We start from the raw sequence: 57,671 nt of genomic DNA on the forward strand, positions 1-57,671 counted from the left end.
ACGCTGACTCACACTGCCAGCAACCGGCACAATCATCCCATCCCTGGCGAGTCTGGTCATTGGTCAGCAGACAGTCAATGACCAGACAGTTGCGAACATCAGTTATCATATTAATTTCAATAAATAAATACTCTACCTGTTCTTTTAATTGTTCATCGTTTTCAGCGGTTAAAGGTATCCGGTATTCATTCCCGCCTAAAACTTGACCTTCAAATTTCAACAAAGCCGATTTCGGCGTATGTCCTGAATTATTTTCCTGTAAGCTGGCATTCATGATCTTGAATCAGCTCGGCAGAAACCCCCTTAGCACTTGTCCCTATGCCAACTAACATAATAAAACTTTCTGGCGTCCGATTGACTAATCCTACCCCTGTTTATTCCAGGTGTCCCTTTTCTTTTTTAACCTTATCTGATACAGACTTAAATAGGTTTTCATTTATTAGTTCATTCAGACTCACTTTTCTATAATAGAATGAATAAGGAGGTATTGTTACCTTTTCTTTAGACCACTCTGTACTCATTTTACTCTTAGGTATTTTTGATAGGATATCATTTGCCGAGCTTGACAAACATGATATGTGAATGTGCAACTGGTCCTGACTACGGGAATTTTTGGAGTTTAATGCTAAAGAAATAAAACTTTCTCTAACTGGCTTGCCAAGCCGTTCTGTTAAAAATATTTTTGCAAGCCATGCGTCATAAAGATAATTTGGTACGTAATTTTCTTTAGTTTATCGTCTTCAACGCCAGTCACCTTATCTGTTGGCAATAAAAGGTATTGATATTTGTCATTATCTACTTTATATATCGCAACCTTTTCGTTCATGTCTACAAGGCTGCATGGTTGGTAAGTGCCTTTATTGATATACCCCGAACGCAACTTCTATCTACCTTATCCCATAAAACATTCCTGTCGGCATATGCGATGTTTCCATGGAGTATCAAGACTCCAAGAATATAAAAAAAACATAATGAACGATTCATATTCAGCCCCCTTTCTTTATAAAAAATATGAAGCCACCTACATTTTGGCAAGCAAAGAGTTCAGTAATATAAGGCGCCTGTAAAAATAGGTTTAAATACAAGAGTCAAAACCCTCCAAACTCTTCACTAAGGAGCTCACAGCTTGCAACAAGATTTCTTTCACAAAATCCTGCCATCATTATAAAATGATCTGAATCTAAAGAAGTCACTCCTAGTGTCAAATAATTTCTGTCTTTACGTAACTGGCTGCACAGCGTATTTGCATCCTGCGGGAAACTATATGTGTTACTAGAAAAAGTAGATGACGTTAATTTTTTTAGATACAGCTTTTGATTTTTTATTGCAAAAGGGGTGTCGCTCCAGATGTCAGTTTTTATAAATTCATAGAGTTCAGTGAGTCTCTTTTCAGCATCGCGAGATAGAAAAGAGATATGAATATGTAACTGATCCTGAGACCGCTTAGCAGCAGCGTTGACTGATAAAAGACACGGATGCCCTTTAACCATTCTCTCATTGCTAAGATACGACGTATTTTCCCAGGCCAGAAAAAAAATTTTATTGAGTGTCAAAAAATAATCATCTTCAATACCAGTAACCTTATTTGTGGGAAGCAGCAAATAATGATTTATCGCTCCGTCCACCTTATAGATGACAAATCTTTCCATTATATCTACCATCTCGCAAGGTGTGCAATCGCCAGCATTCAAATAGTTTGGAATGCACTGATATGTGATCTTTTCCCAAAGTAAGTCTCTATTTATGAGCATTATATACTTAACCTACACTGTTAATCTTATTGATTAAGATAGTAAATATTTTTCTAAATTCAATATTATTTCTATCTTTGACGGTAAATTTGAGCCATTTATGATACAGCGCTCTTGCAGAAAAGAAGTAGCATAAATAATTTAATGACACTGCCAGAATAATTACTAAAATTGTAGATTTGCAATAGTTACCGCCCTATCCTGTAGAGTGTAATCCGGAGCCTCAGCAATACAAAATCGTTAAGCTGTATAGCAGCGCCAGCTGCGCTATGAAAATTCAATCTCACTTTAAATTATTAATCTCGACGAGATGAAGATTATGAAATGTATAAATTTTTTTGCGTTGTTGCGCGCAGCCGAGTCTAATCAATTACTGCAGTGTTCTTATTGCTACCCTATTAGAAGGTAAGCGTTCCAGCTTTCGTTCTGTTCTTTTTGAGCTAAAATTTCTTTGTTTCATTTTACATCATGAAACCAAGAAGTCATGAATAATTGACTATGCTATGTGTGTGGATGTTGGCGGACTTTACTTTAAGTCATTTCTTGAAATTTTAATGGTGAAAGTTATGAAAAAAGGAAAAAAAACTGAATCAATTCCTAGCCGTGAGATTGACAAGACCATGTACTCAGTTGAACCGCACTACGAAGATACTGCTCCCTCCAAAAAGTTAACTAAACCTCTTACCAGCATAAGTCCTCCCGGTGCAGAACCTATGATGCCCGGTTCTTTTAAGAACCCTAAAAATAATAACGACAAACTTAAACAACTGGATGATTTCCGGTCTGATCCTTTGGGAGAATCGCTGCGTACCAATCAGGGCGTAAAGATCTCCGATAATCAGAACTCTTTGAAAGCAGGATTACGGGGTTCAACCTTACTTGAAGACTTTATTCTGCGAGAAAAAATTACACACTTTGACCATGAGCGCATACCAGAAAGAGTAGTCCATGCACGAGGTGCCGGAGCTCATGGTTATTTTCAGGTATACAAACCCCTGGCCTCTTATACTAAAGCCGAATTCCTTCAAGATCCTCACGTCAGAACTCCTGTCTTTGTTCGTTTTTCTACGGTACAAGGCTCCCGAGGATCCGCAGATACGGTCAGAGATATAAGAGGCTGGGCAACAAAATTTTATACTAAAGAAGGTAATTTTGATCTCGTGGGTAATAATACTCCCATATTCTTTATTCAGGACGCTATAAAGTTTCCGGACTTTGTACATGCAGTGAAGCCAGAGCCTCATAATGAAATACCACAAGGCCAAAGCGCGCATGATACTTTCTGGGATTACATATCACTTCAGCCTGAAACGCTGCATAACGTCATGTGGGCAATGTCCGATCGCGGCATTCCTCGCAGTTATAGTATGATGGAAGGATTTGGCATTCATACCTATAAACTTATTAATGCGGAAGGCCGATGCCATTTTGTCCGTTTTCATTGGAAACCCGTTTACGGAGTCGCTTCCCTGTTATGGGATGAAGCCCAGCTGTTGGCAGGTCGCGATCCAGATTTTCATCGTCGTGAGTTGTGGGAGTCAATTGAAGCTGGCGACTATCCGGAGTACGAGCTTGGATTGCAAATAATTCCAGAGGAAGATGAGGATAATTTTGATTTCGACATACTTGATCCAACTAAGCTGATCCCTGAATCCTTAGTCCCCGTTCATCTCGTTGGAAAAATGGTATTGAATCGCAATCCTGATAGTTACTTTAATGAAACAGAGCAGGTCGCTTTCTGCCCTGGCAATATTGTTTCTGGTATAGATTTCTCTGATGACCCACTACTTCAAGGGCGACTCTTCTCTTACATTGATACCCAAATAAGCCGCCTGGGGGGAGCGAACTTTCACGAAATTCCTATCAATAGGCCGGTGTGTCCTTTCCATAATCATCAACGTGATGGTATGCATCGTATTAGTATTTCAGGGGCAGCTAACTATGAACCTAACTCCATAAACAACAATTGGCCAAGAGAGACTCCTCCGGCAGGTGGAGTTTTCTCATCTTATCCGCAACTAACAACAGGCGAAAAAATTCGCAAAAGAAGTGGCACTTTTATCGACTATTATTCCCATCCGCGCCTGTTTTGGCTGAGCCAAACCAAAGTGGAGCAAAATCACATAATTGGTGGATTCAGTTTCGAGTTAGGCAAGGTAGTGCGCCCATGGATCCGTGAACGTGTGGTTGATCAGCTAACTTATATAGATCATAATTTAGCCCAAGCTGTCGCGGAGAATCTTGGAATTGAACTCAGTCATGAGCAGCTAAGGCATCCACTACCTGGCCCTGTCAATGGAATATCTAAGGATCGTTCATTGAGTATATATGATGGGCATAGTCAGGTATTGAAATCACGACGAGTAGCTATTCTTGCTGCAGATGGTGTATGCGAAAAGTCACTGGCGATTATAATGAAATCACTCCACGATCAAAGTATACACACAATGATTTTCTCACCTCACATTGGGAAGTTAAGAACATTACAGGGCACTGAGCTGAATATCAATGGAACCATTGAAGGTAACCCTTCAGTGCTGGTCGATGCAGTCATTGTGCCTGATGGAAAACAAAGTATCGACACGCTCTTAAAGGATGGCAATGCAAAATATTATCTGCTTCAGGCGTTCAAGCATCTCAAGGTCATCGGTTTACAAGGAGAGGCGCAACGTATTTACGATGCAATACCATTACCTGCAGCGGATGAGGGAATGATAACAGGAAATGCCGCATTAGAACTGGCAGCTGATTTTATCGAAGCGATGAAGTTACACAGAGTCTGGTCACGAGAGATGATCGCTGGTCAAATTCCGGCCTGATGGCAATAACCATGGGCTCATGGATCTGAGCCTTATCAAGTAGAAATAAGTTGAGAGGCAAGCATGATGGAATACTATGTTCTGGTGCTAGTAAAGTTTATTTTAGGTTTTGTGATCGTTATCACTCACCTCAATATTTCAGGAAAAACGCAGTTGTCTCAGATGACCCCGGTAGATTTCATCGGAAATTTTGTGCTGGGTGGAATAATCGGAGGCGTCATCTATAGTGACTCCATACCTCTTTATCAATATATATTCGTACTCCTCATTGGGGTATGTCTGATTTCTCTACTGAATACAATAAGCAAACATATGCATTTATTTCGTAGAATAACGATAGGTCAGCCCATTCCTATAATCAAGAAGGGAAAATTCCTTGTCGAAGACATATTCAACAAAAAGAATAAGATAGATATTTTAACCGTATCATCACAACTTCGTGCTCAGGGTATTCATTCTTTTCAGGAAATTGTCTATGCGCAGATCGAACCGAGCGGTCAGATAACGGCGATCTGTGAGGGCTCGGAAATGCCTTCTGTTATTATCATGAAAGAGGGTAAAGCAAGAGATTATGAACTCGACGCAATAGAGAAGGATGTTCATTGGCTTGAGGAGGAGATGAGAAAGGCTTCTGTCGCCAGTGATGATGTTTTTATCGCCGAGTTCTGGCGTGGGAAATTGACGTTCATTCTTAAAAATGGAGAAGTAAAAAAAACCACATAAAGGGGTAGGCGTGATTTAAAATCCTAAATCAATGACTAGTGGTCCCGAAATTAAAATGAATGTTAACTTCTCGATGTCAGTTGATCTCTGTCGACGAAATAAAACACCGTACTCTTTTTAGTCGGTTGCACTTATGATGTGATTCTATACCTGAAATCCTTTCGCTTATTATCAAGTCTTACCACCCGAACATGCCGGTTACAGATGAACCATATCTCATTGCGGTCATTGGCAAGGATGTAATAAGCATCTGAGGTTTCTGAGGGATTAAAGCATCCAAGTACTCGGTAGGCGTAATCAGGACTGAACCCGCTCTGTAAGGGCAACGGCCTCGGGCCATTATCCAGCTCCTGGATGCGGACATACAATCCCTGCTCAATCCATAACATATTGTATTCTCCAGGCCATTGACCAAATGAAAACATACAGGCCGATATAATAAGTAATGGGCACTTACTCGGCCTTGACTCATTTTAGATTAAAAAAGCTTATAACTCGAGATGTATCATCAAATATTGCCATGACAAAGTTATCGTTTGCATTAGGGGTTGTAAGCGGGAACCCGCCAAAATTTTGTGGCGTCGGCCTTCTTATGTTTTCACCCTGATGACAGTGTCAGTCCGTCAATCATCGCGTCCAGATCGATCTCTTTCCCTTCAGACCCCTTAATCAGATGAGCTAGTGATGAAGGTTAATATGGTACAGGCCCCCCTGGTGCCGTGCGTTACGCTGACTCACACTGCCAGCAACCGGCACAATCATCCCATCCCTGGCGAGTCTGGTCATTGGTCAGCAGACAGTCAATGACCAGACAGTTGCGATCATTAGCTATCATATTAATTTCACTGAATAAATAATCTACCTGTTCTTTCAACTGCTCGTTGTTTACAGCAGTCAAAGGTATCCAGTATTCATTCCCGACTAAAATTTGGCCGTCGAATTCTGCTTCGATGAACCAGTCAATCAGGGGGCAGTTTGGATATCGAAAATTATTGTACGTTAAGCTCGTTTTTTTGAGCACAATGACGTTGCACAGAAGCTTAACACACACCGCTATGCAACGTAGGTCACGATCGATCACTTAATGAAACAATGCCTTCAAGAATTTCTATAAGCTCAATTTTGTCACTATTGCCATCTCTATAAGTAGAGCAATTTATGATTTTTTCGGCAGTCATTAAGGGCCAGAACCTGTCCAGTACGTCGTTAGGTTTCGTGCTGGTTGCCTTTCCTATTATTTTTTTAGCGTCACATGTATCAGTGAAAACAATCTGAACCCCTGTCTCATCTTTTATTAGGTCCGGGCAAAGATAATTTTCAACTTCACGTTTACGTGTGGCAAAAAACATTTTTCCGGCCTGTTCTACTACCGATTTATTCAACAAAGCCGTGCTTTGTCGAAACAAAAGGGTTGGGACATGTGTCATCCCTTTTTAATTTTATATTACTGGAATGACACGGAATTTCTAATACCCACTCAATTTAACAAGGGAACGGTTATCATATTACCGGTGTGTATATTCTTAGCTTCTCTTGATTCAGGGAGGTTTGATTCATCAAGTGTAACAACGATTCTTTTGTTTACTAATCCGTCACGATTGCCTGCTGTCACTTCATTGGAAATTGCTATTTGTTTAACTTTAAAGGCCGAATTTCTTTTAAAAAGGCTTTCATTTTCATTAGTTAGACTTGCAACGCCTTTCAATAAGGGTTTCGCTGATTCGGTTTTTTCAAACCTTAAATAGACACTGACTTTAGTATTTTCGCTAAGCCCATTTGATTGACTGAGATAGTCCTGGTCGGATGATACGCTCATAAAACAAGGATAATTAGTTACAATGTCTCCAGGCTTTATTTCATTATCCCAAGGTGTAACAAGATTATCATATTCAGAAACTCTGATATACTCACCTTTTTGTGAAGGAATTTTATTTAATGCCGAGTCTAAAAGTCTTACCATATTTCTATCATCAATACCCAAATTTTCTCCATGAGCTAATTTTTTATTTAAATCATAGTTTTTTGATTCTATATCCATAGCATATGTTTCAGGCATACCATCGCTAAAAGCTTCATTCAGATTATCATCAATAGCAGTCCAGCGTCTTACGGCAAGTTTTTCGTTTTTTGTGAGTAGCGGAGTATAAGGAATATTACGGTCAGAGTCATCAGAAAAAAAACTATCGTTTTCGGAAATCTCTATCTCACTATTAGAAAAAATTCTTTCATAATTTGTTGCATCTATAGGGTCTTGATATAAAACTATCTTCTGCTGTTCAAAAAATATTGTATCATCAATTCTCTCTTTTACAGCCATCCGGCTCTCGGTATCCATACCATTCAATCCTTTATATTGAACGTTAAAATCCCGAACAATATCGTTATTACTAAATTGAGCATTAATTCTGTAATTTATGCTATCACTAAGTAATTGTGGCGTATCGCTGCATGAAATTTCCGGATTAACTAGTATTTTTCTACCTATTTTTGGTAGGCACCATGAATTATCAAAATAGTCTTCCTCTTCTATATTATCAACTAAATCATTCTTAATAACGTTGAATTTATCATTTTTAATTTCATTTTCTAAAATTAAAACATTATCGCCTTCTTGCATCATGTAATACTTATCTTGGCTTAGCTCAGTAACTGGATATCCCTTTCTATTATGCATCAATATTAAATCACCTGTTTTTTTACCATCAGAATCGAGTGTAGTAAAAAGACCAGATCTGTGAAGTGTAATATCTTTACTATTTAAAGGTTGAGATTTTATTAATTCAAAATTATTTACCCCAGAAATTTTATTACTTTTATGGTTTACTCTCCATTGACCGTTTGATTCAAAAAAAGTGTATCCTTTCCCGTAAGCACGCCCAGTGTCAGAATTTACTCGTTTGTAAGTTGGTAGTCCATTTTTAATACCTATAAAAAAAACTGATTCTGGAGCTTCCTTTCCAGGTAAAATGGCGCTAACTGGTTTGCTTTTTATTACCTTATACCATTTATTACTTTCTCGATTATATGCTATCTCTCTATATTTACCATCATAATTTGCCATAGCTTTATTATCAATATATTTAACCTCTCTCTTCACGTGATGAATGTCAACAAAGATCTTATTCTTCTCTAAAATTATTCCTTTAGGAATATCTAACTCTGTGTCATCGGTTAGATGGGTACTCTTTAATACTTTATCTACCATCATCTTTCCTAAGTTAATAGCCGACTCATTTAATTCTTCAAAATTATTCATATCAAGGTCTTTATTATCAATTTGGTCAGCTATCATTTTGAATAATGGCCCTCCTACTCTTTGGACAATTAATAGGGGAGCACTTTCGGGCATTAGTGATGTAATGGTAGATATCACTCCATCTACAATAGTAGTAACTTTTATAATTCTATTTAATTCTTTTTCAGAAGGACATCGATTAAATTTATTATAGTAATGGATTACCTGAGATTCTTTTGCTAGCTCACTTACTGGATTTTTTAAAGTATTGCCTATCTGCCTGAACATATCAGCAATAGATAGGTTATTCCGTCGATCAATACATGATAAATCAATTTTTTCCGCTACAACAGAATCATCCTTCGGTGTTGGTTCAGTTGTAGTTGTAATACTAGGTAATACATGCCTACGCAGACGTGCGTGACTTTCTCCAGAATAAATTTCTTTTGATTTTATGGATTCAATTTCATTAATTATCTGATCAGTGATAGATGATGATATAAATTGATTTTTATCTTTTACTTGCGTTGGATTTTTATACGATTGAAAAACCTCACCTTCAGCACTATATAAATTTTTTTTGCCATCGCTATTATTATAATACTCCCTGTCTCTATAGGTTTGAGGTGCAGCAAGAGAAGCATTCGATGGAGTGATATTATTCATTAGTGCTAAAACGCTTAGAATCGTTTTAGCAAAATTTTTTTTATCAGAATTTGTAGAATTAGCGCCTTGATTAATTATTAATGTATTTAATTTTTTCTTTTCTTGCAAGGAAGACTGTTTTTGGTCAAGTCTTTTTATCCATTCGTTATTCTTAGCATTTAAAACTCTCAACTCATATGGCATACCATTACTCCTTATAATCAACCTATTAAATAGTTACCACCAACAAAGCTCACTTTTCCCGCTCTACTGTACAATGTGCCAGGCAGATAATATTTTTCATTCTGACCCGGCGTTACCACGCGTTTTTGTTGTCCGCATGTCTGCCAGACTGCACCGATTTTTGGGTTGAGATGGATATTATCTTCATAAAACACACCATTTTCTGGACTGCATTTATCCAGTTTTTTATGGATAGCCGCCATTTTTTTATCTCTATGCGGGTCACGGATTCGTAGGGTCGGGGCATCCCTGCGCCACATAAGTCCGGGTGATGGTAACCCGCGACGAACAGCTTCGGCATGTAACCGACACCCGGTGATATCTTTAATTTTTATAGCTAACAGCTCCGTACTCCAGCGTGAACGCTGATAACCAAAATCAGCAGGAGAATGCTTTATCAGTTCACGTAGCAGTACACATATATGCCCGAAGGGCCAGCGCCGGGAACGTCCGGCAGGCAACGATTTCAGGCCTTCGACACCCGATAACGTAACCCCATTTATCCAGTGTCCGGTGGATGAACGGGCGCAACAGAGCGTTCTGGCTACGCCGCTGAGATCGGCATCGTTCAGTCCGGTTAGTGGTTTAGGATATTTGGCTATTACTCATATCACACAATCCGGGCTGAGCTCCCTCAGAGGGAGCTATTATTCAACGCAGCTGTCTAACTATATGGAAATAGCATCAATTAACTATTAAAAAACGCTACTAAATAGCTTCGCATATTACAGCTCCACTTTAGTCAGACCCTGCTGATTGCCGGGGAAAGGAGAAGCAGCCTTCATAAATTGATTTACCTGTTTCAGTAAGGGCTTACTTCAAGAAGAAAGATCTCCTGGTTTTGATTAGTCTGTCTGCAATTTGATCAACCTTATCAGCTATAGGTAATGGCACATGAGCTGTCAGCACCCGGGTTTCTGCCTGCGTATCGTTCTTCATTATTCATTCCGGCTTATACTGGTTTATTTGTTTCTAATCATACTTAATCACTATAAATCAATTAAGTGTAATAGCATATATCCCCGTTTGGCAGTTCTGTTTAAGTATCCCTATACCGAACTGGCATAATCTGGTACTGTTTATCTACATGGCATCAACCCTAACCAGACCGGTATCACTAAAGGACTCTAACAGTACCATGTTCATGTTTGTTCGTGCCTACCTTCGAGCTTCAACCAGTGAGCAGGATGCTCAACGTGCCCGCGATATGCTTGACCGCTTTGCTCACGAGCATAATGTTATCATCTGTAACTATTATGCTGAGAATGAATCAGGCGCACGCCTGGAGCGTCCCGAACTTTTTCGTTTGCTCAATGACAGTCGCCCTGGTGATGTATTACTCATTGAGGATGTCGATCGCCTTTCTCGCTTAAAAGGAGATGAGTGGGAGAAACTTAAAGCGATCATCCGTCAGCGTGGCGTGTGGGTTGTGGCCGTTAATGTTCCCACCACCTGGCAGCACCTTTCTCCCAGAGCCAATGAATTTGACAGCCGAATGTTTGCGGCCATCAATGATATGTTGCTCGATATGCTGGCCGCCATTGCACGGCGCGATTACGAACAGCGGCGGGAACGTCAGCAACAGGGAATAACCAAAGCGAAAGCGGCGGGTAAATACCGTGGGCGGCAGGTCAATAAGCCACGTTATGATGCCATCAACCGGTTATTGTTGAGTGGTAGTTCCTGGACTCAGGTTCAGAAAACGATTGGTTGCAGCCGAAGCACTATCAGCAGTGCCATCAAATATGCCGCCAGCCAGATTGAGGCTATAACCCCAGAAGAAACTCATATGGCCTCCCCTGCCCCACACGTTCTATAACCTTGTTTGAGGTTTGACGCTCATGTGTGCATATACAAATGTATATGCATTAAGCTTTAATTTTGTATCCTTCATCCAAAATACTGAGCCGGTGACGGAAACGTTCGGCGCTGCGCGCCTCAACTGCTAGGGTTATATCGGCGGGGATAACATTTAGGTAGGAATAGCAGATTCCCCATCAAGGGCGGTATGAACGAGTTGGGGTTCTACGCCGGAACCCCAGATTTTTCCATTATCCCAGTTTCAGCCCGGCAACCAGCACATCCAGGTCAATAATCTCATTGCTGCTCTGGAAGGTATAATGACCGTTCAGCAAAATGTGCTGCCAGGCCACCGGTGATATTAGGGCCAGAGCTTCAATGCCCTTGGTATTGTCTTCAGCTTCCAGTCGTTCCAGTAATCGCGACAGGATCGCCGAGTTGTAATACACGATCGCGTTGAAAATCAACCGCCCACAATGGTTACTGATGTCTGTTTCAATGTCATTTTTTCCGGTTAACTCCTTCTTTCCGCCGACCTTGGCCACTGCGGCAGGCAACTGGTGATAAGATTCAATCCGGTTCTGGGAACGCCGGATATTGCGTTCCAGCTGCGGATCGCGAAGATACTTCAGTGTGTAGATGCTACGTACCAGCCGATTATACTTATAAAATACAGAATGCTATTCTGTCCATAATATTATTTAGTTTCGTTATTTGAATAAGACACTGCAAGGTTATTTTTCCTGATATATCTTAATTCTGAAAAGGTAATTGGTTCAAATACATTTCCTACGCCAGTAAATTCTTTATTTCCTCTCCATTTACTCTGGCTTGAGACATTAACCAATAAATTTTTAATGCTTTTTGGTTTGATGAAATTTAAATTTGAAATACCACTATCAGGAGATAAGGAAAAATAGATTCCTAATTTAGATATTTTCCTGATAATGGCTGTAATCACAGCGCCCTTAAATAAAATACAACCAATGTTCGGAGGTGTTTTTAAAGAGTCAAGTTGCTCAAACCCTTTTTTATCACTCTCCAGAAATGCGTTATATATCGCCTGCATTGTTTTGGAAGTAGAGGGATCGGAGTTTATATCTAATGCAAGAGCCTGGCTAAGCCCAGGGTCTTCACTGGCTATTTTGTTGTTTTTCATTATGAAATCACTCATAGCAGTTTCGGATTTTTGATTTCTCTTGTTCAGGGATGAACTTAGGGACAATTCATCACCATGTTTGCTCAGAAAATCTATCCATTTTACTGATATTTTTTTTAAGCTGTCGGTAGTTAAGGATAATTCATTACTGTATTCATTTAATGCATGCTTATTAATTTTGAGTTTTCCCAACAAAACATCCCGGACAAAAATGCCCGGAGAACTGAAAATGTCTTCGGCATTAATACCAGAGATAATATTTAAATCGTCCAATGCAATAGAATTCCTATCAGTTTTCTTAAAGTTCAATATGTCCTCATTGAATCCGTAAACCATTTTAATATTGTCTGCTATTTTACTTTTATTAATGCACGTTCCGGATGCGGCCTCCGCCTGTTCTTCGTGTTCCTCTCCCCGCTCCGTGTCCGGGACGAGATGGTGAGTTTCACGGTACCCCTGACACTTCACTATATATTTCCCGGCGTCATCAAGGGTGACCGACAGCATCTCCCGGCTGTTTTCGTCCAAAATACAGAAGTGGTTTTCCCCGTGCCGGCCGGACTGAACGTTTTCCTCAAATCCGCCATACGCGAGCGTCCTGAGCCGTTCAAATCTGTCGGCCACGTTCTTCCGCGTCGTGCCGGCCGGTGGGTGGCAAATCTTCCGGATAACTTCCAGCGCTTCAAGTTTGTTCGTTGAGCAGAAAAACGCCTTGATTTTTCCCCACAGGCTGGTTTCAGGCGGGGTATCAGAGCGGGTAATGTGGCTGTCGCTGATTTCGGCGGGAAAACATCGGTTTCCAACTTTAAAGGGCATAATAAAAATTCGCTGTAAATTTACACATCACGCCTGTCAGGCGGTTCCAACGGCTATCGTTGATGGTGACGGACAGTATCATTTTTGGCCTCTCCTTTATATCATAATCCGCTCATCGGCTTCCGGCGTACCGTGCCGCTGCTCGACGGCCTTCGCCGATATCTGGCCACGTTCACGTATACCAAAACTAGACAGTTAGCATGTGTTCTGGTGCAGATTTCTTTTTCACTTAGCGTGAGTCCGGAAATTTTGATTGCGAGCCAGCGGCGATAAATGCGGGTCCATTTGCAGTTATTGTGAGTCCGCGCCCGATTTCAGTTGCAGTTAATGTGAGCCAAAATTTGTGCTGATTGCGGGTCGGGGGGATTTTGCGCTTACACCCCTCTACCCCTTCGTGCAGCTGGCCATTCTCAAGCAGCGAGCAGAAAAGGCGGCCCGCTCCGCTGGCCGGAACCGTGGCGCACCGCCAGGTGCCGCTGTCATTTAGCTGGTACGTAAGCGACCTTCTGATGATGGTGTCCACCTTGAAAATTCCGCTCGAGCGCAGGAATAAGTGCACTGACGCACGGAAAAAAAACCGACTGTAGACTATCACCGACCGCACCGTGCGAACTTGGCTTGATCAGGCCGTGATGGCGGCCGCTGCGGATGACGTGATGTTCTCCATTCCTATCACGCCGCACACGTTCCGTCACAGCTACGCGATGCACATGCTGTATGCCGGTATTCCGCTGAAAGTGCTGCAGTCGCTGATGGGTCATAAGTCGATCAGCTCTACGGAAGTGTATACGGAAGTCTTTGCGCTCGATGTTGCTGCCCGGCACCGGGCTCAATTTAAGGTGCCTGGCTCAGAGGCAGTGGCAATGTTAAAAGGTAGATGATACTGAAGCGAACAGAGGCCGTTGCTCAACCTTTTATTTTGTGGGAAATACCCCAAGTTTTCATGCGTTGCGATCTACGATCGTGAATATCAGTTTACCGCTTTCGTCCTGGCGCATACCAACTTTAAGCGGAGTACTTTCGTTGATATTTTTCAGCGCGGGTGTCAGGAACGTTCGCTTCATCTCAGCCATATTCGTTCTTTGAGACGCCGGCAGCATAAATCGCTCTGACAGCCACTCTGCCGTGGTTACCCACAAACCGGACTGCCGGAACTGACAGAGGCTTTCATACAGCCTGATAACTTTTACACTCCGAAGTTTGCCGCAGTCTACCAATGAATACGTTGTAAACTGGCTGGTGAGTCCGAGCAGGTAAGGCAGGACTTTATAGTTAAATTCAACCTGCCATTTTCCGCGACCACGCTTCATTCCTGCTTCTGCGAGCCATGGCCGCGTTACTTCTTCATACTCACCTTCCCTGGGATAAAACGTCACATTGTTGCTGGCCAACGCCCTGACCCCTTTTTTCATATCAGTCGAAGCGGTATCAACGCCAACCTTAAAATATTTCTGGTAATCAGCAACAGTGATTGAGAATAATGGCGACACGTCGTCAGGCTCATTTTTATTGAAATAACATTGTATCAGGCATAGCCAGAGCACGCGTTTTGCCTGCAACGGAAGATGGTATGCGGCTTCAGTCAATTCATTCGACTGACTGATGTTGAGCGCTTTTTTTAACGGCGTAAGGGTAGTCATTTTTTGTATGGGCCTTAAAAATAGTACCCACACTATTTCATATACCGTCGTATCGGACAAGTGAAATCCACAAACTAAAATAATTCATTTTTATGTTTATAATCATTTGGTTAAAGTTGGGCCGCTTCCCATACAAACTTGGGGAATTTCCCATATGAACTTGTTTTGTTTCCCATATTAACCAAGGGCTTCTCCCATATAAATCCTGGGCATTTCCCACAACACCCTTCCCTGATGTCAGGCTGCGTAAGGCTTTCAAGCTCGCTAAAAAGCTTTATAAATGATAAAAAATAAAAAAATCCCTAAAAGTACGCTGTTAATAAGTGGATATCTTTTTACTCATTAGCTTGAGGCACAGCATTAGCTATTAGTAACTTGGTCTGTTTCCCATACAGAGCGTTTGTGCCAAAGGGTACGTCCTGTGAAATTACGCTTCCTCAGACAAAACCGTACTGCTACGGTTTTGTCCTGCGGCGAGCGTTGCGATTTTAAAACCAATCGGTCTTGTTACCCCTTATCCATAACTTGTGTTGTTTCCCATAAACAGTGTTTCTGAGGCTCCATCTTTCAAGTGATAATAAGATGATTTTTATGTTGCAACATGAATTATTTTTGGCAAAATGATAAAAAATATCATGAGGTGCAATATGAATAATATTGAGCAACTAAAGAAAGTCGCTACTCGCGCAGGAAAACTTCTGATTTCATTAAATGACAGTATCAGTCAGCAAAAAAATGAGCTCGAACAGAATGTTTTCTATCTTGAGTACAGTAAAGCATCACTCTATAAGTTACCCAAATTGAGCAAAGGCAGTGTTGAGTATGCTGTAACAGAAATGGAAGCAGCGGGCTATGTATTCAAGAAAAAACCATCTGGGAACACGATGAAGTATGCGATGACCATACAGAATGTCATCGATTTGTATTTTCATAGAAAGGTGCCAAAGTATCGTGACCGTTTTAAACAGGCATTTACAATCTTCGTCACTAATCTTAAAGGGGGCGGCTCTAAAACAGTTTCCACAGCTTCACTCGCACATGCTATGCGTGTCCACCCTCATCTGCTTTTAGAAGATTTACGCATTCTTGCTCTCGACTTTGATCCGCAGGCTTCGCTTACGATGTTCCTGAGTCATGAAAATGCAATAGGCCTGGTTGAGAACACAGCAGCACAGGCTATGCTACAGAATCTCTCAAGAGATGAGCTGATCTCAGACTTTATTGTCCCGTCAATAATTCCCGGTGTGGACATAATACCAGCGTCCATTGATGACGCATTTCTGGCAGAGGGCTGGAAAGGTCTGTGCGAAGAGTATCTGCCTGGCCAGAATATTCATTCCGTTCTGAAAGAAAACATCATAGATAAACTTAAAAATGATTATGATTTTATTTTTCTGGATAGCGGTCCCCATCTGGATGCATTTTTAAAAAACTGCATCGGTGCTGCTGATCTGATGTTTACCCCCCTGCCTCCGGCAACGGTTGATTTTCATTCATCGCTGAAATTTGTGAACAGTCTGCCTGCACTGATTGAAGCAATCGAGAACGATGGCCATCAGTGCAGCCTGATTAGCAATATCGGATTTATGTCCAAAATTCTCAATAAATCAGATCATAAAATTTGTCACAGCCAGGCTAAAGAAGTCTTCGGTGCCGATATGCTCGATATCGTTTTACCGCGGCTGGATGGTTTTGAACGCTGCGGAGAAACGTTCGATACTGTGATATCTGCGAATCCAGCAACGTACGATGGTAGCACTGAAGCACTAAAAAGCGCCAAATCAGCAGCTGAAGATTTTGCAAAAGCCGTTTTTGACCGGATTGAATTTATTCGTACCGAGGAGAATGTCTGATGTCCAGAGAACACAGAAAAACTATTGGCCGTCAACTGAATACCCAGATAGCTGTAACAGATTCGAAACAAGACGGCTTCGAACAGGTATTGACATTAAAAACAGGCAAAAGGATTAAATTTATATATAAAACGATCCCTGCAGCCGATGTTGCAGAAAGAACGTTCGTAAAGCAAGAAACTAATGGCCGGGATCAAACATCGCTAACAAAAGAGTCATTACGGGATATCATCAAGACATTTAGATCTCAGCAATTCTTCCCGTGTTTCGGCGTTGAAGCTGCCGATAAAATTGAAATTCTTGATGGTTCACGCAGACGTGCTTCTGCAATTCTCACTCATCGGCCACTTAATGTGATGGTAACCAGTGATCCATTGAGTTCGGATGAGGCCCGTCAGCTGGCAAAAGATATTCAGACCGCTAAAGAGCATAACCTACGCGAAGTCGGACTCAGGCTTCTTCTGCTTAAAGACTCGGGGTTAAATCAGAAGGAGATCGCAGTTCGTGAAGGCCTTTCTCCGGCGCGGGTGACCCGTGCAATCCAGGCGGCTGCAGTACCGCAGGAACTCATCGCCCTGTTTCCGGTTCAGTCAGAGCTATCATACGCAGACTACAAATCGTTACTCGATATTGATGCAAGCCTCAAAGCAAGAGATATTTCTTATCAGCAATTGTCAGAAAACATGACGGCTGAACATGACAAAATACTGGGAGAATCAGAACGTCCGGAAGATGAGAAAAAAGCGGATATTCTCAAACTGATCACCCGGATTTCACAACTGCTGGTTGCTGCGCCTCAAAAAGACAAATCGATTGTTTTGCCATTGTGGTCATTTGATGACAAAGACAAATTTGCGCGAAAACGCATTCGCGGTCGCGCTCTATCATATGAATTTAACCGACTTCCCAAAGAGTGCCTGGACGATATTGATTCTGCTATTAAAGAAGTTCTGGCGCGATATCTGTCTGAATAAATCGCCATAGCGATTTCACATATAAGTGTTTGAGCAATCAGTTTTTTTTGAGATAATTTCACGGTGAAATCGCCAAAATTTCAGGCTATCTTTTCATGACATACAGCAAAACAGGCCAGATTGTGAAGCATTCAACTTTTATTAAGCTATCTCTAGGTGTAGGTGGCACAGACGCTACAGAAAATAAAAAGGCTAGCGAAACGTGTATGTTGCTGAGTGCCCTGTTCGTCGTGCCGCTTTAATTCACTTATCAGAGTATGGATTTGTGGCTGAAGTTACTTTTGCAGGCTTGTTGGGCTGGACTCCTGATTGGTGGTGCATTTCTTGCTAAAAACAGGAAAAAAGAGAGCTTGTGTGCAGACATCAGCGGACCATTGCGACGGGGATATCACTCCATCGTGTGGTCCAGGCTGGTGATAACATTTTCCGTTTCATTTTCCATTGAGGGTTAATTCCCCTACCCGCAAACCATACCTGCCCCAGCCTGGATTGATTGATCCCATCAAGAACGGCCATCAGTGCAGAACTGTCATTACGTGGCTGTTCTTCACTAAACAGACTCAGTTGAGTAACGCCTGATGGCGTAAAATCATCTAGCAAAATTCCCGCTTTCATATATCTATGGCCGTCTAACCAAATCCTGTCCAGCAAACGCATAGCAAGCGCTATAATATCGCGCGTATCCTGAGTGGCCAGCGTCAGTTTTTCGCCAGCAACGTTACCGTAGTGTATCGCGCCGGGTGTGAACGGCGAAGTGCGGATAAATACGCTGACGTGCCGACAGTACTGCCGTTCAGCACGGAGTTTCTCTGCTGCGCGCTCAGCATAGTGACAGATGGCTTCTCTCATCTCATTGTATTCAGTCACTCGCTGGCCAAAACTGCGGGAACAGACAATCTGCTGCTTTGCGGCGGGCATTTCGTCGAGTGGAATACAGGCCTCGCCGTTAAGTTCACGGACAGTTCGTTCGAGAACGACGCTGAAATTCTTTCTGATAAATGCAGGATGAGTATGAGCCAGCTCCAGTGCAGTTTTAATGCCCAGTACGTTAAGACGTTTTGCAATCCGACGACCCACGCCCCATATTTCCTCCACTGGCTGCAGTGAAAGTAGTTTTTCTGTTCGGCGGGGATTATCAGGCGTAAGTGCGAGCACGCCGCCAAACTGCGGCCATTCCTTTGAGGCCCACTGAGCACTTTTGGCCAGCGTTTTAGAGGGACCACATCCTACACCAATCGTCAGTCCGGTATTCTGCAGAATATGTGCCCTCAGCTGTCGCCCGAAATCTTCGAAATGTATACAGTTATTGATCCCCGTCAGATCAAGAAACATCTCATCAATAGAGTATTGCTCAACACGTGGCGCCATTTCTTCTAACCCCGACATGAGTCGTTGGCTCATACTGTGATATAACGCGTAATTGCTGGAAAACGCGTATATTTTTTCAGGGAAACTGGCGTGCCTAATCTGAAACCATGGTTGGCCCATCGCTACATATTTTTTTGCTGCAGCGTTACGTGCGATTACACAGCCATCGTTGTTACTGAGAACCACCACTGGTTTTCTGCGCAGTCCCGGCTGAAAAAGCGTTTCGCATGAGACATAGAAACTGTTTGCATCAGCAAGCGCAAACATGGGCATTAATCATCTCCGGGCTCGGGTGCTGTGAACAAAATGCATAACCACACCAAACAACCGAAGCTCATCGGGATACATAACCGGAAAAGCTGAGTTCATCGGGACAAGGGCAGGGCGGGGCAACAGCTGTAAACGTTTGACGGTAAATTCCCCATCAATCTCAGCAATGACAACATCTCCATGCACAGCTTTCTCACTGCGATCAACAATCATGATGTCACCGTCCATCAGTCCCAGTTCCTGCATGCTGTTACCGCTTGCACGTACAAAAAATGTCGCCGCAGGATGCTGGATACACAGCGCATTAAGGTCAAGCTCCTGCTCTACAAAATCCTGGGCTGGGCTGGGAAATCCGGCAGCGCAGCTGTCAGAAAAGAACGGAATACTTAGAGTTGGTGCCTGCATATCAGGACGAAAAAAAGACAGCTCAGGTTGGCTGTTTGTGTTATTCATAAAAGCTCCCGGGTGACCAGCCATACAAAAGAGTATGATATAAATATAACTGTATATATATACAGTATAATGGGTGTCAAATTACCGCCAAGCAGCTTTTTAGTGCAAATGGGCAGGTGATTGACGTGACGAAAATTTTTATGGCAGCCCGTCCGGCTTTCCTGTCAGCACAGAGGGGCTGAGTTAATATAGTGGCGAGATGAGACCAGACAATTGCATCGCATTCTGCGCGGCGGATTTCGTAATCCAGATAAAAGGAGCATTAAATGAAAAGTTACCGGCGTTTTCCACTGGCGGAGTATGCGTTTCCCGTTGCGATGGCTATTTTTCTGTTCGTGGCAATGTCACTGTATGAAAATTACGTTAAGAAAGATGAGTTTACGGTGACATTTCTTACGTTGCTGGCACTGGCCATTTCGTTTGTCTGGAGGCTGTCCGGCTGGGGTACGCCGGGTAATGCTTTCCACCGGATGATGCGGGCACTGGGAGATATCGCTGCTGTCGCACTTGCTCTGGCGGCGATTGATTATGTGAAAGAGTATCCAAATACGCTGTTTAAATTTATTGCGCATGAGCTGCCTGCCGTACTTTGTGGACTGTACGGATTTGTTTTTTTTAGTGAGGAATAAATTTCCATCAGTGATGTCGCGTTGCTCCATTTTTACCCGGTGCCCGGCGTCGCCGGCACCTTATCAATTCACTGTTCACCGTAAGGCCTGTGCCGTGCCCATACGTTAGCCATGCCCGCTTGCTGTCAAGGGTCACTCGTCCCCGTTCCCCCCATTCGCGGCGAATTCAGCTCGCTCACGGTGCGCTGCGGCCTCCTCCTTCACCTGTGACCGCTACGCTGTCCGCATATCTCTTCATTTATATCATTCATAGCAATGACGGAGAGACATTTCTTCAGTCAGTCATGCTGAAGGCGATCAACGAACATCTGGCCGAGCGGGCGGCGGTGCTCATGGGGCGGTACCGCTGGCCTGACTATGGGGAGACGTATAACGACTGGTACTGGTCATTTGAGCGGGCCGGCTGGAGTTGTCACAGCTCCGTGCTCTGGACGATATGGCGGGCGCCGTCATCGCTGATATTACTTTTACAGACTGCTGGAAAATTTCGGAAAATGAAGATGGCCAGCTAGTGATTACTGAACAGGGTAGTGAACATATCTGGCAGCCTGCCAGTTAAAACGGAGCGGCGGGGAAACTCGCCGGTAATGGAAGAAAAAGCCGCAGGTCAGGGGGACCGGACCGTACTGCAGCAGATAGGACAGGTATAAGGATGTTGCTGCGCTCCTCATTATATGCCGTCCGCCAGGTGGCCGGACGACGTGACGGTAAGGGTGCCGTGGCCTCACGGTAGCCGGGCGGCCTCGCAAACAAGGGAAGCTGCGCCGACATCCTCACCCGTTCCCCGCCGTGCGCGGGCATTCAGTCCGCTCCTGCGGCGCTGCGGCGCTGCGGTTTCGCGGTGAGTAACGCTCCGTGCAACCTACGGCTTACGCCGTGCCGCTACTGTAGCCGGGCCGCTGCGGATGCAAGGGAAGCGTAAACGCCGTCACTCTCACCCGGTCGCAGTCTGTTTCAAAGGCATTATCCGCCGTCTTCCCGTCGTTTTTCGGCTCATTTTTCGCCGTAAAACCGTCCAGCCTGCTCCTGCTTTTTTACTGCGCTGCGGCTTCGGTGACGCCCTTGCATCCTCCGCTTTTCGCCCGGCTGTCGTATCGGCACGGCGTAAGCCGGAACACAGACGATACCCACCACGGAGGATTTTTTTATGCGCATTACGACTACCACACCTGCTGTCTACGTTGGCACATACCACAAATACAACTGCGGCAGCATTTTTGGTAAATGGTTTGATCTGACCAGGTTTGACGGCCGTGAGGATTTCTATGAAGCCTGTCAGGCGCTGCATGCTGATGAATGGGATGCTGAATTTATGTTTCAGGACTGGGAAGGTATCCCGGCGCAGTTCATCTCTGAATGCTCCATTGACTGGAATTTTATCGCCGCTTACAAATGCGCTGAAGAGGATAGCAGAGAAGCCGCTTTTCTTGCCTGGGTGGAGTATACCGGCGAGTGTGATTATGAGGCGTTTGATGATGCGTACCGCGGCGAGGCGGAAAGCGAGGAAGACTATGCGCAGGAGATGGTTGACGATAATGGCCTGCTGAATGAAGTGCCTGAGCCGCTGCGAAGCTATTTCAATTTTAGAGCTTATGCGCGTGACCTGTTCAGCGGTGGCTATGTGTTCCATGACGGCTATGTATTCAGCAACTGATTAATCCCCGGCAGGCGGTTCAGCCGCCTGTCAGCCCGCGCACAAAACCCCTGGCAGGCTCTGCCTGCCGGCGAACTACGCCGCGCCTCCGGCGCCGCGCATTTTCGCCTGTGTCTGCTGCTTTGGTTGTTTACCGTCCTTAATCTCTGTGTTGCTCTTGTTGGTGATTGTGACCACACCACTACGTGTGGGTAAATATCACTGTCCTGCCGGGCTTTCTTCCTGGGTAATATGGCCACAGGCGACTTCCCTGACGGGAACCGGGGCTGTCATGCTTCGCACTGAGCCAGCTGCGCTGTCTCTGCCCGGCCTCTGCGGGGCAGGGGTTTCCATCCCTCTGTCGCGAGGTCAATATCACGCTTGCGGCATCCGTTAACGGATGCGCCGCTCTCACCAGCCCGGCGATGAGGCTGCCGGTCTTCTTCAGGGCAACGCCGTTTCGCGCCCGCGCTTTCCGTCGTTGCGGCTGGTTCCTGCTCATTTCTTGCCTGGTTTTTTCATCCTTTTGAGTCCTTTCGCCGGGGCTGAGACAAGCACAGTCGCTGTCAGCTGTCCAGGGTAAATGGCACGCGGTAAACCGCGCCCTGGACATCAGCTATCTCCCGCGCTGGTTTACGCCCTCGCGGCGAACGGCTCTTGCTGAGGTAGAAAAAAATATGAGCGGGGCGTTTATACTGCAGACTTTGCCTACGCTCGCGCTTTCTTCCGTATCCTGAATGGCAGCAAACGTGTCACGGCAAAAGATATCCGCTGGTTTTCTCCTGGGCTGACATCTGACACCCTGCGGGGAAAAAGGCAGGTAAGACAGGCATGGCTGGCGGCTATTGACCGGCTGATTGAAAGCCGTGGCGCATGTTGCTGGTTACCTCTGTCAGTGTCTGATGCCTGGAGACTGTTTCCGGCAACAAAGTTTCAGATATCGGAACGCTGTCGCAGGAAAAGTGAACTGAGTGCTGAAAAATACACCCGCCAGCGCCGGAGAGAGACGTGCAGGCGCGAAATTGCATATCAGTCGCTGGCGGGACAGGCGGAAATTGAGCTGGCCTTTCATACCCCGGATACGGTCAGCAGCTGGAACGCACGCTGGTCGGGTACTGAACTGCGTCAGTACGATCTGGAGGATATGTTCTGGCGCTGGAGTGAGCGTTTTCAGTCGCTTAATCCAATGGAACGCTGGATGATGGAAAATCAACCCTTCTGGTGTGTAATGCTCGAATCAGATGCCCTTGCATAAGAAAGCCCGGAATCTGTCAGGCAACTGGTGCGCTGGATGGTACCCAACAAGCTGATTCATCAGGAGGCAAGCTGATGAGAAACAATCCCTGTAAATGAAGTGGTTTACTGAATTTGGCCACCTGAGTGGAGGTGATATGCTCACCTCAGAATTTTACAGGTGAACCAATGAGCAAAGCATTTTTCAGCACGCGGTACATTTCATCACTGGCGGGTTGCAGCCATTCATCGGTTATATCGCCTGCGATTGTACGCCCGGAACGGTCACGAAAATCAACCAGATACGGGGGATCTTGTTTAAGTTAATCAGCATTCTAATATTTGTCAGCTGTTATGCGCGACTACATTAAATATAGTATTTATTTAATCCAAAACCGCCCATCATCAATGATGATAATATTGGAGATATTAAAAAAGAATAACGATACTTGTAGTACTCTGAAAAATAAATTATTAGCAAATCGAATAAACAGACTTGCGACGGGCATGCCCTTTATTATGCTCACTGATGAGACCGTAAAGACAAACTTGCGCATAAAAGAATTGAGAGTAATGGTCTACTGTATTAATCAAATAATAAATAATTCAGAAAGAAGATCGTCATAATATTTAACCATGAATGAATTAAACCTTTTGGTTTATGTGAATTAAAATAAATAATTATTCTTAACTAAGCTGTCTTTCTGTAAAATTTTATCACAATTACGCAAGTGGTGTAATGGCATAAGAATTTAGAGTATTTTTAACAGAGCACTTATTTGACTTCGAAATAGGTTTAAAATTTAAATATCTTTTACAGGTATTGAGTGGTGATCCTCCTGGTAATCATTGGTTATTCCTTTTGCTTTCCCAAAGAAACCAGCCATAAAGAGGGTCAGAATTTCTTTTTCGTTCTTCCTGGCATATTTGATTAATGCATTCTTAATTCTACTTTCTCTGTATATGTACTCACAATATTCGCATGGATGTACGAAATACTCTGGTACATCAATTGATCTATCTATTTTTTTGGCTTCATTAATGAGATACTCAGGGCCATATATATTTAGCATCATTTTCATTAGATCGTCATCAGCTGATTCAATCAAATTATGAAGTCTATTATTAGATAAACTACCCAAATGAATATCTTTTATTTTTTCTAATCTTATTCCACAGCATGGCACAAGTGAAAGTGACGGCGTGATAGCCAGAACATTCATGATCGTCTGGCAACCTTGCATTATATTTTTTATTTTTACTTTATTTTTTTTGTTATCCTCTTTAACCCAAAAATTATTTATTAATTTCAATTTCCCTTTTTTCAAAGCTGATTTGATTAGTTCATCGTTTTTTATTCTTATTGAAACTTCGGATTTTTCTTCATCTACATGATTCTCGATGTTTATAACTACTGTCATACCCTCTTCTGTACAAAAGTGAGCAGCTCGAATTATGTTTTCTACAGGAACATATTTTGCATGAGAATGCCCTGTACTGAAATTGACTTCATTTAATCCTGCTTTGCGAATCTCAGAGCAAACCTTGGATGTATAGATGTCATTTTTAGCCCAGTAACCATTAGTTACTACTCGCGTATTAAAATTATTTTTAGTAGCAAGAAAAATTAATTCTTTGAGTTTATTGCCTAGAGTAAAGCACTCTCCACCCGTAAAAACGATATTTTTTATTGATTTTATTTTCTTAGCGTCATTAATTACTTCTATCATTTTATTATGAGGGATGTAGGTATTCTTTTGCGGTGTGCATTCAAAACAACAATCATCACAAGCTGCGGTACATCTGTCTGTTGTAATTAAAGCTAAAGTATGGGGAAATATTTTCATAGTTTCATCCTTCCCCTCTAAGATTAGAGGGGAGTAAGTTTAGAAGACAAAAGCTGCTACAGCTACAAAAACCTCCACTGCTACAGCCACATCAGTAACACCTGCAACGTTGGTTACTGCAACTGCATTAGCCACAGCCTCAGCATTCACGTCAACATTCGTATTTACCTGAGCTGAGCCAGTCAAAGCACTTTTGGATTTTGAAAGGTTCGCGTACAAAGTCATCAACTCTAAAGCCTGGGGATAATGCTTTTTGATATAATCAACATAAATATCTGCTGATTCTTTTAGTTTAGAATTAGCTTCAGTTGTATCGCTATACTGTTTAACAATATTGGCAATCATCTTAGACATGGTGACAAAATTTTCATCATTAACCAGATTTATCATCTGCTTAACATTTTCTGGAGTGCTGTTGTTTTCCTCTAATTGCTTTCTAATATTTATATCTGTGATTGCTGCGAAAAAAACATTAAACTGTTGTAAATCAGTGAGGCTTACTGTTATTTTAAAACTCATTTTACATCTCCAATTAAGAAATATTTTAAAAAGAAGAATAGTGCGTTTAATAATGCGAAAATATATATAATAAAACAATTAACTTCTAAAAAAACCACACCAACATGAATTAAAAACTCTATCCAAGTTACGAAAAATAATGCAAGTAAGTATTAAGTTAACTAATTCTGATATTGCTCAGATATATACTTCTGTAAAAAACTTAGTTTTGCGTTATCCCTGATGATGGCAGCTCGTAGATCGAGAACATTTTGTCCAGCATTTTTACTGAGTTGGATGGTGGAATCATAGTCCATGCTGGAGGTGGTATGATTATGGGCTTGGGACATACCGGCGCATTTTCCTCTGATGTACATCCTGCGAGAGCCAGAGATAAGCTGACGCCGAAGTAAATTATTATTTTTTTCGGCCACATATAAAGCCTTAGTTTTAGATTCATCCAAAATCATTAATTGCTGTTGACGTTCATGTTCCTTAGCAAACGTAATCCTTTCTAAATTATACAATTTGGCTTTGTACGAGAGCATTGACTTATATTCATAATAAACACTCCTGTAATAAAACAAGGCTAACATTAAAGATAGAAATACAAAAGTAATGCTGAAATAAAAGATATTTATGTAAGGCTTCATTTTACCCCCATTAAACACACTTCTCTTTCAATTCTTCTTCGATCAATGAGACCTTGCAGTACCTTGCCATCGGAATACACCCATCTGCTAAGCTCATTACAAGCAGCCCTTTCTCTTCCTTGATTAAGTCTTATCAAAAGCGTGGATTTATCGAAATTATCAATACCTACATTATATACAAAAGAATATAGTGCTCCTCGAGTAGTAATAGGAATTTTTAACTTTATTTTGGCGCCTACCTGTTTTGCTACATTTCTAATATCTCTATGAAGAATATATTTACATTCATTCTTTGTATATGTTCTATTCATTATGACATCACCGCCTGTATGCCCGTAGCAAACAGTATCTACACCAGAAACATCCAGATAAGGGTGATATCTTACCCCCTCCAGTCCATCACTACCTGAGATAAGAACTGAAGCAATGGCCATAGCACCACCCTTTACCGCAGCTAAAACTGCTTTCGTCAAAGCAATATTCATTTTGAATCTCACTCATAGGCGATGTACAACTAGTCTTATAGAGTATTTTTAAATCAAAGTCATGACCTAATTAACATAGGGAACTCGTTCTTTTCACAAAATATAATAGCTATAAAAAAGTTTCAAAATACTATTTTTAATTATTTATAGCATTCATCTTTCCTTTTAAATTCTGGATTGACTCAACAAAACTAATTAATAAAATTAACACTCCATATTAATAATATGGATGGCGATGTGTTAATGTTAATTAATCTAAGGCTTAAGCTACATTATGTTTTATCATTTTCATAGACGTTTAAATCTATTATTAAATGAGTAATTGATCGTTAGGACAGATCAATTAAAAAAATAAACAAAACCACAACAAAAGAAATATTTATCAAGAGAATCATCTTAGCGTTATTGTTTGTTTATTATTGCATCTTATCTACATAGTCCAACAATCAAACATTGCACTTTTATTTAAATTCCTTAGGTTCTAGTTTCCTGCCAAAAATAGTAGCTTCTTCGTGTGCGCCACTTCCAACGCCGCTACATCATCCGGCGACAGCGTGTCGTCGAGAGAAAGGAAATCGTCAGCCAGCCAGAATGTTCCACAACAAAGTGTATTTTCCGGGAAACGGGCAAGCCGTGCGATGAAGGCTTTTACGGTCATATGTTTCTGCATCAGTTTTCCGGACAGTCTCCCGCCCGCCTCTCACTGTTAAGCACATGCAGGAGGCATCCCGTTGATGCCGTTCCCTGCTGCACGCTGCCTGTAGGCCGCAACGGATAACGGGTGATGATTCCAATTTACTGATAGTGTTTGAAGTGATTTACTGAATTTGGCCACCTGAGTTGAGGTGATATGCTCACCTCAGAATTTTACAGGTGAACCAATGAGCAAAGTATTTACTGCTGAATTTAAACTTAAAGCGGCAAAGCTGGTCCTTGACCAGAACTACACTCACGGCTAAGCGGCTAAGGCTATGAACGTCAGTCTGTCAGCCGTCAACCGTTGAGTTAAATCGCTGCGTATGGAACGTCAGCGGAAAACGCCCCCGGGATTGCCGCTGACATCAGAACAGCTCGAAGTCAGGGAAATGAGAAAACGAATACAATGCCTTGAAATGGATAATGAAATCCTAAAAAAGGCTACCGCGCTCTTGATGTCGGACTCCCTGAACAGTTCACGCTAATTGACAGTCTGAAGGCGCAGTACTCGGGAGCACCGTTGTGTCCGCTGTTCGGTGTTCACCGGAGCAATTATCGCTACACACGTAAAAACAGCAGTGAGTCCGATGCTGACCGTGCCGTCAAACGCAGTCTTGTCAGTGAAGTCGGGAACGCCAGTGGAGGTTCTGCCGGGGCCAGAAGTATCGCCATTATGGTAACCAGCAAGGTCGTCAGACTCGGGCGATGGCTGGCCGGGCGACTGATGAAAGAACTCAGTATCACCAGTTGTCAGGTGCCGGCACATAAATACAAACGTGGAGGCAATGAGCATGCTGAAATCCCGAATCTTCTTGCCCGGCAGTTCGCTGTCACGGAGCCAGACCAGGTCTGGTGCGGTGATGTGACCTATATCTGGACAGGCAAACGGTGGGCTTATCTGGCGGTGGTACTTGATCTGTTTGCCCGCAAACCAGTGGGCTGGGCGATGTCGTACTCACCGGACTCAGACCTCACCATTAAAGCGCTTCAGATGGCGTGGCGCTACCGGATGACGCAGAGTATGAGTCGCCGGGGAAACTGCTGGGATAACAGCCCGATGGAGGGGTTCTTCCGTAGCCTGAAAAGTGAATGGGTATCGGCGACGGGCTATGAAAGCTTCGGGGAAGCGCAGTCGGCCATAATCCGGCATATCACGGGATACTACAGTGCGTCGGCCCCACGGGTATAACGGCGGCTTAATGCCAAATGAATCAGAGCGGCTGTTCCATGAACAGTCAGGTCGTGTGGCCAAAATTAGTTGACCACTACAAAAACAGAGCTTAAGGGTGCCCTCACGCCAGCGTAACAAAGAATACGCTGGCGTGAGGGCAGGAAAGTAAAAGGAGCGGTTATGCCTGCGGTATAGCTGCTCTTTTTTGTGGCCTCACGCTTTTTAATACCCGGCTGTGAATCTCTTCTGAAGAAATGTGGGCGACTTCCCTGACGGGAACCGGGCTGTCGTAAACGGAGCCGGTAAACCTTCTCCGCCCTGCCGGGCTTCCATCCCACTGTCGCAACGTCAACACCGGCTCGCAGTGACCGTTCCGGTCACGCCGCTTTCACCATGTTACGCATTATCCGGCGCTTTTCCTGGTGAATCCCCGCACGGAGGCTTACCAGCCGCTGGCGTATGGCTTCCATTCTCAGGAAGACCTGGCCTCGCAATTCCTTCTTGTTGCGACCGATTTTGCACCGGGTTTTTAACCCAATTAGCGCATGTCGGCCTGATGATATACCTCGCTGTCGTTTCGCTTGCCTACGGCGACAACCAGCAGAAGGATTTGATCGTCGATAACCTCATAAACCAGCCTGTAGCCGGATGAGCGCAGTTTAATTTTATACCGGTTAGTTCTGCCGCTCAGCCTGGCCGATGGGATATGCGGGTCATGCACCCGTTCGGCAAGTTTTTTTTTAAACTGCTCACGAATGGTATGGCCCAGCTTTTCCCACTCTTTCAGCGCACGTCTGTCGAAAGCAAGTTTATAAGTCATCGAGATTTACGCTCACGATATCCGGATCTTTCATGCGTTCGTCTGCAACAGCGTTAAGTTGCGCGTCCTCGGCAAGGTCGCGGTAGTAAGCATAAAGCTCAGGGGGGACACAATAAAATGCTGGTTCATTGCGATTAAGTATAGCGACGGCATTACCTTCACCCTCCGCGACGGTTCCCATTGGATTGCGCTTCAGAGCGGTGATGCTGGCGGCAATATTCGTCAGGATTTGATAAGTCATAGTTAGCTCCTGTTGCGTGATTTGATTTAAGGATAGATCTTAAATGGTGCTTTTAAAAGTCTTTTAATGGTGCGATAAACCCTACTGCCGCGCTTCGCTTGCCATCCGACCCGTTGAGCCAGAATAAATTCTAACCCCCCCGGCCCGGAGCCGAAAAAAAACTCAGTCATCAGACAGGTGCCTTATAGCTGCACCGGCGCTGCCGTGTTCTGCCCGGAGGATAACGCCGTCACGACAGCCTGATTTAACGACTCTTTAATACAGGTGAATTTATGCGATGTATTCCTGCACTTCCCTTCCTTCTGTTGGCGTTCACGGCCAGCGCGTCCGTCAACGCCACCACCTGGGATGATATTGCCAGACTCGAAGCTCATAAACACACGCAGCAGAGCACCGGTGTATCGATTGCCACACAACCCGCCGAGGTATTACACCGGCTCAGCGACGGGCGGCAGGTGAATCTTCGGGACTGGAAAATCGTCCTCTTTATGTCGTCGTCCTGCCCGCACTGCCATGCTTTCGATCCCGTACTGAAAGCGATTGCTAAGGAGACCGGCTTTTCAGTTTTCCCTTACACCCTCGATGGCCGGGGCGATGCGTCATGGCCGCAGGCCGTTCCGGCCCCGCCGATGGTGATCACTGAATTCTTTGCGCAGGGCCTGCCTATTGCCACGCCTACGCTGTTTCTGGTGAACGTGAACAACATGAAAACCTATCCCCTTCAGCAGGGGGAAAGTGAGCGTGAAGCCTTTATAGCGCGGCTTGACGAAGTGCTGCGCTTCGCTATGGATCAGGGAGAAAACCGATGAGCAGCATTCTGAAAAAAAGCGTGCTGGCCGGGGCGCTGTGCTGTTACACGCTGATGGCCGGAGCAAGCCTTAACGATGACATGAACAAATTCTTTGGCAAGCTGGGCTATGAGCAGAATACCACCACGCCGAAAGTCTGGCAGGGGCAGGCGGCAGGTTACGCCACGGGCGGGGCGCTCTATGCGCGCACCTCGGCTAAGGATGTGCAACTGGTGTCGCTCCAGCTACCCAGCCTGAACGCCGGTTGTGGCGGTATTGATATGTTTCTGGGTTCCTTTTCCTTTATCAGCAAAGATGAATTCATTCAGTTTGCCAAATCCATTCTCAGCAATGCGCCGGGTCTGTTTTTCGACCTGGCTCTGAAGACAGTGACACCGCAACTGGCGTCAGCAAAGGATTTTCTTCAGAAACTGGCGTCCGATGTTAACAGTTCCAATATGAGCAGTTGTCAGGCCGCAAGGGCTATCGTTGGTGGGTTATGGCCGGAAACGCAGGAAAATGCCAGCGCGGTTTGTCAGACCATCGGCAGCGATTCCAACTTCTTTTCGGACTGGGCGGCAGCGCGTCAGGGCTGTGGCACCGGGGGGCAGTACAAAAACATGAGTAACAAAGCCGGGGCCGATATGAAAGACCAGGTGCTACGTAACAAAAACCTGATATGGGACTCGCTGGAAAAAAATCAGGTATTCAGCGGAAACAAAGAGCTAAAAGAGTTTGCCATGAGCATTACCGGCACCATTATTTTTGATGATGATGGTAAGCCTCAGCCGCTTACGGCCATGACGACAAATGAAGATCTGATCCATGCGTTACTGCATGGCGGTACGGCCAAAATCTATACCTGTAATGACGCTGAATGTCTGAAAGTAACAATAGGGGAAGTGACGATCAGCGCAGATAACTCTCTTAGTGGTCAGGTCAATAAGATGTTGCAGAGCATTGGCAGCAAAGCCTATGCCGATGAAGCGCTGACGGAAAAGGAAAAAGGCTTTATTACGTCCACTTCTGTTCCGGTATTGCGTTATCTCGTTGATCCTCTCTCTCTGGGCGTATCGGATTCGGTTATCTACCAGCTTTCTGATTACATCAGCTTCGATATTCTCATCCAGTACATGCAGGAAGTGATGCAGCAGGCCCGCGTTATGCTGGCGAGTAAAAGTTATCCCGACAGTGCGCTTAAACCGTTGCAGGAAAGCATGGCAAACGCCAATCAGCAACTGGCAATCATGCAGTCCAGGGTTCAGGTACAGCAGGATGCGCTGATGGTTGTTGAGCGTCAGATGGGTTATATGCGCCAGCAACTGTCCGGACGTTTGCTTGACCGCTATCAGAATAACTATCGCTTTTCCGGGGGACTGTAATTATGCAGGTGATTTATACCATTACGGGCGGTGACTGGCTGGCTGACTCACTGAATGCCGTTGCGGTATTAACCGCCTCGGCCACCTGGGCCACGCTGATTAAATGGGCTTCGATATTCTCCGTCCTGGCCGTTATATGGAGCTGGTTGCAGAAGAAAGATGTGATGACCTTCATTAAGTGGGTGGCGGTGATAGTTATTGTACCGGGGGTGCTTATCGCCAAGAAGCATTCGGTGCAGGTCATTGATATGACTGACCCGACCGCCGTTCACCAGGTTGATAATGTGCCTGGCGGCCTGGCTATTCCGGCATCATTTATCACATCGATAGGGTATGCGCTCACGCAGGCTTATGAGAGTGTTTTTCATCGCCCTGATGCGGTGACCTACAGCAAAACTGGGATGTTGTTTGGCTCCGAACTGGTGAAGGACAGCACGGGTTTTACCTTTGCCGATGGTGAGATTGCGGGACTCTTTTCCGATTATGTGCAGAACTGCGTAATAGGCGATATCTTCCTGAATCATAAGTATTCAATGGAAGACCTGATGAACAGCACCGATCCCTATTCGATGATATTTGAAAAACCCAGCCCGCTCAGAGGGATATTTGACAAAGCGGGGAGTTTTCAGACCTGCCAGCAGGCCGCAGTGACCTTGCAACAGCAGATAGGTACGGATTCTTCCGGGGGTGGTAAGACGTTCTCGTTCTGGGCGCAGAAGCTGTTTGGTTCCAGGGGCAACCGGGAGCAGTTGTTTGCCTCACTTCTGGGTGACAGCTATGGTTACTTTTATAATGCGGGCAGCAGCGCCAGCGGCATTATTAAACAGAATGTTGTTATGAATGGGCTTCGCAAAGGGATCAGCGCTTATGCTGCACGCAATGGCGATACCGCCAGTATGATGAATATCGCGACGGAAACGGCTACTGAGAAGCAAATCATGCAGCAGTCTGTCAGCGCCAATATCGCGATGAAGTACCTGCCAATCATGCAGACCGTTCTTCTGGGGATGATGATCGGGCTTTTCCCGGTAATGATTGTGCTGGCTATTATTAAAACGCTGACCTGGACTGTGCTCAAGGGATATATTTTTACCCTGGCTTACCTTCAGGCATGGCCGCTGCTGTTTGCAGTGTTGAATAACGCCATGACGTTTTACCTTAAAGCCGGTGGCGCTTATGACGTTACGCTGTCCAACCTTTCTCAGATCCAGCAGCAGCATTCAATGATTGCGTCAACGGCGGGCTGGCTTTCGCTCTCTATTCCCTTTATCGCTTATGGCATGGTGAAGGGATTGGGTGGCGTGGTTTCCCAGGCGGGCAGCTATCTCAGCAGCATGACACAGGGGGTTGCCTCTCAGTCGTCCTCTCAGGCCGTAGATGGTACTTATGCGTTTAACAATATGCAGACGGATAACGTGCAGGGCTTTAAATGGGATACGAACAGTACCTTTGCTTCCGGGCGAAGGGATCAACAACTGGCGAACGGCACCATGCAGGGTACGACGGCTGACGGAACGACGATAGTTAACAGTACGACAGGCACATCTAAATTGCCTATGGATTTAAACTTTGGCCGCGCAATGAGTTCTTCTGCGCAACGGCTGGCACGAGAAAGCCAGGTTCAGGCTGAAACATCGTTGCAGGGCTTTAACCATGCCATGAACAGTGCATATAACCAGGCGCAGCAGTTCTCGCAGCAGACTGGTAACAGCAATACCATGAATACCAGCACGGATGATTCGCAAACGGCGCAGGCGACCAAAGGGGTTAGCTCGATGATCTCTGCGGCGAAAGACTATGCCAGACGCCACGGTATCAGTGAACAGCAGGCGTGGGCGGAAATCGAAACTAAATCAAGGGATGCTGAACTTGAGGGGCATGGAGGCTGGTCATTATCAAAATCTGCACTCGGTAAGGCAGCAACGGCAATGGGTTTTGATGCTGGTGTATCCGGAAAAGTGTCAGCCAGATCAGGCAGCCAGAGTTCTGCTGATCAACGTCAGAGCGGAAGTACAGATCATTCCAGTAGTGAAGATGCTAAAAACGTTCGTGATTTCCGTGAAGGAAAACAGATACTTCAGAGTTATCGCGTTTCGCATTCTGCGGTTCGTAACGAGAACAGTTCCGCTTCACAACTTGAGCAGATTGGTACCACACTGAGTGTGGCCGACAGCCAGTACCAGCAATATACCAACAGTATCAGCCGTAGCCATGAGTACAGTAAAGTGGCTTCAATGTCGGAAAGCGAAACGGCACAACAGACAAGCAATCTTTCTCAGGAGTTCGTGGGTTATGTTCAGCAAAAAACGCCGGGGGATGCCAGCCGTATTCTGACTAATACGGCTGATGAAAATGTGCGTCACGAACGTGAAGCCCTGGCGGATAGCTTTGTGGAAGAAAAACTGCGGTCACGGATTGAGGGTGATTTCAACAGCAATAGCGCCTCGTTAGCGAATGGTATGCAGAACGTTGAGCCATCAAATGGAGATACCGCCAGTACGATTAATTCAGGCCAGCAAGAGATCGAACGCAGGGCGCAATCAGCAGGCATTAAAGGAAACATAACACAGGGCGTTGATGATTCGCTGACAACAAATCAGGGAGTTATTAAACAGACCAGCGCAAATATTGAGCAGGGTCACAGTGATGTTCAGCGAGAAAGCGATAAACTCAGAAGGGAGAATGATGAGTCAAAAGGTCAATTTGCTGATAATTATGCTCAAGCCGCAGGTCATCAGAATGATCAGAGCACTCCAAATCCGGGAGATCTTAGCAATGCAGTGGAGAGATTGAAGGAGAATAAAAATGAATAAGATAAGACTATTACCACTTTTAACTAGCTCAGCCACGTTTCTTATGATAAGTGTGTTTTTTTATTCTCCTTATAATATTGTCTATTATATGATTTTGCTAGGAGTAGCTATTCTCTCTTTTATAAGTTATCTGTTTTTGAGGAACTTATTGTCAAAGCATGTAATTGCTTACCTTCTAATTATAGTTTTTGCGTTTTTGGTGTTTATATATTGGTTTGGTGGAGATTTCAAACAAGACAGGAATTTTATCTTTCTCTTGGCTTTGCAAATTATAGGTTGCGTGGCTAACTCAATAGTTTTTTTCTATTACGGGAAAGATCAAGCTGAAGAAATGAAGTTAAAAGGCTATCCAAACTCAGTTATTGAGAAAGTTTATAAAAATATTCTTTTTCGGGAAGTTGAAAGACGCATCAAAGATAAGGTTCATCCAAATGCTTTATCTAAGGTTGCGGGAGGCATTGCTACCGGAGTTCTCACTGAAACCTTATCATCGGGTCGAGCAGACTTATTCTCTGATAACCTGATCCCTGCTGCAATGAGCATTGCTGATAGTCATTTGATTAACTTTGAATCAGGAAACTATTCTGTAACTGGTTCTCACGCCAATGACTTCAACCCGGCAACAGGTCTGGCTATGACCAGTGATTACTTTGATGCTGGAGGGGATACTTATGGTAGCTCCTTAAATCATGACAGTCTCTTTTCGAATGATAATCATATTTCTGGCGGATTCGATAACCATTCAATAGATCATGGCAGTTCTTTCAGTAGCGGATTCGACGACAGCCGATACTGAAATGCCAATGCTCCACTGACCACACTGAATCAACATTTGCCATTAAGACCCCGATAAGCGCCGTTTTCCTGACTGCGCTTTTTCCTGTGGAATAAATCTATGCAACTCATTAACTCACTGATACTGGTGGCCGTCTGCCTGTGCTCAATGAATGCCAGCGCGTTCTGTTTCGTGCAGGCAGGAGAACGCTACCACCTTGACCCGATGCTGCTTAAAGCGATTGCCATGCAGGAAAGCAGTCTCAATCCGCGAGTCACCAATGATAACGGCCCGCGACTCGGTAAAGACTATGGCCTGATGCAGATAAACAGCAGGCACATTCCTGAACTGGTCAGAATGGGGGTTATCCGCTCCCCGCAGGATTTGCTGAACGATCCGTGTCTGAATGTGCAGATTGGCGCGTGGATACTCACGAAGCATTTACGGACATGTGGTGTTAACTGGCACTGTCTGGGTTCATACAACGCCGGATTCTCCAAAAAAACTGCCGGTAAGCGGGAACAGTACGCCAACCTTATTTATAAACGCTACGTTCGCATTAATCGCTCGCAAAATATAACAGGTTAATTCTCTCGCCGGAGTAAAAAAAGATGAGTCTTAAAGGCCGTGATATTACGCAGGGCGGTCAGGTTACGTTTATGCGTTTCCGGATGTTCCTGCAAGTTAATAATATATTATTTTATTATGTATTTCTGGGCTGGCTGGGGCTTTTGAGTTTTATTGTTTATATACGCCTCAATACGCAAACTTTTCTTAATGGTCTGGTCTACTGGTGGAGTCATACATTAATACCGTTTGGTTCAATTATAAGAAAGCCACCCGTTTACCCCGTGAGGTATTACGGGAATACCCTTTATTATACTTACGATAAAATCCTCACCGATAAGTACACCGCCTGGTGTGGCATCACACTGCGGAATGAACTCATTCTTTCCGGACTTTTTGCGTCGATAATTACGTTTATCGTGGTTATCGGTATTTTCTGGTATATCGGGCGGGTTGGTAAAAAGGCCAGTGATGATGAAATCACTGGTGGCCGTATCCTGGAAGATAACCCCAAAGTTGTTGCCCGCCTTATGCGCAGGCGGGGAACAGCTTCACATATCGTGATTGATGGCCTGCCAATCGTTAAAGACTCAGAAATACAGAACTTCGCCATGCACGGTACGGTGGGGACGGGTAAATCCACGCTGATGCGTAAGAAATTGCTGCGGCTACGTGAAGCCGGTGTCCCCGTCATTATTTATGACAAAGGGAATACCTTTGTAGAGGAATTTTATGATGAATCCATCGATGTCATGCTCAATCCGATGGACAGGCGTTGTGCTAACTGGGATCTATGGTCGGAATGTCAGACGTTACCCGACCTGGAAGCTGTCACTGAAACGCTTATCCCGATGGGAAACAGCGCCGATCCATTCTGGCAGGGGTCAGCCAGGACTATTTTTGCCGAAGGTGCCGAGCAGATGCGCGGCGATAAAAAGCGAACGTATAACAGCTTCCTGCGCACTCTGCTGGCGATAAAACTTGATAAACTGCGTGATTTTCTGGCCGGAACGCCTGCTTCCACGCTGGTTGATGGCAGCATTGAGAAAACTGCCATCTCGATTAGAAGTGTTCTCACCAACTACGTGAAGTCGCTGCGTTATTTGCAGGGTATTGACCGCGAAGGTAAAAAGCCGTTCACAATCCGCGAATGGATGCAGGGCAACAGCGATAAAAAGCGCAGTGGCTGGCTGTTCATCACATCAAACCAGCGTCACCATGAATCTCTGAAGCCGCTGATCTCTATGTGGCTGGGGATTGCGTCCGGCAATCTGTTATCACTGCATGAGAACCGCTACCGGCGCGTCTGGTTTTTTTATGACGAACTGCCCTCACTGCATAAGTTACCTAATCTGCCTTACATCATTGCTGAGGCCCGCAAATATGGCGGCTGCTTTGTGCTGGGTTTCCAGTCCTATGCGCAGCTTGAAGAAACTTATGGCCCCAAATTTGCCGCTGCGATCTATGACCTGCTGAATACCAAATTTTTCTTCCGATCACCCAGCGCGGCCATTGCGAAATTCGTTGAAGAAGATATCGGCCAGACCGTCCGTAAGCGTTTCTCTGAACAGACAAGCTTTGGTACTGATGAAGTACGCGACGGTATCAGCTACGGCAAAGACGAAGAACGGGTATCGATAGTCAGCTATTCAGACGTTCAGGGTCTGGAAGACCTTCAGTGCTTCGTCACGCTGCCCGGAAAATATCCCGTTGTTCGCCTCACCCTGAAATATCAGCCACTGCCGAAAGTCGCAGAGGGCATTCTGGAGCGCGACGTGAAAACGTCTCTCGACCCTGAAATTGAGCATGAAATCAGTCAGCAGGAAAGCAGTGAACGCCTGGCAGCAAGAAAGCTGTTTATCGCTTCCGACACGCAGGGGAAAACCGATGCGGCACCGGCGGGCAATTCCGTAAGCGTGCCGACTGCACCGGCTGTCACCGGGCCAGATTCATCTTCAACCGGCCCGACTGGTGAAAAGCCAGACGTGACGGATAAACCTGCCCGTGGCGGCGGCCGTGAGAACGAAATACCTCATGGCGTCAGTACGGAGGGCGAGGTCGTCGATATGGAAGCGTATGAAGCCTGGCGGCAGGAGATGCAGCACGGCACACGTGACGAGGTGCGCCGTGAAGAGGTGAATATTAACCACCACCCGTCACATGAAATTGATATGGAGTTGTGATGCTTTCAGTTGAACCTATTCATGGCGACGCCAAGTATTACGGCGGTGAAGCCAACTTTGAGACGCTGGAAAATGCCGATGGTCACTGGCTGGGGAAAGGGGCCGCCATGCTGGGGCTGGAGGGTAAAGTTGTTCCGGAAGTCTTTGATGAAATGCTCAGGGGGCATCTGCCGGATGGCACGGTGATTTCCCGCCAGATAGCGGGTAATGAAACAAACCGACCGGGCATGGATCTGACCTTTGGTGCGCCAAAAAGTCTTTCCATCCTTGCCCTGCTGGGCGGGGATACCCGGCTGATTGATGCGCATAATGAGGCGGTCAGGCTGGCGATGCTGGAAGTGGAGAAAAGCGTCAATACCCGCCTTACCCGTGACGGTGTCACCACTACGGTAACGACCGGCAACATGGTTGCCGCACTCTATACGCATGATACGAACCGTGAAGGTGAGATGCACCTCCACTCGCACGGTCTGCTGTTCAATGTCACCCGCGCTGATGATGATAAGTGGCACGCGCTGGGGAGTGATACCCGACAGCGCAGCGGTATTCGTGAACAGGTTTACGATATGAAACTCGCTTACGGGCAATTTTACCGCGAGTATTTGCGTCCGATGGTGGAAGACTGTGGTTACACGCCGGTCAGAAGCGGGCCGCATGGCATGTATGAATTTGCTGAAGTTCCACCGGATGTGATCCGTGCATTTTCTCAGCGAACCGCGCAGATTGATGATGCCGTGGGGCGGGATGCCAGCCCGCTTTCCCGCTCAGTTGCGGCGCTGGATACCCGTAAAAACAAGGAGTTCGTCGAGGGGGAAGCGAGGCGTGAGCAGTGGGATAAGGTGCTGTCGGACTACGACTTTAATCCGGATAAGACGATCCAGGCTGCCCGTGAGCGCAGCCGGTCGCAGGCAGCAGAACGCAGTCCGGCCAGCGTGACACTCACGGCTGAACCTGCACTGAAAGAGGCCATCACGCAGGCGCTGTCGTCTCTCAGTGATAAAAAAGCGCAGTTTGCATACAGTGAAGTGCTGACCGCCGTTGTGTCACTGCTGCCAGCGGGAAAGGATATGGTGCAGCGGGCAAGAGCAGGCATCGATACCGCTATTGAACAGGGCCGTCTTATTGCCCTCGATAAGGATAAGGGCATTTTCACGTCTGATATCCATGTGCTCGATGAACTGACGGTTCGCCAGTTTGCGCGGGAGCATATGGATTCCGGCCGCGCCATTGTCACCGGCGAAGCCCTGCTGAACGGGACGCTTGCCGCCGCTACCGGGGTGTATGCTGAACTGGCTGAAACCCGCGATCCACTTGCGATTGTCTATGGCCGTGGTGGCGCTGCGGTACAGCGCGAACGAACAGAACGGCTTGCCGCACTGGCTGGATCTCAGGGGCGTCAGGTTATGGTGCTGGCCGCAGATCGCAAAAATGAAGCTTTTCTGGGTGACAGTGAGACGTTGTCCGGGCTGATTGCCGGACGTGTCGCACTCAAAGCCGATCTTCCGCTGAATGCTCATACCACAGTGATTGTCGCGGAGGCCGAAACGCTGGGGCTGAAGGACAGCGTATTCCTGATGGAAAAAGCGCGGGAAAGCGGTGCGCAGATCCTGCTGATGGACAGCGGTAAACGACAGGGGACAGGCAGCGTCCTTTCGGTTCTACAGGAGGAAGGTGCAGCCCACTATCGTTTCAATGACGCGCCGGTGCCGGTGGCACAGCTTACGTCTGAAGCGGATAAAAAAGTCCGCTACAGCCATCTTGCCGCAGAGTATGCCCGTGATGTTATCGGCGGGAACAGTGTCATTGCACAGGTTGCCGGTGAGCGTGAGCAACAGGTACTGACGGGGTATATTCGTGATGCGCTACGTGAGCAGGGGCGTATCGCTGGCGATGATATCCGGATTGAAACATTGTCTCCGGTCTGGCTCGACAGTAAGAACCGCAAAAGCCGCGACACATACCGTGAAGGTATGGTGATGGAGCGCTGGAATGCTGACGAAAAGAACATGGAGCGCTGGCGTATTGATCGTGTTGGCGCTGAAACCAGTGTGCTTCGCCTGGTAAATGAGGCTGGTGAACAGCAGCATCAGAAAATCAGCCAGATTGACGCCTCATGGAGCCTTTTCAAATCCCGGACGCTGGAGGTGTCCCCCGGCGATCAGCTGCGGGTTATGGGGAGGGAAGCGAAAGGTAAGCTGAAGGCGCAGGATGTGGTCAGCGTAGCCAGCGCCGGGGATGGCGTTGTTGCGCTGGAGAAAAACGGAAAGGTCATCCGGGCAGATATCACTCAGCCCCTGAAGGTTGAACATAACTATGTTGAATCCCTGGGGAAATCAATAGCGCCTGAAGGAAAGGTGCTGGCCGCACTCAGCGGGCGTGAGATGCGCGATGATGTGTTTAATACCCTGACGCGCAGCGGCAGTGATATCCGGATATTTACCGCAATGGATGCCGGACGGGGCGAGGCAAAACTTGCCCGCAGTCCTGCTGTGCGGGTGATAAGTGCTCAGGTGGAAGCGGCCACCGGCACAAAAGGGGTTGATGCCGCCCTTGATGCCGCAAGAGAACTGCCACGAACCCAGGCGGCTCAGGCCGTGTATCTGGCCCTCAGTCAGGTACAGCATGAGAAAACTGCGTTCCTGGCCCCGGAACTGCTCAGTGCCGCGCTCAGTATTAATTCAGCGGTTGGCATTCCGGCTATCCAGTCTGAAATTAACCGGCAGGTAAAGGACGGTGAGCTTATCCGGCTCGAAGCCGGGCTGATGCTGCCAAAATCCACGTTTGAAACGGAAAAGGCCATTCTGCGCCATATCGCGGAAGGGAAAGGCAGCGTCACGCCGCTGATGGCGTCGGTGCCTGAACAGTATCTTACGGGACTGACGGCAGGGCAGCAGGCCGCCACGCGCATGGTTCTGGAAAGCGCCGACCGCTTTACAGCGGTGCAGGGCTATGCCGGTGTGGGTAAAACAACACAGTTTAAAGCCATGCTGGCCGCTATGGAGACGTTGCCGGAAGACCTGCGACCGGAGGTGGTGGGGCTGGCACCCACGCACCGTGCCGTTGAAGAAATGAAAAGCGTGGGCGTCCGGGCGCAGACGCTGGAATCCTTTATCTGGGATGACAGACAGGCCCGGATGAACGGTGAGAAGCCGGACTACGGTAATACGCTGTTCCTGATTGATGAGGCGTCAATGATTGGCAACCGGGCGATGAGTGATGCTTACCAGGCCATTGCCACCGGCAGCGGGCGGGCCATTACCAGCGGCGATGATGCGCAGTTGCGGGCCATCGAGCCGGGACAGCCGTTCCGGCTGATGCAGCAGCGCAGCGCTATAGATACCGCCATTATGAAGGAGATTGTGCGCCAGACGCCGGAACTTCGGGAGGTGGTGTATGCCATGATTGAAGATCAACATGCGCTCGCACTGGAGAAGGCTGAAGGCGTATCGCCGGATGTGGTGCCGAGGGAAGCCGGGGCATTTATTCCGGCATCATCCGTTGAGCAGGTCAGCCCGGATAAAGAACAGGCCCAGGCGTTACGTGATGCCGGGATGCCCGCCAGCGTGACGGAAGCGATAGCGGCTGACTTTGCGGGACGTGCAGCCGAAGCCCGCGACAATACGCTGACGGTGGCGCATCTCAATACGGACAGGCAGGAAATAAACCGCCTGATACATGACAATCTGTACAGGGCAGGCATAACGAAAAACGAACAGGAGATAACTGTCCTCGACCCGGTTCGCGTCCGTCACAATGAGCTTCGGAGCCTGACGGGATGGGCGGATCTGACGGGAAAAGTTGCCCTGATTAACCGGGAATACTGGACGGTCGGCAGCACTGAACGTGAAAGCGGGCTGGTGACGCTTACCGGGCATGACGGGCGGGAGAAAATCCTGTCACCGTTCGAGAACAGCACCGAGGATGCACAGGTTTATCAGCCCAGGGTTATCAGCGTCAGTGAGGGCGACAGAATGCGGTTTACCCGGTCTGATGCCGAGCGCGGTTATACCGGAAACAGCTTCTGGAACGTGGAACAGATCGACGGACAAAGCATGACCCTTCGCAGCCAGGATGGTCAGCTTACCCGTCGTCTTGACCTCAATGATCCGGCAGATATGCATACCGATCTGGGATATGCCGTCACAGCTTATGGCGCACAGGGGGCCAGTTCCCGGTTTGTCATTACGCTTGAAGGGACTGAAGGAGGGCGAAAACGCATGGCAACAAAGGAAAGTGGTTACGTTACTTTGTCCCGTACAAAAGAGCATGTACAGGTTTACACCGATGACAGAGCAGGATGGCTGGCTGAACTCAGTAAAAACAAGGGGGATCGTACCGCCCATGATTATCTGATGGCGGGTGAAGATCGGGCGGGCAGAACAGCCAAGGGCATTTTATCCTGGGCTTCTCCCCTTGCCGATGTTGCCGCAGGCCGGGCGTTGCTGAAAAATTACGGGCTGGCTGAAGGTGAATCTCAGGGCCTGTTTGTGCCGGGCGTCAGGCGGCATCCGGAGCCGGGGCTGGCATTCGCGTTGTGGGACAGTAACGGCAACCGCTCAGGCGTGGTGATCCTGACGATAAACTCAGATGAGCGTAACGGCGTGTCCTTACCCGGTGATTTTCGGGTCATTGGTAGCAGTGATGCGAGGTTTGCGGGGATACAGCAGAGCCGGAACGGGGAAAACCGCATCGCGGAGAGCTTGCCGGAAGGGTTGCAGCTTGCGCAAGAGTATCCCGACAGCGGCGTGATCGTCAGGATGGAGGGCGACGGTTTACCGCTCAATATCAGCCGTATCACCGGCGCTGATCAGGTAGTCGATGACAATCTGACCGCGCAGTTGGCCCGCAATGTGACAGGGAAACCGGAAGACCCCCTTCCCTTCATTCCTGAGCCGAAGGAGAACGCTGAACAGGAGGCAGAACGACTTGCCCGTGAAGCCCTGGAAAAACAGGGTAAAGGTGAGAAGGATATTCGTCCGGAAGATGTACTCGCCGCCATCAGCGAGCCGGAGGATGATATTCATACCGGGCTGCTGGCCGGTAAGCTGAAAGAGGATGAATATCCGCTTACCGGGCGGGATATTGCGGCAGCACTGGGCGATAAATCGCCGGAGAAAGAGCCGGAAGCAGAGAGTCAGCCCGATCAGTCACTTCATCTGAAGCAGATCGAGCGGGACATCGTGAAAGAAAAATCTTTCGAGGACTGACGCCGGTTGCTATGCCTTTTCCGGCAGCAGCCGGATAACGGAAAAGCCTTCCTCATCAGGTCGCTGCTCTGCGCGAAGATGGCATTGCTCAAGTAACGGAAATACGCCTGAAATATCACCGGTGAAGCGGATCTCCAGCGGTTTAATCAATTCGCCACTGTCACTGAATGCGGGATGGAGTTCTGCTTTCGGGGTATAGACGGCATTGGCCGTTACTGACTCCCTATGATAACTGTGCCATTCCTGGGGTGACAGCAGAAAGTCCCGCCAGTCCATTGTTTTCAGCGTTTCGATAAAAAAAGTAAAGCGGTATAACACGCTTTGCTTAAGCAGTTCGCCCGTACTGGAGCGCCAGATGTACTCCACCTTGCGGTGCAGCCTTGCACCAAAACCGTAGCGTTTCCCCTGGTCAAGAAGCCAGAGGATATCCTGTGCGACGGTGCGAGGGAACAGCTTGCGTTTTTGTGCTGTAGCAAGCCACTGCATGATGAACATGTGTATCTGTAAATCTGTGCGAATTTTGCCCTGTTTCTGTGACAGTTTTATCGCTACCAGTAGGCACCACGCCAGATGCATCAGTTCTTCGGTCGGGCGTTTCTGATAAAAGACGGTCAACCGTACCACTCCATTTTTTTCGACGCACGGGAGAATAGCACATTGTCTCACCGGTAGTGAGCAGGGCTACCGCCTTCGCTGCGCTCAGTTGGTCAACTCCGGAAACGGGTAAAAGCAAGTTTTACCCGCCCCTGGCGTTTCTGTTAAAAATCCAAAAGGAATCATGATGATGCTATTTTCATGCGGAAGACTGGTCAGGGCCAGCTTTCTCTGTCTTCCCCTGCTCTATTCTCTGCCTTTCCCCGCCGACGCGGGGATATCAACGGCTCCGGATATTCAGGTAGGCTTTTCTCCTGAAGGGACAGGCCTACATCTGGTGCTCAATACCATCGATTCCGCACAGCAGAGTATCCGGATGATGGCCTACTCCTTCACCGATCCGGACGTGATGAAAGCGCTTATTGCCGCGCATCAGCGGGGCGTGGATGTAAAAATCGTTATCGACGAGAAAGGCAATCGCAACAAGGCCAGCGTGGCGGCAATGAATCTGATTGTGAATGCCGGTATCCCGCTGAGGACAAACGGTCGCTTCCCTGTACAGCATGATAAAATTTTAATTGTTGATAATCATACGGTCGAGTCAGGGAGTTATAATTTCAGCCGAGCAGGAGCGAGTAAGAATTCGGAGAACGTGGTGGTGATGCGCTTCATGCCCGCCATCGCCAGCCAGTACCTGTCTCACTGGCAGTCCCGCAGGGAAATGGGGACAGACTGGCAATCGACCTACTGATAACGGCGTACAGGTGGCCTCTCAATGACAGGGGTGATCCGTGCGCCAACACAGATCGCCTTTTCGATAAAAGTTAAGTCGCTGATTTACCGATTCTGTAGTATTATCCACGGGACGATCCTTTTTTGATCCTTGGGGAGGCAGAGATGTCGCAAGCCATAAATGCAGCAACTTCCTCATCGAAACGTGCTTACAGAAAAGGTAATCCATTATCTGTGTCTGAACGACAACAAGCACTGATGGAGCGCCGAAAAGAAACCCATAAAGAAATCAAAGTTTACGTTCCAACAGTTCTGAAAGAGCGTTTACAAAACCTGTGTGAAGCTGAAGGCGTTTCTCAGGCAGAAATGATCAGCCGGCTGATTGCTGATACATGCGTCCCACAGAATTGAGAAACGTTATGGGTGAACATTCTTGAGTGCAGAATGAATCGGTGCTAAATTGCTGTTCGATTAAGAATTTTTGGCGGGCCACGCCTTAAGGTGGCAGGGAACTGGTTCTGATGAGGTGTTTATCCGGAGCCAGAAAAAACGAAACCCCGATAATCTTTCCATTCTTGGCGGAAGCAGAAGATTAATCGGGGCCAACTAAAAGCTGCATAGAAGCTGTTGCTCTATGCAGGGAGTATATGCGCATGCTCAGAAAACTGCAATACCTTCTGTGCTACCTGCTCCTTCCGTGCAACATAAGCGCAGGAAGGTGTGGCTGATGTACAGGCTCTGTTCACTCTTTACCGTCAGGTCAAAAATCCGAATCCGGAATTCGCGCCGCGTGAGGACAAAAAGACCCTGCCGTTCTGCCGTAAGCTGATGTCGAAAGCTGAAGGCTTCACGTCCCGTTTTGATTTCTCCATGCACGTTGCGTTTGCGCGTTCGCTGGGTGTACGTCACCGTATGCCACCACTGTTACGCCGCCGTGCCATCGATGCTCTGTTGCAAGGGCTGTGCTTCCACTATGATCCCCTGGCTAACCGCGTCCAGCGCTCCATCACCAATCTGGCCATCGAGTGCGGGCTGGCCACAGAATCGAAAAAAGGCAATCTGTCGATCACCCGCGCCACACGGGCGCTGAAGTTTATGGCTGAGCTTGGGCTGATTACCTACCAGACAGAGTATGATCCGCAGATCGGCTGTAACATTCCAACCGATATTACGTTCACCCCTGCCCTGTTCTCGGCGCTGGATGTTTCTGACGTGGCCGTTGTGGCCGCGAGGCGCAGTCGCGTGGAGTGGGAAAACCAGCAGCGTGAAAAACAGCGTCTTCCCCGGCTGGATATGGACGAACTGATAGCCAAAGCCTGGCGATTCGTGCGTGAGCGGTTCCGGAGCTACCAGTCCGAACGCAAATCTCACGGGCTGAAGCGCGCCCGCGCCCGCCTTGACGCTGCCCGTAACCGCCGCGATATTGAAACTATCGTGAAGCGGCAACTGACGCGTGAAATTGCTGAGGGCCGCTTTACCGGCAACCTGGACGCCGTGCGTCGGGAACAGGCAAGGAGGGTGAAAGAGCGTATGCTGATGTCCCGTGGCAACAACTATACGCGGCTGTCAACGGCCACCACCTGACCCCCTCTCCTTTTATTAATCCGGCTGACCCCGGAGGGTTCTGCACGTCTGTTACTCACCATTGCTTATTATCTGAGCGAACGGGTATGGAGGCCATCCATGATCCCCTCTCTTTTCCGGCAAAACCGTGCTGAAATTTTGTCGCCGGTGCCATCTTTGCCCGATTAATTCAGTTACCCACAAATAACTGCAAGGGAACTTTCCATAAAGCTACAGCCGTTATGCTTGCAGAGCGCCAGCCGCATTGATTTCAAAGTGCGTGGTTTCTTTTAAAAACCTGCTCTGTACTTCTTTTAAATATCTTTTATGTCCTTCATATAAATATATAACCTGTTCGTCGCCTGACCTGTGGACAGGCTCCAGAGAATGCCCGCCCTTGTAGCGGACTACGTCCGCACCGGTTCGGAAACAGCAGATGTACCTCCCGCCACTACGCGGCGGGCATCAGTCAGAGATAAATAGTTACAACATCCAAAATATTTACGCAAAGAGGGGTAGCGGCAGGGTAGCTGCGATAACTGCCAACTAAGTAGTGTCGCTGAAAATATTGCGTGACACGCCCGTAAGCGGCCCTTACGGCCCGCTAACGCGGAGATACGCCCCGACTTCGGCTTTGCCTTGTCGTGACAACTCCGACAGCGCACAGAAACTTCTGTGTCGCTTTAAGTGGATTTGTGTCTGGCAGGGGGAAAGGATGGATTGGTGGAAACTATAAGACTTGTAACCGGCTTCGCCGGGCTACGGCGCCACTCACTTACTGTGCCATATTTAACACCAGCTGGCGCCTCTATGTCGCTTCGCGCCATTCAGTGGACTGGCTGCGCACTGCTCGCCAGTCAGGTTGCATGTGATATAAATATTTATTTTTATAAAGACTTAGGTTGGCTCTCTCCACTTGTGATGCCTTCAACATGCAGTATCTCAATCAAAGCTTCCCTTCTTATTTATGAAAATTGCCGGATTACAGTGAATACTGAGTTTCGTCGCGATAACAGACTGCTTTGAGCGCCCGCATGGCTTTGCGGGCAACTTCGGTGGCGTCCTGCTTTTTAAGCGTATCGTTGAAGACCTCCAATCCAATCGGCCCGGTATATCCCTGCTCTTCCAGATACGTTATCAATGTATTGAGCGGGAATGTGCCTTCGCCAGGCAGGAGACGACTGTGTCGTGCCGAATCGGCCAGATGATCGGCGGAAGGCGTCTCGACCAGATCGGATAACTGCACCATGAAGATTTTTTCCATCGGAATGCCGTTGAGATCTTTCACTGTGCGCTGGCGCGCAAATATATGAAACGCATCGACGACCAGTCCGAGGTTAGGTGCATCGATCCGCTGCACCAGTTGCCAAGCCTCGGCGGTATTGTTAACGGCGGTGCTCCAGGCCATGCCTTCATAAGCAATTCGCAGTCCGCGCCTGCACGCCTGCTGAACCAGCCAGCGCATGTCCTCTTCGATGCGCTCTCTGACACACGCTTTATGCGTGCTGGCAGGTGTCAATACGGTTGTTGCGCCAAGCCTGACCGCCGTATCCAGCATCTGAATGGCTTCCTGGCGTTTTTCCTCGCGAAGGCTATCCGGGGCACCATCGAAATCCAGCAAGACCTGATAGTCAGTCAGCGCAATCGGCAGGGCTTGCAGTAAATCCTTAATTCCTAAGCAATCGCCGTCGGTTGCCTCGACGTCCTGACGCCAGAGTTCAACTTGATCAAATCCGGCGGAGTGAGCGGCACGCAGCTTGTCTTGCGTGCATCCGTTTAAACATACGGTATTGATAAAGAGTTTATTAGCTGATTTTCTCATTAAGGTTTTCACGATGATAGATGATCATACTTAATCATAGACGAGTGCTTGCGGAGGAGGTCAAAATGCCCGCCTGCCGGGGGGCAGTTTGGATATCGAAAATCATTGTACTATAAGGGGTCTGAAGCCCAACCGTACGAAAACGGGCACTGTTGCAAAAATCTGGAGGTGGTGAACTTACTCGCCACTTTTGCTGACGGAGCAGCACATGAACCCATTCAAAGGCCGGCATTTTCAGCGTGATATCAGCTGGTACTGGCGAAACCCTTCCAGGTTCTGCTCCTGGCACATTGATGAAACATACGTGAAGGTCAATGTCCGGTGGGCTTATCTATACCGGGCCGTTGACAGCAGAGGACGCACCATTGATTTTTATCTCTCTTCGCGCCGTAACATCAAAGCAGCATATCGGTTTCTGAGACTCATCCGCTCTTATAGGGGGCGGTTTGGATATACAGGCGCATCTCGCCCAGGTGATCACCGTAATGATAATGAGCGACCCCACCAGGGGAAAATGTGCTGTGCCCGGACGCCGATGGAAACATTACTCAATGGAAAGCACATCTGGGCTGAGAAAGATTTAAGCCATATGCAATCTGACAGACACAGGAATAAGTAATTGGTAACTGTCAGATTAGGTTTAAGCTAATACAACTAACACTTATGAATTACTGAATCTGGACTTAATACCTTCATTGGTCAAAACAACATCGCCACCTCGACGCCAGCTTTCCTTTATAATCGCACCAATATTGCGATAGTACTTATTAAGTTCATCTGAATTATTGATGATACTCCATATCCCACGATCTAGCATCATAATGGGGAATTCACCTGGATTGGCAACCGCCATATTCAATCCACCTTCACCCTCAAATTTATTGTTTATCATATATGTAGGATAATTAACTTGAGCACCATGTTGGAAAACCCGATGGGTGGCAGAATCTATAGTACGTGCATTATCTGTCAACGACACTGCGTTATTTAATATATTAATAAATTCTTTTTCTTCGTTTCCATCTAAAGCAGTTCTTGGTCTGCCTGCATTACTAAATTTGATAATTTCATGAGTGTCATAATCTCCAGTGTAACAGATTTTCTTCCAGCCCTCCTTTTCTTTTAGTGGTCTTAGACTCTCCTCTAATTTTTCTATATCTATAGGATAAATAAAAACTTCATCGCTGATTCTTATTGTATTAATGAATTGAATATTATTAGTTAAATATATCCCCTCGAGTCCATTATCTTTACTCCAATGACCAACTATTCCCTCAATTCCTGCCTCTCGAATTTTTCTCATCACCTCATCTTTATTTTCTGGATAATATTTAATTAATGAACTTTCTTTTATTGTTTTCTCGAGAATAGAGTGAGGTTTGGCAGCGGCTCCTTCATTAAGAGCTATTAAGGTTGGCTTTCCTGCCTTCCTGAAACTGACAGCAAAGTTTTTTGTTACTGAGGCTTGTTCCAGCGCACTCATATGTTTCTCTAAAATATACTCTTCCTTCACTTTTCTGATGACACTCCCCGGAGTATGCCAAGGCAATCCTTTTGGCCATGACACTTCTTTTCTTGCTTCCCATCGGCCCTTTTGATTTAATTTTATTGGAATTGCATGACATCCTCGGCAAATAATATTCTCCATGCGCCAAAAAGATCTCCTTCCATCATACTTAACCTTATGATATACGCCGTCTTGCTTAATAAAATACTCCGATTGAGAGTTAGTATTAAGGGTATATATTTTTTTATATATGCCTGTATTACCTTCGGACAATCTCTTTATTTCTCTTAAGGTAACCTCGTTTGTAACCTTCCATGAGTCATTCAAACAAAACTGAGTTTTAGCAATATTATCCAATGATCTTTTTATTCTATTATACCAACAACTTAGATTAAATTGTTGCAATTCATCTAAATAGATTGAATCATGGGGTAATGGTCTTAACTTTCCATTATTTAATAGATAATATTGACCAAAGCCTTCTCCAGTTTCCGGATCCACGCGCACGTAAATCGGCTCACCGTCAATCTCTCTAATTTTTACGGTGGGAACAATGAGTTCTGAATGTGGAAGTTTGAGCATCTGAATTTCATTTTCTGGCATATCCGGTAAACTTCTCAGATGTCCCGAGGAGGCCATTTTTTCTGCCAAAGCGGCTGTTTTGCTGTCGCCGGAAAGAACTTTGATGACTCTATGGCCAAGTTTTTTACTGATATCCCCTATGAGTTCAAAACCAGGGTCAGCGGACCTCAGCGTATTTTTCCCAAGCGATGCCAGTTCGGAGGTAGTAGGCAACCGGATCTCCCGTACGAGACCTCTGGTCGCGGCCTGAATACCATCCTTGCTCGCTATACTCACACCGCTGCGAAGCCCAAGGGTTAGTCCCCTGCTAAACTTTACGCTGAGTTTTGCTGCTTGGCCGAAAACGGGAATAAATGCAACGACATCAAGAAGACATGCAGGTACGGCCTCCTCCGTTTTTTTAGCTATTACTCCTTCAACACAGTCATGAAAAGGTATTAAATGCTTAGTGATACTCCACACTGTTTGAATTTTAGATTTATCGTTTCCTGCTTCGTATAGTGCATTATATAATTTATCGCGATGAATTTTACTTATTTCGTCTGTTATTATGGTGTTATGTTCTCCCCTACCAATCCAAGCAGCATCATCAATTTCAACTTCAAAGTGAAATCGTTCAAATATGGCATTTTCATCACCCCAGTCAATTTTGCTTAAATTAAGAGGATCACCAAACAATCCATTGGTGAGATATGGTATGATATTCCGATCAACCCTGATAAGTTTATAGCTACCACTCTGATCTTTTTCAGCTATAAGGATATAAATTCTCTCCTCACCATTTAGTTTCACGGCAAAAAGATCTGCTCCCTGTAGATAATACTTAGGTGGCACAAAGCGATCACTCAGTTGATGCATTTGTATATATGCATTTGCAGGATGGATTTCATCTGCTGATTCAATAAATTGTTTTTCATTTTCTGAAAATTTACTTATGGCCGCCTGAATAATGTCCCTATCAACTTCAAGAAAACTGTCAGCGACATAGGCTGTCAGCCTGATGTATTCATTGCCCAAACTATTCGGGGCATTTCTACAGGGTTTATCGATACCATTAAGATAATCCTCCCTGGGTGAATTAATTTGAAAAAAATCTAGTCTTTCTGACCTTTTTTTAATCCGACGTGGTGCGTTTTGGGTTAAAGGATGGCATTCCGAAATAATCTTATCGGCAAGTTTACCTTTACTCATCCAAGCATTGGTTGCTGAAAGATAAATTTTATATTTTTTTTCAAAATCCTTTTTTATTTCGCTGACATCATGATGGTACTGCAGGTATCTGTTTACAATGTCAAAGTCATTAGCGTTCTCGTTTACTTCATGAGATTTCGTTGCGAGATAATAAAGAGCGGGTGGTAAATATAGTCTCATCTCTCTTTCTGAAATTCCCTCTTCTGCAGCTAACGCGCACATTTTCTCACCAGTTAACATAGCTTCATCAAAAGTAAACTTCTTTCCTGTGGTCTCTTTGAGAAAGCGAGCGCCTGCATACAGATTCGCAAATTCATAACCATTTAATGGCATTGTTTTAACCCTGTCGTCACTGAGCGCCAGGAAGGGCATTTCCTCCATCATGAGCTTTTTCCATATTTCACTCAATTCTGTGCGCTCAGCGACCGTCAGCCTGCCAGGATGAAAGCTTCTGGTATCAGGTAACTTGTCCACCGGCAACATCCTCGTGATATCTTCGATAGTATAGACTTTCGATTCATCCTCTTTAATTTTACTTTCAATATATTTTTCAGGACTATTGCGAAGGATATTCTCAAACACCCAGTGACGAATGACATTACTGGCCTGTTCACTGGTAATATCTTCATCCTTTCCCCCACCATACAGACCGCGCCCCGAAAGTATTGCCTGTGCCAGTGATTTCACCCTGTAGTCCTGCTCGATAGATCCTCTTTCGCCCTGAAAGAGATAGTCAGAGGCTAAAAAAAGCATTTTTTCCCTATCGGGCGTTGTGTCGTTTTCTAATAGACCATCGTGGTAAAACAGCGTATTTACATACTGGTTCGCACGATGGAGGTGACTTTTAAAATTGCCTTGTTCGTGTGCTTTCTTATCATATGGGGATGCCGACAGATTATGTCGCCGATGGCGAATCCCATTTGCCGGATGATCATCATAACTAACATAATGCTCCGGAAGCCTCTCCAGACCTGCGCCATAGTCGTCTAATTTTACAAGATCGGGCTGTGCTGATGGAGGCGGCGGTGAGTCAGCCATGGCTCCGGTTGGCGTGTTTCGAATAGTGGAGTACTTATATACAGTGCCCCCCAGAGCGCTCATAGTACTGACCCCGATCAAGGCACGCTTCGGGAGGGCGCCTTTCCATTCATATGGCACGGGGGGGCTAACGAACGTGTGCCTGAGTGCTATCTCCTCCTGTCGTGCCTCCGCTTTGCGGCGCAGAACCTCACCTGTCGCATAAACTTCTGTCGGTGCGGGTTGCTTATCATCGCGGGCATCACCCCCCATATAACCTCTGAAAGAAGTCGGGAGCCAGGACGATACCCGGGAGAAAATACCGCCGGTACGCGTATTTGTGTCACTTTCCACAACAGATAACGTCTGCATGCTGTTATCAACTGACCGCAGGACTGACCGTAGGGATGGATCACTGCTTTCCTGAGCAGGATCATCATTTGCATCATACCTGCTGACAGGATACAGGGGAGCAGAATCGCAGGAAGAATATTTTCTGATGCTATCGGGCATAAACGTATCTCTCGGCATGAGTAGAATAGTTCTTTCGGATGAGGGAAATATTAATAATATTAAAAGGGAATCATATCAGTTAACGCTCATTGGCACTGTAATCTGTCAATTTTCATAGATAAGAAGGGAAGCAATGATTGAGATACTTGAATGTTAAAGGCATAATTAGTGGCGAGGGCCAGCCTAAGTGCTTATAAACATAATTGTTTAGGCACTGTTATCTCCCCATGCCACTATTGTGGCCAGTTGCTCCCAGCGGTGTAAGGTGTTCATCTGAATAGATTTTATCAGCTGATTCGTGAGTCATATTTAGCGATCCTCTCTGGTATGCCAAATGCGCAGCACGTAGATTACTGACTTCTGAATTTCATAGCGGACCTCATACTCTCCAACCAGAAATCGTCTGATTTCTCGGGGCTCGAACTGGAATAATTGCTCCCCAAGACGTGAATTGGTTAACAGGATGGCCGGGGCCTGAGTCAATGCCTGAACTGCTCTTGCAGCAGCAGATTTGTTAGCCAGAGCCAGAAATTCATACAAACGAGCTAAATCTGACAGCGCCTTACTTGTCCATTTAATTTCCATCAACGCGGAACCGGTAATGGTTTGTCGGTTCCAAGGGTGTCAGCCCATGCCTGCACGGCCTGGTGATCGATAACCTGTCCCGAATCCACATCTGCCAGCGCTTCCTGGGTCAGACGGTCTCGCTCCTCTTCCTGGGCTATCCATGCGGAAAGCGCCTGCTTCATGATCCAGCCTCGTGAACGTTCAAGTCTGGCTGCAATTTGATCAACTTTATCAGCTATCGGTAATGGCACATGAGCTGTCAGCACCCGGGTTACTGCCTGCGTATCGTTCTTCATTATTCACTCCGGCTTATACTGGTTTATTTATTATTAATCATAGTTAATCACAATGAGTCAATCAAGTGTAATGGCATATATTCCCGTTTGGTAGTTCTGTTAAAGTATTCCCTCCCGACACGGGGAATTTGCTGCCTGCCTATTATTTTTTCGCTTTGACCGCTGCTGGTTCTGCTTTTCCAGCCAGAAATGCCGCCAGTTGTTCATTATGGGCTCCGTTTGGGAAACGGAAAATATTGTACGTTAAGATGATTTTTTGTACTGACTGACATCAACAGGCCGCAAAGGACGATACTTCCCTTCAGCCAGCTTTTTATTGTTTCGCCAGATATAGTCTCCCGTCAGATTAATGTGCTCCCAGCCCAGCGGAGACAAGTGTGACAACAACTGCTCATTGATATGTATCCCTTTCTTTTTCAGTAGATTAATGGCGTTTTCTATATACACGGTATTCCACAATGTGATCGCGGCGGTGAGCAGCGTAAGTCCACTGGCTCGGTAACTCTGATTTTCCAGACCACGATCCCTTATTTCGCCCAGACGATGCATGAAAACGGCTCTGGCAAGGGCATTACGGGCTTCCCCTTTGTTCAGTCCTGCCTGAACTCTGCGACGTAATGAAGGATCGCGGAACCAGTCCAGCATAAACAGTGTTCGTTCAATGCGACCGATTTCCCTCAGCGCTTTGGCAAGCCCATTCTGTTTCGGATAGCTGGCTAGTTTTTTCAGCATCAGAGAAGCGGTCACGGTTCCCTGCTTTATTGAGGTCCCCAGCCTCAGAATTTCATACCAGTGTGTTTCTATCTCTTTGATATTCAGTGGTGTTGTGGAAATAATTGACTGTAGAGCCGGATATTTATCAACCTTCCCCTGAATAAACAACCGTTTGTCGTGAAGATCCCGGATCCTTGGTGCAAAAGCGAACCTCAGCAGATGCATCAGCGCGAAAACATGTTCCGTGAAGCTTGCCGTATCAGTGTAATGCTCCGTTGTTTCAAGATCACTTTCGTGATACAGCAGGCCATCAAGTACATGGGTGGAGTCACGCACCCGACTAATCACTTTGGTGTAAAACGGGCTGTACTGGTCAGAAATGTGCGTATAAAACTGTACCCCAGGCTCCTGCCCGTACTTCAGATTGACCTGGCCCGCATAGCGGCCATGGCTGCCAACCCGAAAATTCTGGCCGTCAGAAGATGAGGTTGAACCGTCTCCCCACAATGCCGCCAGCGGACGTGACTTCTGGGCATTAACCAGTTCCGCCAGGGCAGCAGAGTAGGTTTCATCTCGGATGTACCATGCCTGCATGTTTTCCAGAGAAGCCCGCGAGGTTCCCGGACAGGACTCTGCCATTTTGCTCAGCCCCAGATTGATGCCGTCCGCCAGGATGGTGGTAAGCAGCAAACGGTTATCCTGCGGGCGGGTTAGCGGGTTCTTAAGATGAGTAAAGTGTCGCGTGAAGGTTGTCCATCGCTCAACTTCGTCAAGTATTTCTGTAATTTTGGGGTGCGGCAGCATGTTGTAAATCAGGTCAGCCAGTGGTGAGACCGTTGAAGGAACACTGTTATCCAGCGGGGTGATCTTTACACCTTTATCTGAAATATCCACATCAGGAAGCTCTCCGGTGGCGGCCATGGTGTTAACTTCCTCTAGGCGGGAGGCCAGAAGCGTCAGCCTCGACTTAAGATAAGCCCCGCATTCTGTTTCAACAGGTAAATTTAGCTGGTTATTATTTAATAACTTTTCGAAATCGTCGCCCGGCATAAGATAATCATCAAAGTTTTTATAGCGCCGGGAACCCCGGACCCAGATATCACCCGCCCGCAGCGCCCCCTTAAGTTCGTTCATTGCGCAAATTTCATAGTATTGCCGATCAATACCAGAGGATGTGATCACCATCTTTTTCCAGCTCTCAGGAATGAAATCCAGCGGTGCCGATGGAGGAACTTTCCTTAGCTGTTTACGGTACATCTCACGGATAGTTTCAAGGGCATCATTAAGCGGTAAGGCGGCAGGAGTGGCCCTCAGTTGCAGGGCTGATAACAGCCGGGAAGAATATTTACGCAGCGTGCTGAATTTTTCAGTAATAAGGTGAAGCGGCTCGAAATTATCCTTGCGTGCAAGAAGCCGGGTTTCCTCCAGGCTGGCGGCGAAATCTTCCCACGGCAATATCCGTTCAACAGCAGACAGTGGATCTTCGCCTGCATTGCGTGCATCCAGGATAGCCTGACCAACGGAAACATACTGACGTAATTTTTGCTGTATCAGCTTGCCCGTTTTCTGAAGACGTTCAGCCTGCTGACGTTTTGCCCGGCTGAACATACTGCCCAGTATACGTTCATGCAGTTCTATAATTTCATCAATAATTGTAGCTCTGGCCTCAGTCAGTACACAGACCATCGTTGCATACCGACGTGCCGGGGAAAAATCAGCCAGATCGCGACTGCTCATTTTGCGGCCTTCACGCGCGAGCTTCAGCAACCGGTTCTGATGCACGGTTCTCTCCACTCCTTCCGGTAGCGCCAGTGCTTCAATGGCGTTAAGGCGGTCTATATGTTGCAGTACATTCTTTCCATTGATCTTTCCCGGAGGCTGAAGCAACCACGTTAAACGAGAGATTTGTTTTTCAGTTGTCACCAGTAGCGCATCAATCGCTGATTTATGCGGGATGCCAAGATGTGCATTCAGCGTGGTATAAACCGCTTTATCACCCAGTGTCATTGTTTCAGCACAGGTACGCTCCACAACATCAATACCAGGAATAATAATTCGCTGTTGGTGCAAATACTTCAGCAGTTCCTCTGCGATAAGTATGCCCCGATCAGTCCTGGTAGACAGAGGGAGCAGATGCCGGATGCATTCTTTCTGAAGTGCCCCATTAAAGGTCTTCAGTTCCAGATACCGATACAGTTCCCCCAGATGCTCGCGCCGGGTGGTATCACGGCCAGAAATATATTCCTGCCAGAGCTCTGCTGAGAGTTTAAGCCGGGCACCGATGATTCTGAGCAATGCTGCGGGTGGAGACGATTTTTTATCCGGGGCAAAGCCGACATTTTTCAGATAACAAAGAAGGACGGCAAAACCAAAACGGCTTGCGGGTTTACGGTGAGCACTGATAAGCACCAGATCATGCTCACTGAAATACGCCATTCGGGTCAGCGCTAACTCGTCATCCGGTAATGCCAGTAATGATTCTCTTTCCGATTGTGAAAGAATTTGCCTCCTTGCCATATAGTTTTCCTCATAAATTATTCGGTGCGGTATTTTTAACAAAAATGCTTATCGCATAAGGGTACACCCTGACGCCATAACCAAAACGTGACGGCACACAACGAATGACATAACCTATATGCGATAGACTAAATGCAATAACCTAAATGCGATGAGATGGTGAAAAAATGTTCATCAGAGCTTATTTAAGGGCATCGACGGAAGATCAGTTCGCCGATAGGGCAAAAGAAATGCTGGAGCAGTTTGTTCGGGAGCGGGGGCATAAAATCGCCAGCTATTACCGGGAGAACATCAGCGGGACAAAACTCGACCGCCCGGAGCTGGGACGCTTACTGATGGACAGTCACCGCAATGATATTTTACTGGTCGAGCAAATTGACCGCCTGACCCGTCTGAGTAACGGCGACTGGATGACGCTTAAAAAGCAGATAGAACAACACGAGCTGCGGATTGTCAGCCTGGATGTGCCCACCTCATGGCAGGCACTGTCAGATAAAGACCCTTCGCAGGCTGACCCAATCACCCGCGCCGTGATAAGCGCCATCAATAATATGCTTATCGATCTGATGGCTGCGATGTCGCATAAGGACTGGCTGAGCCGCCGCCAGCGACAAAAACAGGGGATTGAGCGAGCACATTCACTGGGTAAATACCGTGGTAAACAAGCCGATAGTGAGCGTCACCAG

At 46.4% G+C, this 57,671-nt stretch carries 41 protein-coding genes and 13 pseudogenes (1 of these 54 running past the window's edge); 25 read left to right on the forward strand and 29 right to left on the reverse strand.

The window, feature by feature from the left end; genetic code table 11:
• The 3 genes and pseudogenes from BM191_RS15275 to BM191_RS15290 form a co-directional block, all read right to left on the reverse strand.
• Positions 1 to 274: pseudogene (locus BM191_RS15275) on the reverse strand (hypothetical protein); the annotation flags it as partial.
• A gap of 100 nt (positions 275 to 374) precedes the next feature.
• Positions 375 to 880, reverse strand: a pseudogene (locus BM191_RS17600) (CDP-diacylglycerol diphosphatase).
• Between the two features lie 208 nt (positions 881 to 1,088).
• Positions 1,089 to 1,751, reverse strand: a complete 663-nt coding sequence (locus BM191_RS15290) for a CDP-diacylglycerol diphosphatase (protein WP_092879755.1) — start codon at positions 1,749 to 1,751, stop codon at positions 1,089 to 1,091.
• Positions 1,752 to 2,371: 620 nt separating this feature from the next.
• Here BM191_RS15290 and katE point away from each other — a divergent pair.
• Together katE and BM191_RS15300 are read left to right on the forward strand one after the other, a co-directional pair.
• The gene (gene katE / locus BM191_RS15295) at positions 2,372 to 4,570 is read left to right on the forward strand and encodes a catalase HPII (protein WP_329957252.1); all 2,199 of its coding nucleotides are present in this window, start codon (positions 2,372 to 2,374) and stop codon (positions 4,568 to 4,570) included.
• Between the two features lie 66 nt (positions 4,571 to 4,636).
• Positions 4,637 to 5,293 (forward strand): DUF421 domain-containing protein, encoded by a 657-nt coding sequence (locus BM191_RS15300; protein ID WP_092879758.1) that lies wholly within the window; start codon positions 4,637 to 4,639, stop codon positions 5,291 to 5,293.
• 131 nt (positions 5,294 to 5,424) lie between these two features.
• On the opposite strand, the gene BM191_RS17290 is transcribed toward BM191_RS15300, so the two are convergent.
• From BM191_RS17290 to BM191_RS17605, 6 genes and pseudogenes are all read right to left on the reverse strand, one after another.
• Complete coding sequence (locus tag BM191_RS17290; RefSeq protein ID WP_092879761.1) at positions 5,425 to 5,682, reverse strand: hypothetical protein; 258 nt, start codon at positions 5,680 to 5,682, stop codon at positions 5,425 to 5,427.
• A 335-nt stretch (positions 5,683 to 6,017) separates the two neighbouring features.
• Positions 6,018 to 6,191: a hypothetical protein gene (locus BM191_RS15310; RefSeq protein ID WP_230479613.1), complete on the reverse strand. Its 174-nt coding sequence runs from the start codon at positions 6,189 to 6,191 to the stop codon at positions 6,018 to 6,020.
• Between the two features lie 169 nt (positions 6,192 to 6,360).
• Positions 6,361 to 6,669: pseudogene (locus tag BM191_RS15315) on the reverse strand (OLD family endonuclease); the annotation flags it as partial.
• A 101-nt stretch (positions 6,670 to 6,770) separates the two neighbouring features.
• Positions 6,771 to 9,377: a hypothetical protein gene (locus BM191_RS15320; RefSeq protein WP_092879764.1), complete on the reverse strand. Its 2,607-nt coding sequence runs from the start codon at positions 9,375 to 9,377 to the stop codon at positions 6,771 to 6,773.
• A gap of 32 nt (positions 9,378 to 9,409) precedes the next feature.
• Positions 9,410 to 9,973: pseudogene (locus BM191_RS15325) on the reverse strand (IS630 family transposase); the annotation flags it as partial.
• 277 nt (positions 9,974 to 10,250) lie between these two features.
• Positions 10,251 to 10,355, reverse strand: a pseudogene (locus BM191_RS17605) (CopG family transcriptional regulator); the annotation flags it as partial.
• A 199-nt stretch (positions 10,356 to 10,554) separates the two neighbouring features.
• Here BM191_RS17605 and BM191_RS15330 point away from each other — a divergent pair.
• Positions 10,555 to 11,235 (forward strand): recombinase family protein, encoded by a 681-nt coding sequence (locus tag BM191_RS15330; protein ID WP_230479614.1) that lies wholly within the window; start codon positions 10,555 to 10,557, stop codon positions 11,233 to 11,235.
• Between the two features lie 232 nt (positions 11,236 to 11,467).
• On the opposite strand, the pseudogene BM191_RS15335 reads toward BM191_RS15330, so the two are convergent.
• Both BM191_RS15335 and BM191_RS17300 read right to left on the reverse strand, forming a co-directional pair.
• A pseudogene (locus BM191_RS15335) lies at positions 11,468 to 11,884 on the reverse strand (Tn3 family transposase); the annotation flags it as partial.
• Between the two features lie 863 nt (positions 11,885 to 12,747).
• Positions 12,748 to 13,191 (reverse strand): annotated as a pseudogene (locus tag BM191_RS17300) (E3 ubiquitin--protein ligase); the annotation flags it as partial.
• Between the two features lie 358 nt (positions 13,192 to 13,549).
• Between BM191_RS17300 and BM191_RS15355 the strand changes: the two are divergent.
• Positions 13,550 to 14,072: pseudogene (locus BM191_RS15355) on the forward strand (tyrosine-type recombinase/integrase); the annotation flags it as partial.
• Positions 14,073 to 14,132: 60 nt separating this feature from the next.
• Here the strand turns inward: BM191_RS15355 and BM191_RS15360 are convergent.
• A complete protein-coding gene (locus tag BM191_RS15360; RefSeq protein ID WP_092879776.1) occupies positions 14,133 to 14,831 on the reverse strand; it encodes a replication initiation protein in 699 nt (232 codons plus the stop codon).
• A 647-nt stretch (positions 14,832 to 15,478) separates the two neighbouring features.
• Between BM191_RS15360 and BM191_RS15365 the strand changes: the two genes are divergently transcribed.
• Both BM191_RS15365 and BM191_RS15370 read left to right on the forward strand, forming a co-directional pair.
• Complete coding sequence (locus tag BM191_RS15365) at positions 15,479 to 16,684, forward strand: AAA family ATPase (protein WP_092879779.1); 1,206 nt, start codon at positions 15,479 to 15,481, stop codon at positions 16,682 to 16,684.
• The gene (locus BM191_RS15370; RefSeq protein ID WP_092879782.1) at positions 16,684 to 17,658 is read left to right on the forward strand and encodes a ParB family protein; all 975 of its coding nucleotides are present in this window, start codon (positions 16,684 to 16,686) and stop codon (positions 17,656 to 17,658) included. Before BM191_RS15365 ends, BM191_RS15370 begins: the two co-directional genes overlap by 1 nt.
• A 363-nt stretch (positions 17,659 to 18,021) precedes the next feature.
• Here BM191_RS15370 and umuC read toward each other — a convergent pair whose 3' ends face one another.
• A complete protein-coding gene (gene umuC, locus BM191_RS15375; RefSeq protein WP_092879882.1) occupies positions 18,022 to 19,293 on the reverse strand; it encodes a translesion error-prone DNA polymerase V subunit UmuC in 1,272 nt (423 codons plus the stop codon).
• Between the two features lie 9 nt (positions 19,294 to 19,302).
• The gene (gene umuD / locus BM191_RS15380) at positions 19,303 to 19,749 is read right to left on the reverse strand and encodes a translesion error-prone DNA polymerase V autoproteolytic subunit (RefSeq protein ID WP_092879785.1); all 447 of its coding nucleotides are present in this window, start codon (positions 19,747 to 19,749) and stop codon (positions 19,303 to 19,305) included.
• Between the two features lie 266 nt (positions 19,750 to 20,015).
• Here umuD and BM191_RS15385 point away from each other — a divergent pair, with 266 nt between their 5' ends.
• On the forward strand, positions 20,016 to 20,378 hold the full coding sequence (locus BM191_RS15385; RefSeq protein ID WP_092879788.1) for a hypothetical protein: 363 nt from the start codon (positions 20,016 to 20,018) through the stop codon (positions 20,376 to 20,378).
• A 409-nt stretch (positions 20,379 to 20,787) separates the two neighbouring features.
• Positions 20,788 to 20,937, forward strand: coding sequence for a hypothetical protein (locus BM191_RS16870; RefSeq protein WP_177203362.1), 150 nt, complete (start codon positions 20,788 to 20,790; stop codon positions 20,935 to 20,937).
• A 434-nt stretch (positions 20,938 to 21,371) separates the two neighbouring features.
• Here BM191_RS16870 and BM191_RS16875 read toward each other — a convergent pair whose 3' ends face one another.
• Entirely contained in the window at positions 21,372 to 21,533 is a 162-nt protein-coding gene (locus BM191_RS16875; RefSeq protein ID WP_177203360.1) for a hypothetical protein, read from the reverse strand.
• Here BM191_RS16875 and BM191_RS15395 point away from each other — a divergent pair.
• The gene (locus BM191_RS15395) at positions 21,526 to 22,032 is read left to right on the forward strand and encodes an antirestriction protein ArdA (RefSeq protein WP_092879794.1); all 507 of its coding nucleotides are present in this window, start codon (positions 21,526 to 21,528) and stop codon (positions 22,030 to 22,032) included. The two genes, BM191_RS16875 and BM191_RS15395, sit on opposite strands and share 8 nt — an antisense overlap.
• Positions 22,033 to 22,616: 584 nt before the next feature.
• Positions 22,617 to 23,341, forward strand: a pseudogene (locus BM191_RS15405) (plasmid SOS inhibition protein A).
• An 85-nt stretch (positions 23,342 to 23,426) separates the two neighbouring features.
• Here the strand turns inward: BM191_RS15405 and BM191_RS16880 are convergent.
• From BM191_RS16880 to BM191_RS15430, 6 genes and pseudogenes are all read right to left on the reverse strand, one after another.
• A pseudogene (locus BM191_RS16880) lies at positions 23,427 to 23,558 on the reverse strand (DNA methylase); the annotation flags it as partial.
• A gap of 489 nt (positions 23,559 to 24,047) precedes the next feature.
• The gene (locus BM191_RS15410; protein ID WP_092879801.1) at positions 24,048 to 25,091 is read right to left on the reverse strand and encodes a radical SAM protein; all 1,044 of its coding nucleotides are present in this window, start codon (positions 25,089 to 25,091) and stop codon (positions 24,048 to 24,050) included.
• A 39-nt stretch (positions 25,092 to 25,130) separates the two neighbouring features.
• Positions 25,131 to 25,610, reverse strand: coding sequence for a hypothetical protein (locus BM191_RS15415; protein ID WP_092879804.1), 480 nt, complete (start codon positions 25,608 to 25,610; stop codon positions 25,131 to 25,133).
• Between the two features lie 161 nt (positions 25,611 to 25,771).
• Positions 25,772 to 26,242: a lysis system i-spanin subunit Rz gene (locus BM191_RS15420; RefSeq protein WP_092879807.1), complete on the reverse strand. Its 471-nt coding sequence runs from the start codon at positions 26,240 to 26,242 to the stop codon at positions 25,772 to 25,774.
• Positions 26,239 to 26,727, reverse strand: coding sequence for a lysozyme (locus BM191_RS15425; RefSeq protein WP_092879810.1), 489 nt, complete (start codon positions 26,725 to 26,727; stop codon positions 26,239 to 26,241). Before BM191_RS15425 ends, BM191_RS15420 begins: the two co-directional genes overlap by 4 nt.
• Before the next feature lie 481 nt (positions 26,728 to 27,208).
• On the reverse strand, positions 27,209 to 27,397 hold the full coding sequence (locus BM191_RS15430; protein ID WP_092879813.1) for a hypothetical protein: 189 nt from the start codon (positions 27,395 to 27,397) through the stop codon (positions 27,209 to 27,211).
• 211 nt (positions 27,398 to 27,608) lie between these two features.
• Here BM191_RS15430 and BM191_RS15435 point away from each other — a divergent pair.
• Together BM191_RS15435 and traF are read left to right on the forward strand one after the other, a co-directional pair.
• Positions 27,609 to 28,685 (forward strand): annotated as a pseudogene (locus BM191_RS15435) (IS3 family transposase).
• Positions 28,686 to 28,998: 313 nt separating this feature from the next.
• A pseudogene (traF, locus tag BM191_RS16640) lies at positions 28,999 to 29,127 on the forward strand (conjugal transfer protein TraF); the annotation flags it as partial.
• 5 nt (positions 29,128 to 29,132) lie between these two features.
• On the opposite strand, the gene BM191_RS15440 reads toward traF, so the two are convergent.
• The gene (locus tag BM191_RS15440) at positions 29,133 to 29,414 is read right to left on the reverse strand and encodes a type II toxin-antitoxin system RelE family toxin (RefSeq protein ID WP_092879816.1); all 282 of its coding nucleotides are present in this window, start codon (positions 29,412 to 29,414) and stop codon (positions 29,133 to 29,135) included.
• Positions 29,404 to 29,655 (reverse strand): type II toxin-antitoxin system Phd/YefM family antitoxin, encoded by a 252-nt coding sequence (locus tag BM191_RS15445; RefSeq protein ID WP_092879819.1) that lies wholly within the window; start codon positions 29,653 to 29,655, stop codon positions 29,404 to 29,406. Before BM191_RS15445 ends, BM191_RS15440 begins: the two co-directional genes overlap by 11 nt.
• Before the next feature lie 272 nt (positions 29,656 to 29,927).
• Between BM191_RS15445 and trbB the strand changes: the two genes are divergently transcribed.
• From trbB to traI, 7 genes are all read left to right on the forward strand, one after another.
• Positions 29,928 to 30,464 carry a type-F conjugative transfer system pilin assembly thiol-disulfide isomerase TrbB gene (gene trbB, locus BM191_RS15450; protein ID WP_092879822.1) on the forward strand — a complete coding sequence of 179 codons (537 nt, stop codon included), beginning with the start codon at positions 29,928 to 29,930 and terminating at the stop codon, positions 30,462 to 30,464.
• Positions 30,461 to 31,825, forward strand: coding sequence for a conjugal transfer pilus assembly protein TraH (traH, locus tag BM191_RS15455; RefSeq protein ID WP_092879826.1), 1,365 nt, complete (start codon positions 30,461 to 30,463; stop codon positions 31,823 to 31,825). Before trbB ends, traH begins: the two co-directional genes overlap by 4 nt.
• Positions 31,826 to 31,827: 2 nt before the next feature.
• Positions 31,828 to 34,638: a conjugal transfer mating-pair stabilization protein TraG gene (traG, locus tag BM191_RS15460; RefSeq protein ID WP_092879829.1), complete on the forward strand. Its 2,811-nt coding sequence runs from the start codon at positions 31,828 to 31,830 to the stop codon at positions 34,636 to 34,638.
• Complete coding sequence (locus tag BM191_RS15465; RefSeq protein ID WP_092879833.1) at positions 34,631 to 35,434, forward strand: hypothetical protein; 804 nt, start codon at positions 34,631 to 34,633, stop codon at positions 35,432 to 35,434. Before traG ends, BM191_RS15465 begins: the two co-directional genes overlap by 8 nt.
• 99 nt (positions 35,435 to 35,533) lie before the next feature.
• A complete protein-coding gene (locus tag BM191_RS15470) occupies positions 35,534 to 36,001 on the forward strand; it encodes a lytic transglycosylase domain-containing protein (RefSeq protein ID WP_092879836.1) in 468 nt (155 codons plus the stop codon).
• 23 nt (positions 36,002 to 36,024) lie between these two features.
• Complete coding sequence (gene traD, locus BM191_RS15475; RefSeq protein WP_092879839.1) at positions 36,025 to 38,163, forward strand: type IV conjugative transfer system coupling protein TraD; 2,139 nt, start codon at positions 36,025 to 36,027, stop codon at positions 38,161 to 38,163.
• A complete protein-coding gene (gene traI / locus BM191_RS15480; RefSeq protein ID WP_092879842.1) occupies positions 38,163 to 43,370 on the forward strand; it encodes a conjugative transfer relaxase/helicase TraI in 5,208 nt (1,735 codons plus the stop codon). The genes traD and traI overlap by 1 nt, the downstream gene beginning before the upstream one ends.
• A gap of 9 nt (positions 43,371 to 43,379) precedes the next feature.
• Here the strand turns inward: traI and BM191_RS15485 are convergent, their stop codons facing one another.
• Positions 43,380 to 43,985: a DUF2913 family protein gene (locus BM191_RS15485; RefSeq protein WP_092879845.1), complete on the reverse strand. Its 606-nt coding sequence runs from the start codon at positions 43,983 to 43,985 to the stop codon at positions 43,380 to 43,382.
• A 166-nt stretch (positions 43,986 to 44,151) separates the two neighbouring features.
• On the opposite strand from BM191_RS15485, the gene BM191_RS15490 reads away from it, so the two are divergent.
• From BM191_RS15490 to repA (BM191_RS15505), 4 genes are all read left to right on the forward strand, one after another.
• On the forward strand, positions 44,152 to 44,715 hold the full coding sequence (locus tag BM191_RS15490) for a phospholipase D family nuclease (protein WP_407927890.1): 564 nt from the start codon (positions 44,152 to 44,154) through the stop codon (positions 44,713 to 44,715).
• Positions 44,716 to 44,861: 146 nt separating this feature from the next.
• Entirely contained in the window at positions 44,862 to 45,107 is a 246-nt protein-coding gene (gene repA, locus BM191_RS15495; protein ID WP_092879848.1) for a replication regulatory protein RepA, read from the forward strand.
• A gap of 242 nt (positions 45,108 to 45,349) precedes the next feature.
• On the forward strand, positions 45,350 to 45,424 hold the full coding sequence (tap, locus tag BM191_RS15500) for a RepA leader peptide Tap (protein WP_100208657.1): 75 nt from the start codon (positions 45,350 to 45,352) through the stop codon (positions 45,422 to 45,424).
• Positions 45,417 to 46,280: an incFII family plasmid replication initiator RepA gene (repA, locus tag BM191_RS15505; protein ID WP_092879854.1), complete on the forward strand. Its 864-nt coding sequence runs from the start codon at positions 45,417 to 45,419 to the stop codon at positions 46,278 to 46,280. Before tap ends, repA (BM191_RS15505) begins: the two co-directional genes overlap by 8 nt.
• Before the next feature lie 961 nt (positions 46,281 to 47,241).
• Here repA (BM191_RS15505) and BM191_RS15510 read toward each other — a convergent pair.
• Complete coding sequence (locus BM191_RS15510; RefSeq protein ID WP_092879857.1) at positions 47,242 to 48,081, reverse strand: sugar phosphate isomerase/epimerase family protein; 840 nt, start codon at positions 48,079 to 48,081, stop codon at positions 47,242 to 47,244.
• 208 nt (positions 48,082 to 48,289) lie between these two features.
• Here BM191_RS15510 and BM191_RS15515 point away from each other — a divergent pair.
• Positions 48,290 to 48,517 (forward strand): annotated as a pseudogene (locus BM191_RS15515) (DDE-type integrase/transposase/recombinase); the annotation flags it as partial.
• A 225-nt stretch (positions 48,518 to 48,742) separates the two neighbouring features.
• Here the strand turns inward: BM191_RS15515 and BM191_RS15520 are convergent.
• The 4 genes from BM191_RS15520 to BM191_RS15535 form a co-directional block, all read right to left on the reverse strand.
• Entirely contained in the window at positions 48,743 to 52,891 is a 4,149-nt protein-coding gene (locus BM191_RS15520; RefSeq protein ID WP_143088848.1) for a hypothetical protein, read from the reverse strand.
• A 309-nt stretch (positions 52,892 to 53,200) separates the two neighbouring features.
• Positions 53,201 to 53,476, reverse strand: coding sequence for a type II toxin-antitoxin system RelE/ParE family toxin (locus BM191_RS15525; RefSeq protein ID WP_092879863.1), 276 nt, complete (start codon positions 53,474 to 53,476; stop codon positions 53,201 to 53,203).
• Positions 53,476 to 53,754: a CopG family ribbon-helix-helix protein gene (locus tag BM191_RS15530; RefSeq protein ID WP_092879867.1), complete on the reverse strand. Its 279-nt coding sequence runs from the start codon at positions 53,752 to 53,754 to the stop codon at positions 53,476 to 53,478. Before BM191_RS15530 ends, BM191_RS15525 begins: the two co-directional genes overlap by 1 nt.
• Positions 53,755 to 53,997: 243 nt before the next feature.
• Complete coding sequence (locus BM191_RS15535) at positions 53,998 to 56,985, reverse strand: Tn3 family transposase (RefSeq protein WP_092879870.1); 2,988 nt, start codon at positions 56,983 to 56,985, stop codon at positions 53,998 to 54,000.
• A 167-nt stretch (positions 56,986 to 57,152) separates the two neighbouring features.
• Here BM191_RS15535 and BM191_RS15540 point away from each other — a divergent pair, with 167 nt between their 5' ends.
• Positions 57,153 to 57,671 carry the 5' portion of a recombinase family protein gene (locus BM191_RS15540; protein WP_092879873.1) on the forward strand. The gene runs 117 nt beyond the window's last position, so 519 of the gene's 636 nt are visible here — the first part of the coding sequence; its start codon is at positions 57,153 to 57,155; the stop codon falls past the right edge of the window.

Origin of the sequence: Izhakiella capsodis, assembly GCF_900115045.1 — a bacterium.
Classification (GTDB): Bacteria; Pseudomonadota; Gammaproteobacteria; order Enterobacterales; family Enterobacteriaceae; genus Izhakiella; species Izhakiella capsodis.

Coding starts and splice junctions, on each gene's coding strand:
- BM191_RS15370 (WP_092879782.1), top strand. CDS start 16,684: ATGTCCAGAGAACACAGAAAAACTATTGGCCGTCAACTGAATACCCAG.
- BM191_RS15425 (WP_092879810.1), bottom strand. CDS start 26,727: ATGAATATTGCTTTGACGAAAGCAGTTTTAGCTGCGGTAAAGGGTGGT.
- traH (WP_092879826.1), top strand. CDS start 30,461: ATGAGCAGCATTCTGAAAAAAAGCGTGCTGGCCGGGGCGCTGTGCTGT.
- BM191_RS15520 (WP_143088848.1), bottom strand. CDS start 52,891: ATGCCCGATAGCATCAGAAAATATTCTTCCTGCGATTCTGCTCCCCTG.
- traG (WP_092879829.1), top strand. CDS start 31,828: ATGCAGGTGATTTATACCATTACGGGCGGTGACTGGCTGGCTGACTCA.
- BM191_RS15290 (WP_092879755.1), bottom strand. CDS start 1,751: ATGCTCATAAATAGAGACTTACTTTGGGAAAAGATCACATATCAGTGC.
- BM191_RS16875 (WP_177203360.1), bottom strand. CDS start 21,533: ATGCGCATAAAAAAATCCTCCGTGGTGGGTATCGTCTGTGTTCCGGCT.
- BM191_RS15430 (WP_092879813.1), bottom strand. CDS start 27,397: ATGCAGAAACATATGACCGTAAAAGCCTTCATCGCACGGCTTGCCCGT.
- BM191_RS15510 (WP_092879857.1), bottom strand. CDS start 48,081: ATGAGAAAATCAGCTAATAAACTCTTTATCAATACCGTATGTTTAAAC.
- BM191_RS15410 (WP_092879801.1), bottom strand. CDS start 25,091: ATGAAAATATTTCCCCATACTTTAGCTTTAATTACAACAGACAGATGT.
- BM191_RS15385 (WP_092879788.1), top strand. CDS start 20,016: ATGAAAAGTTACCGGCGTTTTCCACTGGCGGAGTATGCGTTTCCCGTT.
- traI (WP_092879842.1), top strand. CDS start 38,163: ATGCTTTCAGTTGAACCTATTCATGGCGACGCCAAGTATTACGGCGGT.
- BM191_RS15360 (WP_092879776.1), bottom strand. CDS start 14,831: ATGACTACCCTTACGCCGTTAAAAAAAGCGCTCAACATCAGTCAGTCG.
- trbB (WP_092879822.1), top strand. CDS start 29,928: ATGCGATGTATTCCTGCACTTCCCTTCCTTCTGTTGGCGTTCACGGCC.
- BM191_RS15440 (WP_092879816.1), bottom strand. CDS start 29,414: ATGACTTATAAACTTGCTTTCGACAGACGTGCGCTGAAAGAGTGGGAA.
- BM191_RS15530 (WP_092879867.1), bottom strand. CDS start 53,754: ATGAAGAACGATACGCAGGCAGTAACCCGGGTGCTGACAGCTCATGTG.
- BM191_RS15415 (WP_092879804.1), bottom strand. CDS start 25,610: ATGAGTTTTAAAATAACAGTAAGCCTCACTGATTTACAACAGTTTAAT.
- BM191_RS15525 (WP_092879863.1), bottom strand. CDS start 53,476: ATGGAAATTAAATGGACAAGTAAGGCGCTGTCAGATTTAGCTCGTTTG.
- BM191_RS15490 (WP_407927890.1), top strand. CDS start 44,152: ATGATGCTATTTTCATGCGGAAGACTGGTCAGGGCCAGCTTTCTCTGT.
- BM191_RS17290 (WP_092879761.1), bottom strand. CDS start 5,682: ATGTTATGGATTGAGCAGGGATTGTATGTCCGCATCCAGGAGCTGGAT.
- umuD (WP_092879785.1), bottom strand. CDS start 19,749: ATGAATAACACAAACAGCCAACCTGAGCTGTCTTTTTTTCGTCCTGAT.
- traD (WP_092879839.1), top strand. CDS start 36,025: ATGAGTCTTAAAGGCCGTGATATTACGCAGGGCGGTCAGGTTACGTTT.
- BM191_RS15535 (WP_092879870.1), bottom strand. CDS start 56,985: ATGGCAAGGAGGCAAATTCTTTCACAATCGGAAAGAGAATCATTACTG.
- BM191_RS15445 (WP_092879819.1), bottom strand. CDS start 29,655: ATGACTTATCAAATCCTGACGAATATTGCCGCCAGCATCACCGCTCTG.
- repA (WP_092879848.1), top strand. CDS start 44,862: ATGTCGCAAGCCATAAATGCAGCAACTTCCTCATCGAAACGTGCTTAC.
- BM191_RS15420 (WP_092879807.1), bottom strand. CDS start 26,242: ATGAAGCCTTACATAAATATCTTTTATTTCAGCATTACTTTTGTATTT.
- BM191_RS15395 (WP_092879794.1), top strand. CDS start 21,526: ATGCGCATTACGACTACCACACCTGCTGTCTACGTTGGCACATACCAC.
- umuC (WP_092879882.1), bottom strand. CDS start 19,293: ATGTTTGCGCTTGCTGATGCAAACAGTTTCTATGTCTCATGCGAAACG.
- BM191_RS15330 (WP_230479614.1), top strand. CDS start 10,555: ATGTTCATGTTTGTTCGTGCCTACCTTCGAGCTTCAACCAGTGAGCAG.
- BM191_RS15365 (WP_092879779.1), top strand. CDS start 15,479: ATGAATAATATTGAGCAACTAAAGAAAGTCGCTACTCGCGCAGGAAAA.
- katE (WP_329957252.1), top strand. CDS start 2,372: ATGTACTCAGTTGAACCGCACTACGAAGATACTGCTCCCTCCAAAAAG.
- BM191_RS15470 (WP_092879836.1), top strand. CDS start 35,534: ATGCAACTCATTAACTCACTGATACTGGTGGCCGTCTGCCTGTGCTCA.
- BM191_RS15300 (WP_092879758.1), top strand. CDS start 4,637: ATGGAATACTATGTTCTGGTGCTAGTAAAGTTTATTTTAGGTTTTGTG.
- BM191_RS15320 (WP_092879764.1), bottom strand. CDS start 9,377: ATGCCATATGAGTTGAGAGTTTTAAATGCTAAGAATAACGAATGGATA.
- BM191_RS15465 (WP_092879833.1), top strand. CDS start 34,631: ATGAATAAGATAAGACTATTACCACTTTTAACTAGCTCAGCCACGTTT.